This window comes from Acidimicrobiales bacterium, assembly GCA_041394185.1.
Classification (GTDB): Bacteria; Actinomycetota; Acidimicrobiia; order Acidimicrobiales; family Poriferisodalaceae; genus JAAETH01.
Genome location: JAWKIQ010000001.1, coordinates 1 through 57,671, shown reverse-complemented (window position 1 = coordinate 57,671; position 57,671 = coordinate 1). Strand labels below are relative to the sequence as shown.

General features: G+C 66.0%; 59 protein-coding genes (1 of these 59 running past the window's edge). 6 read left to right on the top strand and 53 right to left on the bottom strand.

The genetic code is table 11. The features are described 5' to 3' along the window. Positions 1-536: the end of a beta-ketoacyl-[acyl-carrier-protein] synthase family protein gene (locus tag R2770_00295; protein MEZ5278887.1), read on the top strand. Its footprint begins 643 nt before the window's first position; only the last 536 of its 1,179 coding nucleotides appear in the window; its start codon lies beyond the left edge, outside the window; it ends in the stop codon at positions 534-536. Positions 537-555: 19 nt separating this feature from the next. On the opposite strand, the gene fabZ is transcribed toward R2770_00295, so the two are convergent. The 7 genes from fabZ to R2770_00260 form a co-directional block, all read right to left on the bottom strand. Then, positions 556-984, bottom strand: a complete 429-nt coding sequence (fabZ, locus tag R2770_00290; GenBank protein ID MEZ5278886.1) for a 3-hydroxyacyl-ACP dehydratase FabZ — start codon at positions 982-984, stop codon at positions 556-558. 22 nt (positions 985-1,006) lie between these two features. Then, positions 1,007-1,357, bottom strand: coding sequence for a cytochrome c (locus tag R2770_00285; protein MEZ5278885.1), 351 nt, complete (start codon positions 1,355-1,357; stop codon positions 1,007-1,009). Between the two features lie 63 nt (positions 1,358-1,420). Further along, a complete protein-coding gene (locus tag R2770_00280; protein ID MEZ5278884.1) occupies positions 1,421-1,876 on the bottom strand; it encodes a hypothetical protein in 456 nt (151 codons plus the stop codon). Positions 1,877-1,982: 106 nt separating this feature from the next. After that, positions 1,983-2,333 (bottom strand): hypothetical protein, encoded by a 351-nt coding sequence (locus R2770_00275; protein MEZ5278883.1) that lies wholly within the window; start codon positions 2,331-2,333, stop codon positions 1,983-1,985. Next, the gene (trpA, locus tag R2770_00270) at positions 2,330-3,106 is read right to left on the bottom strand and encodes a tryptophan synthase subunit alpha (GenBank protein MEZ5278882.1); all 777 of its coding nucleotides are present in this window, start codon (positions 3,104-3,106) and stop codon (positions 2,330-2,332) included. The genes R2770_00275 and trpA overlap by 4 nt, the downstream gene beginning before the upstream one ends. Then, on the bottom strand, positions 3,103-4,257 hold the full coding sequence (gene trpB / locus R2770_00265; protein MEZ5278881.1) for a tryptophan synthase subunit beta: 1,155 nt from the start codon (positions 4,255-4,257) through the stop codon (positions 3,103-3,105). Before trpB ends, trpA begins: the two co-directional genes overlap by 4 nt. 73 nt (positions 4,258-4,330) lie before the next feature. After that, a complete protein-coding gene (locus R2770_00260) occupies positions 4,331-5,044 on the bottom strand; it encodes a phosphoribosylanthranilate isomerase (protein MEZ5278880.1) in 714 nt (237 codons plus the stop codon). A 48-nt stretch (positions 5,045-5,092) separates the two neighbouring features. On the opposite strand from R2770_00260, the gene R2770_00255 reads away from it, so the two are divergent. Further along, positions 5,093-5,746 (top strand): dTMP kinase, encoded by a 654-nt coding sequence (locus tag R2770_00255; GenBank protein ID MEZ5278879.1) that lies wholly within the window; start codon positions 5,093-5,095, stop codon positions 5,744-5,746. Here the strand turns inward: R2770_00255 and trpC are convergent. From trpC to R2770_00230, 5 genes are read right to left on the bottom strand one after another with little or no spacing between them, the layout of a single operon-like run. Next, positions 5,743-6,522, bottom strand: a complete 780-nt coding sequence (trpC, locus tag R2770_00250) for an indole-3-glycerol phosphate synthase TrpC (GenBank protein ID MEZ5278878.1) — start codon at positions 6,520-6,522, stop codon at positions 5,743-5,745. The genes R2770_00255 and trpC overlap by 4 nt on opposite strands. Before the next feature lie 23 nt (positions 6,523-6,545). Beyond that, complete coding sequence (locus R2770_00245; GenBank protein ID MEZ5278877.1) at positions 6,546-7,070, bottom strand: J domain-containing protein; 525 nt, start codon at positions 7,068-7,070, stop codon at positions 6,546-6,548. Between the two features lie 23 nt (positions 7,071-7,093). Then, a complete protein-coding gene (locus R2770_00240; GenBank protein MEZ5278876.1) occupies positions 7,094-7,963 on the bottom strand; it encodes a hypothetical protein in 870 nt (289 codons plus the stop codon). After that, a complete protein-coding gene (locus tag R2770_00235; GenBank protein ID MEZ5278875.1) occupies positions 7,960-10,101 on the bottom strand; it encodes an anthranilate synthase component I in 2,142 nt (713 codons plus the stop codon). Before R2770_00235 ends, R2770_00240 begins: the two co-directional genes overlap by 4 nt. Further along, entirely contained in the window at positions 10,098-10,526 is a 429-nt protein-coding gene (locus R2770_00230) for a co-chaperone GroES (protein MEZ5278874.1), read from the bottom strand. The genes R2770_00235 and R2770_00230 overlap by 4 nt, the downstream gene beginning before the upstream one ends. Before the next feature lie 68 nt (positions 10,527-10,594). Between R2770_00230 and R2770_00225 the strand changes: the two genes are divergently transcribed. Beyond that, positions 10,595-11,467: a CPBP family intramembrane glutamic endopeptidase gene (locus R2770_00225; protein MEZ5278873.1), complete on the top strand. Its 873-nt coding sequence runs from the start codon at positions 10,595-10,597 to the stop codon at positions 11,465-11,467. On the opposite strand, the gene R2770_00220 is transcribed toward R2770_00225, so the two are convergent. Genes R2770_00220 through R2770_00210 form a run of 3 tightly spaced genes read right to left on the bottom strand, consistent with a single transcriptional unit; the run spans position 11,464 to position 13,915 of the window. Then, positions 11,464-12,381: a TIGR03564 family F420-dependent LLM class oxidoreductase gene (locus R2770_00220; GenBank protein MEZ5278872.1), complete on the bottom strand. Its 918-nt coding sequence runs from the start codon at positions 12,379-12,381 to the stop codon at positions 11,464-11,466. The genes R2770_00225 and R2770_00220 overlap by 4 nt on opposite strands. A gap of 9 nt (positions 12,382-12,390) precedes the next feature. Beyond that, positions 12,391-13,392 carry a bifunctional diaminohydroxyphosphoribosylaminopyrimidine deaminase/5-amino-6-(5-phosphoribosylamino)uracil reductase RibD gene (gene ribD / locus R2770_00215; protein ID MEZ5278871.1) on the bottom strand — a complete coding sequence of 334 codons (1,002 nt, stop codon included), beginning with the start codon at positions 13,390-13,392 and terminating at the stop codon, positions 12,391-12,393. A 13-nt stretch (positions 13,393-13,405) separates the two neighbouring features. Further along, entirely contained in the window at positions 13,406-13,915 is a 510-nt protein-coding gene (locus R2770_00210; GenBank protein MEZ5278870.1) for a MogA/MoaB family molybdenum cofactor biosynthesis protein, read from the bottom strand. 42 nt (positions 13,916-13,957) lie between these two features. Here R2770_00210 and R2770_00205 point away from each other — a divergent pair, with 42 nt between their 5' ends. After that, positions 13,958-17,548 carry a BTAD domain-containing putative transcriptional regulator gene (locus tag R2770_00205; GenBank protein ID MEZ5278869.1) on the top strand — a complete coding sequence of 1,197 codons (3,591 nt, stop codon included), beginning with the start codon at positions 13,958-13,960 and terminating at the stop codon, positions 17,546-17,548. 190 nt (positions 17,549-17,738) lie between these two features. Here the strand turns inward: R2770_00205 and R2770_00200 are convergent, their stop codons facing one another. The 23 genes from R2770_00200 to arr form a co-directional block, all read right to left on the bottom strand. After that, the gene (locus R2770_00200) at positions 17,739-18,911 is read right to left on the bottom strand and encodes a pyridoxal phosphate-dependent aminotransferase (protein ID MEZ5278868.1); all 1,173 of its coding nucleotides are present in this window, start codon (positions 18,909-18,911) and stop codon (positions 17,739-17,741) included. Positions 18,912-18,922: 11 nt separating this feature from the next. Further along, positions 18,923-20,050, bottom strand: a complete 1,128-nt coding sequence (locus R2770_00195; protein ID MEZ5278867.1) for a transcription antitermination factor NusB — start codon at positions 20,048-20,050, stop codon at positions 18,923-18,925. Next, the gene (locus R2770_00190; GenBank protein MEZ5278866.1) at positions 20,047-20,946 is read right to left on the bottom strand and encodes a methionyl-tRNA formyltransferase; all 900 of its coding nucleotides are present in this window, start codon (positions 20,944-20,946) and stop codon (positions 20,047-20,049) included. Before R2770_00190 ends, R2770_00195 begins: the two co-directional genes overlap by 4 nt. A gap of 8 nt (positions 20,947-20,954) precedes the next feature. Continuing rightward, the gene (gene def / locus R2770_00185) at positions 20,955-21,503 is read right to left on the bottom strand and encodes a peptide deformylase (protein ID MEZ5278865.1); all 549 of its coding nucleotides are present in this window, start codon (positions 21,501-21,503) and stop codon (positions 20,955-20,957) included. A 24-nt stretch (positions 21,504-21,527) separates the two neighbouring features. Then, the gene (locus R2770_00180; protein MEZ5278864.1) at positions 21,528-23,330 is read right to left on the bottom strand and encodes a hypothetical protein; all 1,803 of its coding nucleotides are present in this window, start codon (positions 23,328-23,330) and stop codon (positions 21,528-21,530) included. A gap of 28 nt (positions 23,331-23,358) precedes the next feature. After that, complete coding sequence (gene metK / locus R2770_00175; protein MEZ5278863.1) at positions 23,359-24,564, bottom strand: methionine adenosyltransferase; 1,206 nt, start codon at positions 24,562-24,564, stop codon at positions 23,359-23,361. A gap of 58 nt (positions 24,565-24,622) precedes the next feature. After that, positions 24,623-25,816, bottom strand: a complete 1,194-nt coding sequence (coaBC, locus tag R2770_00170; protein ID MEZ5278862.1) for a bifunctional phosphopantothenoylcysteine decarboxylase/phosphopantothenate--cysteine ligase CoaBC — start codon at positions 25,814-25,816, stop codon at positions 24,623-24,625. Between the two features lie 8 nt (positions 25,817-25,824). Next, the gene (rpoZ, locus tag R2770_00165) at positions 25,825-26,199 is read right to left on the bottom strand and encodes a DNA-directed RNA polymerase subunit omega (protein ID MEZ5278861.1); all 375 of its coding nucleotides are present in this window, start codon (positions 26,197-26,199) and stop codon (positions 25,825-25,827) included. 80 nt (positions 26,200-26,279) lie between these two features. Then, a complete protein-coding gene (locus R2770_00160; GenBank protein ID MEZ5278860.1) occupies positions 26,280-26,855 on the bottom strand; it encodes a guanylate kinase in 576 nt (191 codons plus the stop codon). Then, complete coding sequence (gene mihF / locus R2770_00155; GenBank protein ID MEZ5278859.1) at positions 26,842-27,165, bottom strand: integration host factor, actinobacterial type; 324 nt, start codon at positions 27,163-27,165, stop codon at positions 26,842-26,844. Before mihF ends, R2770_00160 begins: the two co-directional genes overlap by 14 nt. A gap of 99 nt (positions 27,166-27,264) precedes the next feature. Continuing rightward, positions 27,265-27,978 (bottom strand): orotidine-5'-phosphate decarboxylase, encoded by a 714-nt coding sequence (pyrF, locus tag R2770_00150; GenBank protein ID MEZ5278858.1) that lies wholly within the window; start codon positions 27,976-27,978, stop codon positions 27,265-27,267. A gap of 200 nt (positions 27,979-28,178) precedes the next feature. Beyond that, positions 28,179-28,805: a hypothetical protein gene (locus R2770_00145; protein MEZ5278857.1), complete on the bottom strand. Its 627-nt coding sequence runs from the start codon at positions 28,803-28,805 to the stop codon at positions 28,179-28,181. Further along, on the bottom strand, positions 28,736-29,146 hold the full coding sequence (locus tag R2770_00140) for a hypothetical protein (protein ID MEZ5278856.1): 411 nt from the start codon (positions 29,144-29,146) through the stop codon (positions 28,736-28,738). Before R2770_00140 ends, R2770_00145 begins: the two co-directional genes overlap by 70 nt. Further along, a complete protein-coding gene (carB, locus tag R2770_00135; protein ID MEZ5278855.1) occupies positions 29,133-32,411 on the bottom strand; it encodes a carbamoyl-phosphate synthase large subunit in 3,279 nt (1,092 codons plus the stop codon). The genes R2770_00140 and carB overlap by 14 nt, the downstream gene beginning before the upstream one ends. Continuing rightward, on the bottom strand, positions 32,411-33,505 hold the full coding sequence (gene carA / locus R2770_00130; GenBank protein MEZ5278854.1) for a glutamine-hydrolyzing carbamoyl-phosphate synthase small subunit: 1,095 nt from the start codon (positions 33,503-33,505) through the stop codon (positions 32,411-32,413). Before carA ends, carB begins: the two co-directional genes overlap by 1 nt. Further along, on the bottom strand, positions 33,502-34,776 hold the full coding sequence (locus R2770_00125; protein MEZ5278853.1) for a dihydroorotase: 1,275 nt from the start codon (positions 34,774-34,776) through the stop codon (positions 33,502-33,504). Before R2770_00125 ends, carA begins: the two co-directional genes overlap by 4 nt. Continuing rightward, positions 34,773-35,747: an aspartate carbamoyltransferase catalytic subunit gene (locus R2770_00120; protein ID MEZ5278852.1), complete on the bottom strand. Its 975-nt coding sequence runs from the start codon at positions 35,745-35,747 to the stop codon at positions 34,773-34,775. The genes R2770_00125 and R2770_00120 overlap by 4 nt, the downstream gene beginning before the upstream one ends. Beyond that, positions 35,744-36,319, bottom strand: a complete 576-nt coding sequence (pyrR, locus tag R2770_00115; protein MEZ5278851.1) for a bifunctional pyr operon transcriptional regulator/uracil phosphoribosyltransferase PyrR — start codon at positions 36,317-36,319, stop codon at positions 35,744-35,746. Before pyrR ends, R2770_00120 begins: the two co-directional genes overlap by 4 nt. Positions 36,320-36,442: 123 nt before the next feature. Then, on the bottom strand, positions 36,443-36,889 hold the full coding sequence (gene nusB / locus R2770_00110; GenBank protein MEZ5278850.1) for a transcription antitermination factor NusB: 447 nt from the start codon (positions 36,887-36,889) through the stop codon (positions 36,443-36,445). Then, complete coding sequence (gene efp, locus R2770_00105; protein ID MEZ5278849.1) at positions 36,886-37,452, bottom strand: elongation factor P; 567 nt, start codon at positions 37,450-37,452, stop codon at positions 36,886-36,888. Before efp ends, nusB begins: the two co-directional genes overlap by 4 nt. A gap of 27 nt (positions 37,453-37,479) precedes the next feature. After that, entirely contained in the window at positions 37,480-38,559 is a 1,080-nt protein-coding gene (locus R2770_00100) for a Xaa-Pro peptidase family protein (protein MEZ5278848.1), read from the bottom strand. Then, positions 38,556-39,566: a 3-dehydroquinate synthase family protein gene (locus R2770_00095; protein MEZ5278847.1), complete on the bottom strand. Its 1,011-nt coding sequence runs from the start codon at positions 39,564-39,566 to the stop codon at positions 38,556-38,558. Before R2770_00095 ends, R2770_00100 begins: the two co-directional genes overlap by 4 nt. Positions 39,567-39,627: 61 nt before the next feature. Then, positions 39,628-40,074, bottom strand: coding sequence for an NAD(+)--rifampin ADP-ribosyltransferase (arr, locus tag R2770_00090; protein MEZ5278846.1), 447 nt, complete (start codon positions 40,072-40,074; stop codon positions 39,628-39,630). A gap of 104 nt (positions 40,075-40,178) precedes the next feature. Here arr and R2770_00085 point away from each other — a divergent pair, with 104 nt between their 5' ends. Together R2770_00085 and R2770_00080 are read left to right on the top strand one after the other, a co-directional pair. Then, on the top strand, positions 40,179-40,595 hold the full coding sequence (locus R2770_00085; protein MEZ5278845.1) for a VOC family protein: 417 nt from the start codon (positions 40,179-40,181) through the stop codon (positions 40,593-40,595). A 145-nt stretch (positions 40,596-40,740) separates the two neighbouring features. Beyond that, positions 40,741-42,039: a DUF222 domain-containing protein gene (locus R2770_00080; GenBank protein MEZ5278844.1), complete on the top strand. Its 1,299-nt coding sequence runs from the start codon at positions 40,741-40,743 to the stop codon at positions 42,037-42,039. Between the two features lie 56 nt (positions 42,040-42,095). Here the strand turns inward: R2770_00080 and R2770_00075 are convergent, their stop codons facing one another. From R2770_00075 to R2770_00005, 15 genes are all read right to left on the bottom strand, one after another. Beyond that, positions 42,096-42,749, bottom strand: coding sequence for a hypothetical protein (locus R2770_00075; protein ID MEZ5278843.1), 654 nt, complete (start codon positions 42,747-42,749; stop codon positions 42,096-42,098). A 1-nt stretch (position 42,750) separates the two neighbouring features. Then, the gene (pilO, locus tag R2770_00070; protein ID MEZ5278842.1) at positions 42,751-43,323 is read right to left on the bottom strand and encodes a type 4a pilus biogenesis protein PilO; all 573 of its coding nucleotides are present in this window, start codon (positions 43,321-43,323) and stop codon (positions 42,751-42,753) included. Next, positions 43,323-45,092: a type IV pilus assembly protein PilM gene (gene pilM / locus R2770_00065; protein MEZ5278841.1), complete on the bottom strand. Its 1,770-nt coding sequence runs from the start codon at positions 45,090-45,092 to the stop codon at positions 43,323-43,325. The genes pilO and pilM overlap by 1 nt, the downstream gene beginning before the upstream one ends. A gap of 238 nt (positions 45,093-45,330) precedes the next feature. Next, positions 45,331-46,083, bottom strand: a complete 753-nt coding sequence (locus R2770_00060; GenBank protein MEZ5278840.1) for a prepilin peptidase — start codon at positions 46,081-46,083, stop codon at positions 45,331-45,333. Between the two features lie 185 nt (positions 46,084-46,268). Beyond that, positions 46,269-46,766 (bottom strand): prepilin-type N-terminal cleavage/methylation domain-containing protein, encoded by a 498-nt coding sequence (locus R2770_00055; protein ID MEZ5278839.1) that lies wholly within the window; start codon positions 46,764-46,766, stop codon positions 46,269-46,271. Positions 46,767-46,913: 147 nt separating this feature from the next. After that, positions 46,914-47,159 carry a type II secretion system F family protein gene (locus R2770_00050; GenBank protein ID MEZ5278838.1) on the bottom strand — a complete coding sequence of 82 codons (246 nt, stop codon included), beginning with the start codon at positions 47,157-47,159 and terminating at the stop codon, positions 46,914-46,916. After that, positions 47,146-48,129, bottom strand: coding sequence for a type II secretion system F family protein (locus tag R2770_00045; protein MEZ5278837.1), 984 nt, complete (start codon positions 48,127-48,129; stop codon positions 47,146-47,148). The genes R2770_00050 and R2770_00045 overlap by 14 nt, the downstream gene beginning before the upstream one ends. Before the next feature lie 29 nt (positions 48,130-48,158). Further along, positions 48,159-49,691, bottom strand: a complete 1,533-nt coding sequence (locus R2770_00040) for a PilT/PilU family type 4a pilus ATPase (protein MEZ5278836.1) — start codon at positions 49,689-49,691, stop codon at positions 48,159-48,161. Between the two features lie 30 nt (positions 49,692-49,721). After that, a complete protein-coding gene (locus R2770_00035) occupies positions 49,722-51,584 on the bottom strand; it encodes a hypothetical protein (GenBank protein MEZ5278835.1) in 1,863 nt (620 codons plus the stop codon). Positions 51,585-51,589: 5 nt separating this feature from the next. Continuing rightward, positions 51,590-52,165, bottom strand: a complete 576-nt coding sequence (locus R2770_00030) for a sigma-70 family RNA polymerase sigma factor (protein MEZ5278834.1) — start codon at positions 52,163-52,165, stop codon at positions 51,590-51,592. Then, positions 52,162-53,904: an O-antigen ligase family protein gene (locus R2770_00025; GenBank protein ID MEZ5278833.1), complete on the bottom strand. Its 1,743-nt coding sequence runs from the start codon at positions 53,902-53,904 to the stop codon at positions 52,162-52,164. The genes R2770_00030 and R2770_00025 overlap by 4 nt, the downstream gene beginning before the upstream one ends. Then, positions 53,897-54,733 carry a shikimate dehydrogenase gene (gene aroE, locus R2770_00020; protein MEZ5278832.1) on the bottom strand — a complete coding sequence of 279 codons (837 nt, stop codon included), beginning with the start codon at positions 54,731-54,733 and terminating at the stop codon, positions 53,897-53,899. The genes R2770_00025 and aroE overlap by 8 nt, the downstream gene beginning before the upstream one ends. Positions 54,734-54,760: 27 nt before the next feature. Then, a complete protein-coding gene (gene mltG, locus R2770_00015; protein MEZ5278831.1) occupies positions 54,761-55,921 on the bottom strand; it encodes an endolytic transglycosylase MltG in 1,161 nt (386 codons plus the stop codon). Next, positions 55,918-56,370, bottom strand: a complete 453-nt coding sequence (gene ruvX, locus R2770_00010) for a Holliday junction resolvase RuvX (GenBank protein ID MEZ5278830.1) — start codon at positions 56,368-56,370, stop codon at positions 55,918-55,920. Before ruvX ends, mltG begins: the two co-directional genes overlap by 4 nt. Positions 56,371-56,372: 2 nt before the next feature. Further along, positions 56,373-57,671, bottom strand: a 1,299-nt coding sequence (locus R2770_00005) for an alanine--tRNA ligase-related protein (GenBank protein MEZ5278829.1), incomplete at its 5' end; no start/stop codon positions are given.

Here is a 57,671-nt window from a genome sequence, read left to right as displayed (position 1 = left end):
GTGCCGGCGTGCTGGTGCTCGAGGAATGGGACTCTGCGGTTGCCAGAGGTGCGACCATCATCGCCGAGTTGCTGGGATCAGGCTCGAATGCCGACGCCCATCACATCACGGCGCCCTCGCCTGGCGGTGTGGGTGCGGTGGCCTGCATGCAGTTGGCTCTGGACGACGCCGGCCTGACGCCGGCTGACATCGCCCATGTCAACGCTCATGGCACATCGACGCCGCTGAACGACATGGCCGAGGCCCAGGCAGTGGCCAAACTGTTTGGTACTCCCGGCCCAGCGGTTACGTCGATCAAGGGTGTGACCGGCCACGGCCTTGGAGCCGCAGGTGCTATCGAGGCGGTGGCGCTGGCCCTGTCGATCGACAAGGGCCTGATTCCGCCCACGGCCGGGTTCGAGAACCTCGACCCCGAAATGCCGGCCATCGATGTGGTGCACGGCAGCCCGCGGGCGTGGACGCCTGGTCCGAGCCTGTCGAACAGCCTGGGCTTCGGAGGCCACAACGGCTCGATCCTGATGGGCCCGCCCCGCTGACGGCCTGCTCGACGCCGCTTCAGGCGTCGGCGATCAGGAACAACATGTCGGCCTGACAGGCCAACTCATCACCCACTTTGGCGGTGCCCGAGCCCTTTCCGGCTCGGGCACCCATGCGTCCGAGCGTGGCCTCCAGCACCAGCACGTCGCCCGGGACGACCTGGCGACGGAACCGGGCCTTGTCGATGCCTCCGAACAGCGGGATCTTGCCCGCCAGTGCCGGCGATGCCATGGCTGCCAGTCCGGCGGTTTGGGCCAGCGCTTCGACGATCAGCACACCGGGCAACGTCGGGCGACCTGGGAAGTGTCCGGCGAAGAAGTCTTCGTCGCCCGTGAGGTGCCACTCGGCCGTGCAGCTGACGCCCGGTTCGAGAGCCACTATCCGCTGGGGGAACAGGAACGGCTCTCGATGTGGAATGAGATCTCGGGGATCGGGAAAGTCGGTCATCGCCGACCGATGCTAGATCGGCTCACCAGCCGACGCGCGTGTAGGCGACGACGTCCTCGATCTCTTCGGGTGTGAGGGTTTGTTCGAACTTGGGCATCTGGTTGCGCCCACCCGCTACGACCTCGACCTCTTCCTCGAAGCTCAGACGCTCCCAGACCTGGCGAATATTGGGGCCAACCTGGCCCGACCCGTCTGCTTTGTGACACGACTGGCAGTAGCGCTGGTAGATGGCTTGGCCTTGTTCTACCTGCTGTGCTGGATAGCTCTCGTCGGCGGGCGGGACGAAGTCCGAGACCTCCTCAGAGCCGCCGCACGACACGAACATGAACGCAATACAGAACAGCGCCGCCAAGGCGCGATGGGGGGTCTTCACGACCTACACGGTACCGAGCCCAAGCCGTGTTGATCAGGGACTGAAGTCCACTGGTGCGGGTGCTCAGGCCAGGAACAGGTACAGCAGAACCGCCACCGCCACGTGGGCCAGTACGAACATGACCACCATCGCTCTGGCGGGGATCAAGCGGTGAAGCCAGAACTCCTCGAAACCCCGTGTCGGGTTGGTCGACTTGGACGCCGAGCTCAGCGGAGGAAGGCTGCGATCTTCGGGTGCCGAGGACAGAACCGGTTCGGGCGCTAGGTCGGTCACGTCGCTGTCTCCGGTCTGAACGGTGCTGTCAGATGGCGCAGGCACTGTCAACGAGCCGCTGCCAGCAACCGTTGTCATGTCGGGCGAATGGGTACCGGCCAGCTCGCCGTCGTCGAGTTTGGGTTCGCGGCGCTCGAAGTCGAGGTCGTCTGGGTCGCCCCGACGACGTCTGACCTCGGGCTCGACCCGCTTGTCGCGTCGGCGCACGCCCGGGGGAAGGGGCCGATCACCGACGCGCTCGCCCATCGGGGCGTGCCTCTGCTCTATGAGTGGCGGCGTGTGATCGGACGTATGGCGACGCTTCGACACGTGGCTCCATCGGCGGGCGGGCCGATGATGTTGAGCAAATCGGTCAGCGCGTCGATCGCTCGCCCCCAACACCGGTGTATAGCGACAACGGCTCGGTCCATCGTCGTGTCAGCCAGTCGGTGTCGCGAGCGTGGGCGTGGAAATGCTCGGGCACCTGGCGCATCACCCTGTCGATGCTGTGACACCCAACACCAAAGCGCAGGTCGGCAGCCTCTACCAGGCGCGACAGCATGTGGTCGATCTCGGCCTCGGGTGGAGCGGTGCCGTGTTGCTTCCAAACGACCATCGGGGTCGAGCAGGCTTCACAGTCGGCGACCCAGCAGACCTCGTCCTCGTGATACCAGTGCGTGAAGCGAGCGGCCTCGCACAGCTCACACCCGGGTTCGGTGCTCATGAACCGTCGACGGCCTGCCTGTACTGGGCAACCAGCTCGGCAACGCCCTCGGGCCCGTCGCCGTCGAGCAGGCGCCTGACAATGGATGTGCCGACGACGACACCATCGGCGACCTGAACGACCTCGGCGGCCTGTTCGGGGTTGGAGACCCCAACCCCGACCAGCGTTGGCTTGTCGGTCACCTGTTTGCAGCGGGCGGCGATCTCGACGGCCGAGGCTGCCAACTGGCTGCGTTGACCGGTTACGCCCATGACACCGACGGCGTACACGAAACCGCGCGATGCGGCGCACAGATCGCCGAGGCGATGGTCTGGGGTGGTGGGTGCAGCCAGTAGCACCGGCTCAACCCCGGCTGCCGCAGCCGCCTCACGCCATGGTGCCGACTCGACGTAGGGAAGGTCGGGCAGGATGCATCCGCTGATGCCCGACCTGGCCAGGTTGGCTGCAAAACGTTCGTGCCCTGCCCGGTAGGCGAGGTTGTAGTACGTCATGACCGCCAGCGGGATCTCGACATCGAGATTGGCGGCCTCGGCGATGATCGAGCCGGGGGTGGATCCGCGCTGCAGCGACTGCCACGACGCCTCTTGGATAACCGGACCATCCATCACCGGGTCGCTGAACGGAATGCCTATCTCGACGGCGTCGGCGCCTGCCGCGGCGGCGGCTCTGACCGCGTCGACCCATTGCTCCATGCCGCCGGTGATGTAAGGCACCAGGAGTTTGCGGCCGGCGGCCTTGCGGGCGGTCAGGGTGGCTTCGAGCGAGATCGTCATCCGAGAATGTCCATCATCTGGGCGACGTCCTTGTCGCCACGACCCGACAGGTTAATCAGCACCGTCTTGCCGACGAGGCTGGGCTCGCGGGCCACCCACGCGATTGCGTGGGCCGACTCGAGCGCCGGGATGATGCCCTCGGTGCGGCTCAACAGTTGGAACGCCTCGATGACCTCTTCGTCGGTGACCGAGACGTACTGGGCGCGGCCGATGCTGGCCAGATGAGAGTGTTCGGGGCCAACGCCGGGATAGTCGAGGCCGGCCGAGATCGACTCGGCCTCGAGCACCTGGCCGTCCTCGTCCTGCTTCAGGTAGCTCAACATGCCGTGGACCACACCAGGCACCCCACCCTTTACAGCGGCGCCGCCCGCAGGCTCGACTCCGACCAACTCGGCGTCGGTATCGACGAAGCCCGAGAAGATGCCTATGGCGTTCGAGCCTCCGCCGACGCAAGCGGCCACCACGTCTGGCACTCCGCCATCGAGCAACTCGGAGCACTGTTGGCGCGCCTCGGCGCCGATGACGCGGTGAAACTCGCGCACCATCCACGGGTACGGGTGAGGACCCATGACCGAACCAAGGCAGTAGTGGGTGTCTTCCACCGCAGCAACCCAGTGCCGCAGAGCCTCGTTGACCGCGTCTTTCAGAGTTCGAGATCCGCTTTGGACGGCTTCGACCTCGGACCCCAGGAGCTTCATCCGAAAGACGTTGAGCGCCTGACGCTCGACGTCTACCGCACCCATGTAGACCTTGCACTCCATTCCGAGCAGTGCGGCCGCTGTGGCCGTCGCCACGCCGTGCTGGCCGGCCCCGGTCTCTGCCACCAGCTTGGTCTTGCCCATGCGCCGCGCCAGCAGGGCCTGGCCGATGACGTTGTTGATCTTGTGCGAGCCGGTGTGGTTGAGGTCTTCACGCTTGAGCAGCACGCGCACCCCCAGCTTCTTCGACAGCTGATGGCACTCGGTGAGCGGTGAGGGTCTGCCTGCGTAGTCGCGCAACACCTGCTCGAACTCGGCGATGAACTCGGGATCGGCCCACGCCTCGGCGAAGGCCTTGGCAAGTTCTTCGCATGGGGCGATCAGCGACTCGGGAACGAAACGTCCGCCGAACTCGCCGAACCTTCCCTCCGGAGTCGGTGCGGTCATCGTCATGTGGAATCACCTTCCGTCGTGGTGGTGTTGGCCGTAAGGGTGTGGCCTGGGCAAAGGAGCCAGGGGTGGGCGATCACTCGTCGAGCCAGTCGTAGATCGGGTCGGCCTGTGTCGTGCCTGCGGGCGGCCGGGCGTCGTCGGCGCGCAAGGCCTCGAGCTGAGCAAACGCCGATCGTGCTGAGAGAACGAACTGCCTCAGTTTCATGGGGTCCTTGCGCCCGGGCTCGGCTTCTACCCCACTCTTGGCATCGATGCCCCAGGGCTGCACCTGCGCGATGGCGTCTGCGACGTTGTCGGGGCCGAGGCCGCCGGCCAATATCAGGCGTGTTCGCGCCGAGCCCGAGTCGAGTAGGCGCCAGTCGAAGACCTCACCCGAACCTGGGGTGATGTTGTCGACCAGAACGGCCGCAGCCCCGAACTGAGCAGCTCGGTCGATGTCTGGGTCGCCGGCGCTGAAGGCCTTGATGACCGACGGGATCCGCTGGGCGATCCACGCCGATTCCTCGGAGCTCTCGTGGCCGTGTAGCTGCGCAGCGCCCAGACCCGCGTCGAGCACCGCTTCGACGACACGCTCGGGGGCCTCGTTGCGGAACACCCCAACCGTCAACACGTGAGGGGGCAGGCGCTTGGCAATGTCTCGAGCCCGGGTGACCGTTACCTGGCTGGTGGACGGAGCGAATATGAAGCCGACCGCATCGGCACCCATGGCCACCGCCAGCAGGGCATCGTCTTCGGAGGTGATGCCACAGATCTTGACGAAGCCGGGCTGACGATCGGTCGGGAACACGTCGGTGAGCGTACCCGCGCCCGCGGGCGCAACGGCTACGTTTGTGCCGTGCTGATAGCGGTCGAAGGCATCGATGGGGCCGGCAAGCAGACGCTGGCCGACGCTCTAGAGGAGATACTGGTCGACCGGGGGCGCAACGTCGCACGCATGTCGTTTCCGAGATACGGCTGCACGCCCTTCGGCACGACCATCGCCGCGGCGTTGGAAGGCCACGACCAGACCCTGCTCGATTCGGTCGAAGCTCTGGCATTCGCGTTTGCGGCCGACCGGTGGCACTACTGGAGTGTCGATCGCGTGCGCCTGGGCCATACCGCGTCGACCGTCACGATCGCCGACCGCTGGTGCGCCTCCAACGCCGCCTACGGGAGCGCCCGCCTGGGCACGTCAGGTGCCGATGGCTTCGCCGACTGGATAGCCGAACTCGAGTTCGAACGATTCGGATTGCCGCGTCCCGCACTGACCGTTCTGCTGGCTACAGGCACGGGCATGGCAGGCGAGCAGCGCCGCAATCGCGATGGCAACGACGGCGACGCCTTCGAAGCCGACGGTTCGCTGCAAGGCAACGCCCTCGACGGATACCGCCGGTTGGCTCAACGTCGATGGGGTGGCGAGTGGATAGTGGTCGACCCTCTCGACGATGGCGGCCAGCGCCGTCCGCCCGCCGAGCTGGCGGCCGAGGTCGAGGCCGCGCTGATCGTCTAGCTGCCGGCCGCGACCAGGGCCGCAACGGCGGCCTCGGGGTCGCCAGAGGTAACCAGCGATTCGCCCACCAACACCGCGTCATATCCCACCTCGGCCAGGCTGGCTGCATCGGCCGGGCCTCGCACGCCGCTCTCGGCCACCCGCACACACGTGCTGGGGATCGAGGCGGCGACCCGTCGTGCTCGCTGATGGTCGACCTGGAAGGTCACGAGATCGCGCTGGTTGACACCGATGAGGCTTGCGCCTACGGCCAGGGCCCGCTCGACTTCGGCCTCGTCGTGGGTCTCGACGAGGGCGTCGAGTCCCACCTCGGTGGCCAAGGCGTGGAAGTCTGCCAGTTCGGCGTCGTCGAGGGCTGCTGCGATCAGCAGGACCGCGTCGGCACCCATGATGCGGGCGTCGAGAACATCGTGGGCATGCACCGTGAAGTCCTTGCGGATGGCGGGCAGAGCGACGGCGTCGCGGGCGGCCTGCAGGTCGGCGGGCGAACCGCCGAAGTTCGCGGAGTCGGTCAGCACCGACAGGCATGCCGCACCACCGGCTTGGTACTGGCGAGCCAATGAGGCCGGGTCGAGATCGGCGAAGAGATCGCCCTTGGACGGCGAGCGACGCTTGACCTCGCTGATCACCGACAAACCGGTTGCCCTGAGTGCCTGGGCGAACCCACGGGTGGGCGCCGCCGCGAGAGCCAAGGTCAACAATTCCTCGGTCGAGCGGCGGTCTTGGGCCGCGGCCTCGCGATGCTGCTCGAGAATACGGTCCAGATAGGTCGCCATCGCTGCGATTGTAGGGCCGTGGTTCAGTCGCGTCCGTGGCTCGAGGCCATGACGAAGAACGGTGCCAGCAGGAACGCCACCAGAGAACCCACCAATGTGGCCAGCCCGAGGCGCCACAGGGCCGAGTTCTGCATGACCGCCGAAACGAAGATCAGCAGCATCCCGGCCACGAAGGCGATCGGCGCTGCCCTGACGAAGACCTTGGCAACGCCGCCGATGGGCACACCTGGCGCGTCGGCGATGGCGTCGTGGTCCCACTCGGGTTCGCCGCCCTGATCGCCGTCTGGCGCACCCATGTTCACGCCGGGCCGCTCGGGCACAGGCAGCGTCAGGTCGTACCGCCGACGCGCCTCTGGGTCAGACAGGACCTCCCACGCGGCGTTGATCGACCTCATCTCGCGCTCGGCCTCGCTGATGGCCGAAAGGTCGCTGCCGGCGGTGTCGGGGTGGTGGCGTCGCGCCTGGCGCAGGTAGGCGGCCCTCAGCTGCTCGGAGGTGGCGTCGCGCTCGACCTTGAGAACCTCGTAGTGGGTGCGTCGGTCGGCCACGGGGCGAGGATCCTGGGTCTGCCCTAGAACAACGACGCTACGGTCGTCGGCCGGCCTTGGATGGTGGCTTCAGCGCCGGGTTCGACCCAGCCTGTCAGGTAGGCGAGCCCGAACCAGCTGTCGCCAGCGGAGGCCACCGAAGTCAGGTTGCCCGCCGCGACGACCTGGCCATCAGCGTCGGCACAGTCGACGGCGTCGCCCACCGACATGGGTCCCACCGAGGTGACCCGGCGCAACAACCGTCGCCGCCCGCCACGGGCGTGGATGCGCTCGACCAGCTCTTGCCCTCTATAGCAGCCCTTCGAGAAAGACACGGCGATGTCGATCAGGTCGGTCTCGTTCGGAATTGTGTCCTGCGTAATGTCGCGGCCCATGGTGGGCAAGCCGTGCGCCACACCCAGCGCCTCGGCGGCGTCGGCTGCGACCTCGAGGGCGAACGAGCCAACGAGATCTGCGGGGGTGTCGAAGATGTCGACTGCGACCCCACCCGACCACGGCCTGTCGACACACGCGGCACCCAACCGGGCCCGAGCCGTGGTCGTGGCGTCGGCCCCGAACACCGTGATGACCGTCGAAGAGGCGAGCTCGAAGTCGACCTTGGTGCGCAGCTTGAAACGCGCCACAGAGTCCAACAGTGCCTGGCCCCACCCGGCGTCGGTGTCGAGCACGAACACTTGGTCGCCCGAGCGCACCACGCGAAAGAACGCATCGACCTTGCCCTGGGGTTGGAGTACAAACGACCATCGGGCCTCGCCAACGGCCATGTCGGCGATGTCGTTGGAGACCTGGCTGTGCAGATACGAGGCGGCCTCGGGTCCGGTTGCGGTTATCAGGTCGCGTTCGACCGAGAAGAACCCCTGATCGGGCAGCTGGCCCTGCTGTTGCATGTTCATCGGCCGAGCCTCTCGACGGCGTTGCGGACGAGCGACAAACCAACCCCATCGTCGAGCGACATGATCGACTCTGGGTGAAACTGCACGGCCGCCAGCGGCAGCGTGCGGTGCTCGACAGCCATCACCACGCCGTCGTCGCTCATCGCGGTTATCTCCAGCGACTCGGGCAGGGTTGCCGTGTCGGCGTGCAGCGAGTGGTACCGGCCCACCCTGAACCTGGAAGGCAGCCCCTCGAAAAGCCGCCCGCCTAGCACCTCGACCTCGGAAGGCTTGCCGTGCATCGGAATCTCGAGCTGTCCCAGGGTGCCGCCCTGGTGTTCGACGATGCCCTGCAGCCCCAGGCAGACACCAAAGACCCCAAGCCCGAGGTCGATCGCCGCCTGTACCGATTGGGCCACCCCGAAGTCGGCGGGGCGGCCGGGCCCTGGCGAGAGCACGACCAGCTCGGGGGCGTCGGCCGCCATCTCGGCGAGGTCGAAACCCGCCCGACGGGTGGTCACGTCGGCCCCGACCTGGCGCAGGTAGTTGGCCAGGGTGTGCACGAACGAGTCGAGATGGTCGATCAGCAGAACGCGGCGCGACTGCGAAACGACTCGAACCGTCGGTTCCTGGGCCCGCGAACGTGGAAGCCGCAGGGCGTCGAGGAACGCTGAGGCCTTCAGCTCGGTCTCGGCCTCTTCGGCTTCGGGGTCGGAGTCCCACAGCAGGGTCGCACCGACCCTGACCTCGGCATGGCCGTCCTTGATGCGTATCGTCCGCAGGGTCAGGCCGGTGTTGAGGCCCCCGTCGAAACCCACCTTGCCCACGGCGCCGCCATACCAGGCGCGAGGCGTGCGCTCGTGGTTCTCCAGAAACATCATCGCCTTGGCCTTGGGTGCGCCGGTGACGGTGACCGCCCAAGTGTGGGTCAAGAAGGCGTCGAGGGCGTCGAACCCATCGGCGAGGCGCCCCTCGACGTGATCGACGGTGTGGATCAGACGTGAGTAGAGCTCGATCTGGCGCCGGCCGATGACCTGCACAGAACCAGGCACACAGATGCGGCTCTTGTCGTTGCGGTCGACGTCGGTGCACATCGTCAGTTCGGACTCGTCCTTTTCGCTGTTGAGCAGGGCGAGGATCTGCGAGGCGTCGTCGATGGGGTCGCGACCGCGGGCGATGGTGCCAGAGATGGGGCACGTTTCGACCCGGTCGCCCTCGACCCTGACGTACATCTCGGGCGAGGCGCCGACCAGCCACTCTGACTGTCCCAGGTTGATCAGGAAGCCATAGGGCGATGGGTTCTGTTCCTTGAGCCTGCGGAACAGTTCGGACGGTGGCTCGGGGCAGCTCTCTACGAAGGTCTGGCTGGTGACCACCTCGAACAGGTCGCCGCGAGCGAAATATTCTCGGGCGACCTTGACGCCCTGGGCGTAACCACCGTGCTCGTGATCGCGGTAAGGCTCGAGCTGCAGGTCCGGCTCGAAGCCCGACAGGTCGCCGCGCCGCTCGACGCCGACGGTAGAGCGGCCCCCGACAGTGAAGTCGTAGCGGCGGCGCTGGGCTATGCCGTGCTGGTGGTCGACCACCACGAGGTCGTCTGGCAGGTATAGAACCAGGTCGCGCTGGTCGTCTGGCCTGGGCAGCACCAGGTCGATCGGCTCGAACTGGAAGGCCAGGTCGTAACCAAAGGCTCCGTAAAGCCCCAGGTGTGGTTCGTCGCTGGCGAACAGGTCGATGATGGCTCGCACCACCGAAAACGACGACGGCTGCCGGCTGCGCTCGCTTTCGTCGAAACGACGGGTGGGCCGCTCGATACGACACCAGAGCCGTTGATCGTCAGCGCCGAGGTCAACCACTCCGTCGACTTCCGAGAGGGCCTCGGCGATGGGGCCCAACAACACCGAACCTCGGGCGTTCAGCGCCTGCACGTCGACACGATTGGCGGCAGCGGTCACCACCAGCGGCGGCTGCACGAAACCCATGTCCCAGCGGGTGTATCGACCTGGGTATTCGTAGCTCGACGACAGCAGCAGGCCGCGTTCGGAGTCGAGACGGTCGACGAGATCTTCGATGGCCACCTCGTGGTCTACGTCGCTGGTCTCGACATCGACCACCACCCCACCCTGGGTGCGGTACCTGTGCATCGACGGCGAATTCACAGATACAACCCTGTCGAGTTGGCCTCGACCCTGGTGGCCGCTATGGCGTGCAGGTCTCGTTCCCGGAGAATTATGTAGTCGTCGCCCTGGACCTCGACCTCGTAGCGGTCTTCGGGGCTGAACAGCACCCGATCACCGACCTTGGCTCCCCTGACGTTGGAGCCCGTGCCGACCACCTCACCCCAGACCAGTCGCTTGCTCATCTGGGCCGTCGCCGGGATGAGGATTCCGCCGCTCGACCTGCGCTCGCCCGAATCGCTCGACAACGAAACCAGCAGCCTGTCGCCCAACATCTTGATGGGAAGGCGCTCGCCCGCAGTCTTGCTCTTGGGTTGTGGTTGGCCAGATGCCTCGGCGGCAGAGGGTTCTGGTGCGGGTTGATCTTCGACAGGATCGGACACGGTGGTCAAAACTACAAGGTTCACCGACTGCGACACCTGCTGATTCGTCGAGGTGGCGCGACGGGGGCGGAGATGTGTTAGAGAATCAGTCGGTGGAAGCCGAGACAGACTCCGAATCGACCTCAACGCCTTCGGCCCAGACCAGCGCCCCCGCGTTTGTGAGCGAGCTGTCGCAGGTGAAGCCCCTCGAGTGGATGGCCGTGGCTGGTGGACTCGTCCTGGCGCTGGCGTTCTGGTGGCTCGACTCGATCTTCACGTCCAAGGCCGAAGACCGCCTGGACACCCAGTATTTCGAGCTCCACTCTGCGGCTATCGCCGCGGCGCTGACAGCATTGGTTGCCTATGCGCTGTTGACCTCGGCTGGCTGGAGACACCTGGCCGGCGTCAGCGGGCAGTGGGTACCGCAGGGGCTGCGGCGTTCGGTGGTGGTTGTGGTCGCCTGCCTGGTGCCCCTCATCGCCATACGTGCCTCACAGTGGGATACACCCCTGCGGGTTCTGGCGGTGAGCCTCGAGAACATAGCGGGCGCTTTGATGGCCGAGTTCGTGTTCAGGGGCGTGGTGCTGGTGTTCATCGCGTCGGCACTGGCCAAGCATCGTTACGGCGTTCTGTGGGCGGCGGTCGCCACGGCGCTGATCGATGCCGCGGTGGGCGGCGGCGGATCTCTCGTTGTGGTCGGGTTCGTGTCGTCGTTGTGCTTGACGGCCGTCGTGCTCGAGTGCCGCAGCATCTGGCCCGCAGTGGTTCTGCACGCGCTGCTGAACCTGTTTGTCGACATCCCGTTCGACGCGCAGGGAATGCCCGGCTCCAGCGGCTGGAAGACCGTGTCGCTGTTGCTGCTGGCAGCCGGTGCCGGGTTTGCCCTGAAGCGACTCAGCGACGCGGCTCAGCCGTGGACGGCGCTGATGAGCGCCAATGTCGCCCCGATCGAGCCTGCCTACACCAGCTTCAACCCTCTGGGTTAGCGGTTGGCCTGCACCTGGCCCAACACCGCCATGGTGCGCGCCCGCTCGTCTGGGTCGGATGCCACGACCACTGCCGTGAAGTCGGTTGCTCCCGATTCGGCGATGCGTGCCAGCCCTTCTCGAACATGGTCCTCAGACCCGATGAGGCTGATCTCCTCGACCCCGTGTACGCCCTCGATGTCGAGCATGGCGCGGTACGACGGCAGACTCGCGTAGTCCTTCAACATCGCGCCGACGAACTGGCGCGTGGGCTGAGGGTTGTCGGTGACGGCCACCGGAAGGCTGCACACGACCCTCGGCTGGGCCCTGTCGGCCTTGGCCGCAGCGTCGTTGATCTTGGGCACGATCTGGGTTTCGAGGGTGCGCGGGCCGACACACCACAAGATGGTGCCAGCAGTACGCGACCCGGCGATTTCGAGCATGCGATCGCCCAGGGCGGCGAGCATGATCTGCGGGGGCGTCGAAGTGGGCCTGGCTGCCTCGCCCACGAAGGACCACATGTCGCCCTCGTATGAGGCAGAGCCCTCGGCAAGCAGCGGCTCGAGGACGTTGAGATAGTCGAGGATCTGGCGGATGGGTCGTTCCCAGCGCATTCTCCAACGCCCTTCGACCGTGGGCTGATGGGCGAGCCCGATGCCCAGAACGATGCGACCGCCGGTCGCCGCCTGGGCGGTGAGCGCCTGGGCAGCCAGCGCTTGGGGATGCCGGGGCCAGGTGGGAACCACGGCTGTGCCCAGCTCGATGAGGGTGGTGTCGCGTCCGGCCAAGGCCAGGGTGGTCAGCGCGTCCATCAAGCCGGTCTGAGCCAACCAGTAGGTCGAGAAGCCGGCGTCGTCGCTGGCGACGATGTCGTCGACGATCTCGTCGAGGTTCGGCTGCGCCAGCAGCCCTGATCCGTTGATGCCGATATCCATCACGCCAACCTAGCGCGCACCGCCGCGGCGGCCCGGCTCGAGGGTGACCCTGATGTCTTCGCCCAGAGTCGTGACCTCGACCAGGCGGCCCCGCCACACCTGGGATATGTTGGAGGCGCCCGCGCCGACGAACATCGGGTGGGCGTCGTCGCCCGCGAACAGCATCGGGGCCAAGTACACGACGTATCGATCGACGAGGCCGGCCGAGTGCAGGTCGTGGGCCACTCGTGCGCCCCCTTCGACCAGCAGGTCGATCACGCCGTCGGCTCCGAGACGGTCGAGCACCTCGGGCAGGGGGCCCGACAGTTCGGTGCATGGTCGAACGCGGGCATCTGAAGGCACCGATCCCAACACATATCGACGGGGGTTGGTGCCTTCGACATGCCTGACGTCCAGCGCGGGGTCGTCGACCCTGACGGTGCCGGCGCCGACCAATATGGCGTCGCAGCGGGCGCGCATCCGGTGAACATCGGTGCGCGCCGCTTCTCCGGTGATCCATCGGGACGAACCGTCAGGCGCCGCTGTTCGCCCATCGATCGAAGCCGCCAGCTTCAGGGTGACGAACGGGCGACCGGTGGTTCGGTGATGGAGGTAGGGGCCCAACTGGTCGAGCACCAGGTCTTCGGCCGTGCCGACTGACACCTCGATGCCCGCCGAGCGAAGTGCAGCAACGCCGCGCCCGTTGACCTTTTCGTCTGGGTCGAGAGTGCCGACGACCACCCGCTCGACCCCGGCAGCCATCAGGGCATCGGTGCACGGCCCGGTGCGCCCGTGGTGGCTGCAGGGCTCGAGGGTGACATAGGCGGTCGAGCCTCGGGCCGCGCCGCTGGCGGCCTCCAGAGCCACGACCTCGGCGTGTCTACCAGGGGGCGGCTCGGTCGCGCCCGTGAAACGAGCGCCGTCGGCGGCCACGATGGCGCAGCCAACCCAAGGATTCGGGGCCGTCGAGCCCCGCACCCGGTCGGCTGAGGCGATAGCCGCCAGCATGTGGTCGCGGTCGGATGCCGGCACGTCTTTGGGCCCGTCAGTGAGAGGTGTGGGCGCCGTTCAGCAGACGCACCGCGTGGGGCAATACGTCGGCCACGGCCTCGAAACACTCGACGCATCCCTTGGTGCTGCCAGGGGTGTTCAGCACGATCGCCGAACCGGCGGTACCGGCGATCCCCCTGCTGAGTCGTCCGAGGGGGTTCACCAAGCGCATGGCCTCGGCCAGGCCGGGCGCCTCGCGATCGATGACCTTGCGGGTGCCTTCTGGGGTGAGGTCTCGCGGCGTGAAGCCCGTTCCGCCGGTGGTCACGACGATTCCGCTGAACCCGTCGGTCATAGCCGACAGCGCGGCTGCAACCTCGTCGGTGCCGTCGGAGGTGACGCCGCGATCGACAACGGTGAATCCGGCTCGCTCGACAGCGGCCGCCAACGCCTCGCCGCTCTTGTCTTCGCGGACCCCGTGTACGACACCGTCCGAAACGGTGAGAACCTTGGCCTCGAGCCGCGACTGTTCGTCTGGTTGATGCTGGTGCGATCCGTCAGTCACGCACGGCAGCGTAGCGGTGTGTAGTGCCCTAGCTTGGTGCCCATGGTGAGGCTGACGGTGCGGCTGCTTGGGGCCATGGTCGTCGAGGTCGACGGCCGACGGGTGCCCGCACCGGCGTCGCGGCGGGCCCAAGCCCTGCTCGCCTACCTGTTGTTGAACCCGGGCCCGTCCAGCCGCAGCTCGCTCATCAACGGTCTTTGGCCCGACCTGCACGATGAGACGCGCGGACGCAAACAACTGAGCCAAGAGTTGTGGCGGGTGCGAAACACCCTCGAAGAAGCGGGCGCGGCGTCGCTGGTCGAGAACTCGAATCACTTCATCGGGCTTGCCACCACCCCACACCGACCAGACGGCGCCGACGAAGAGATCTGGTTGACCACAGACATAGCGGAGTTCGGCGAATTGATCGCCGCTGCAAGGCGGGCCAAACCGGGCTCGGCTGCCGAGCTGAGCGCGCTCGAAGAAGCCGCAGAGTTGTACGTCGGCGACCTGCTCGATGGGCTGTTCGACGACTGGCTCACCGTGCCTAGAGGAAACCTGCGCGACCAGGCCCGGCTGGTCTTTGACCGTCTGGTCGAGTTGCGAACCGCCAGAGGTCTGTACGACGCAGCCCGGCCGGTGGCGCGACGTCTGGTAGACCTCGATCCGTTGTCGGAGGAATCGCACCGACGCCTGATCAGGCTCGAGATGCTCAGCTCGCGACCGACGGCCGCGCTCGCGGCATGGAACGCCTGCAGGGAGATCCTGGAACTCGAGCTCGGCCTCGAACCAGACGAAGAGACGATTGCGCTTCGCGACGAGATCATCCGGTCGCGCTCCTCGACCCAACGCGCTGCGGGCGAGCCACCGGTCGGGGCGCACGCTCCGCTTGTCGGCAGGCGCCCGCAGATTGCGGCAGCAACAGCCTGCGCAGCCGATTTTGCCCGCGGGGCTCCGACCCTTCTGGCCATCGACGGAGGGTGGGGCGCCGGCAAGTCTCGCCTGCTCGACGAGTTCGGCCGTTCGGCCCGCGTGCGCGGCGCACGGGTCGCCCGAGCACACGGCGATCCGGCCGAACTGGCGACGGTGCGGTCGTTGCTGTCGTCGATCCTCACACCCATCGAGCTTCGGCGCCTGCGAACCAGGGTTCCCGCCCACTTACAACCAGCACTCGGCGTTCTGGTACCCGCGGTGGCGGGCAACGGCACCCGTGACACCAGGGACGAGTCGTCTCAGTCGCTGGCTCTGCTCCACGCGCTAGCCGCCCTATGCGAGACCCACGCGCTTGTGCTGGCGATCGATGACTGCCATCGCTGCGACGACCGATCGGCCGAACTGCTGCTCGACATAGCGAACAGCCTCGATGGGTCACGCCTGGCACTCGCCGTCACATACCGCGCGCAGGCGGTCGACAGCACCGCGGCGGCGGGCCGGCTGATCAACTCGGTCGCCGGATCGCCGGCTTGTCGCCAGCTGTCGCTGGGACGCCTCGATCGCGCCGACATTTCCGAACTGGTGCTGGCTACCAGTCCGTGGGTTGACGCCGACTCGACAACCGCAGCACTGCAGGCCAGCGGAGCCACGACTCCGTGGCTGGTCATCCACACCCTCGAGACCATGCAGCGGGTGGGCGCCGTGGCGCCATCTCAATTCTGGACCGACGATCTCTCCGATTCGACCATGGATGCCCTGGGCCTAGAGCTCGCCGGGTTGCCCAGCCCGCAGTCGGAGGTCTTGGCGGCGCTGGCCCGCAACGACGGTGTCGCCACCTTCGACGAGCTGACGCACCTGTGCCCAATGCCGCAGTCGACACTCGAACAGGCTTGCGAACGACTCGACCGCACAGGCCTCGTGAGCATCGACAGCGCCGAGCCGAGCGGCGTACGTTTGGTGGTTCCTCGGCTGGTCTTGGCAGTGCTTTCCGACCGGTCGCCCGGTGTCTCCCCGTTGCGACAGCCGGTGGGTTCATTGGCTGGGGTTGCCGACGCAGCGCTGAGAGTGGGCGACGTCGTTCGAGCAGCGACGGCGGTCGATGCCTTGCTGGACCAAGGCGGCACCTTCGACGACAGCGCTGAGGCTGTGCTGGGACGTGTGTTGCGAGCCGCGGCCACGCTCGGCGACCTCGAAGTCTTCGACCGGCTACTCCACCATGCTGAGGCTCGTCTGAGCCAAGCAACCATGCACCGACTGGCCGACGTTTGCGTTGCAGGTCGGCTTGCAGGTGGACGCGTAGACGAAGCTGAGGCCCTGCTCTCCGCGGCGTCGGCTGGCCAGGTCGATGGCGACCTCGCCACCCGACTCATGGTTGCCAAGGCCCAGATCCTCACCCATCGCGGCGACTTCGAGGCTGCGGAAGCCGAACTCGATGGTGTCGACCGGTCAGAGTCCTCGTCAGCCACGCGCCTGGCCATCCTCGAAGCCGAAACCGACCTCCTGTTGGCCAGCCGCCCTGGCGATCCGCGACTGGTCACGGCTGCAGAACAAGCCGCCGAGCACGCCGCCGGATCTGGCGACCTCGTCGGCCGAGTTCGGTTCACCGCCGCCGCAGCCTCAGGTCTTGCAAGCGACGACCTCGACGGTGCTATGGCCGTCTTCGGCCCGCTGATACAGCAGGTCCAGGTGATGTCGGCCGCCTCGGCCCTGGGAGCGCCGATGGTGCACTACGCCCGATGCTTGGCTGCGGCCGGTCTGAAGGGCACTGCGATACACGAGCTGAGCAGGTTTGTGTCTCATTCCAGCGCAAGCACTGAGCCCGCCCAGATGGCACGGGCGGTCATTGCGGTGACCCTCGCCGAGTTGACAGGTGACCACGAGCGAGTCGAGCCGATTCTCGGGCGTCTCGAGAGGTCGCCATTCACATCGGTGCGTCAGCATTTGGCGGCGGCGCGGGCCGCGCTCGCATTCAACCAAGGGCACCTCGAAGATGCCGGCGAGTGCCTTGACCTGCTCGAGTCGGCCGGCAAGAACGGCCAGCGGCCGAAATCGGCCCGCGTGATCCTGTGGCGTGCGCGTTTGGCGCGCCAGCTCGGCGAGTTCGACGACGCCCTGGCGATTCTCGACGAGCTGCCGCGGGGAACACTGGGCGAACGCCGCGCCGCCGGCGCCCTTCGAGCCGACCTGCTGGTGAGGGTGGGGCGCCACGATGCTGCGGTTCAGCTGCTGCACGGCATGATGCTGCGACCAGCTGCGGGCGCCTATCCCGAACTCGAATTGGCCAGCCTGCATCTGGCCGAAGCACAGGGTCGCGATCTGGATGCCACGGCCTCGCTCGACCGCGCATGGTCTGAGCTGGCCCGCAGCTACGCACCGCTCGACCCGTTGCTGGACGCCGTCAACCCCGCCCCCGAGGTCGCCGAGATTGCCGCCAGGCGGCGAGCGCAGTCGGCAGACGGCACGCGGCTGGTGGCAGTCGATGCCCGAGGCTCCGAGCATCTGATCGCCGTCGAGGCTGCGGCAGGGCTGCCGACCGACCAGCGACGCGCCGCCGTAGCGCTGGCGGTGCGGGCCGCTCGCGCGCTCGACGCCAAACTGGACCCACGGCTGGTGGCGAGGGTCTTCGGGGTCAGCGAATCGACGGCAAGGCGCGACCTGGCCGCCACCGGAGCCGCCCAGCAAAGGCGGTACGGCTCGCCGCAAAAGGTCACCCAACGTTGAGAGATTCTTGAGAGATGACTCACCCAAACTGAGCGGGCGCCATCAACAACTCCGGCGCATAACCGTTGTCGATGGCGGAGCACAGGACCGGTGGACGTCGACAATTCAGCGGGCACGACGGCGCCCGGGTGCCCGTGAACCGCACCCGGAGCGCCGAAGGCCCTGGCGGTTCTTTCGCGTTACGCGGTGCCTAGGGCCTTGGCTTCAGCGTTGCCAAGCGTTCGACGGCCTCGGTCAGCACCTCGGGTCGTTTGCAGAACGTGAAGCGCACCAACGACCGGCCTTCGTCGACATTGTCGTAGAAGGCCTGGGTGGGTATGGCGACCACGCCGGCCCGCTGGGGCAACTCGAGGCAGAACTCGACCCCGTCGGTGCCCCCGAGAGGCCCGATATCGGTGTTGACGAAGTAGGTCCCCTGGGGCACGAACACCTCGAAGCCGGCGGCGTCGAGACCGTTGCACAGCAGATCTCGCTTGGCTGCCATGTCGGCTGCGAAACGGCTGTAGTAGTCGTCTTCGAGGTCCAGTGCCACCGCCATCGCCATCTGGAAGGCGGGCCCACTGACGAATGTGAGAAACTGCTTCGCAGTGCGGATCGCGGTGATCAGGTCGGGTCGGGCGCAGATCCAGCCGATCTTCCAGCCGGTGAAGCTGAACGTCTTGCCGCCCGAGCTCACCACGATGGTGCGGTCTCTCATGCCGGGCAGGGTTGCCAACGGAACGTGCTGGCCCTCGAACACCAGGTGTTCGTAGACCTCGTCGGTCACGGCCAACAGGTCGTGCTCGATGCACAGCGCAGCGATCTGCTCGAGCTCGTCGAGTGCAAACACCTTCCCAGTCGGATTGTGGGGGGTGTTCAACAGCAACAAGCGGGTCTTCGGGGTTATCTGGCGGGCCAGTTCATCGATGTCGAAGTGATAGTGGGGTGGCCGAAGGGTGACTACGCGCTTGAAGCCTCCGGCCATGGAAATCGACGCTCCATAGCTGTCGTACCAGGGCTCGAAGGTGATGACCTCGTCGCCCACCTCGAGCAACGACAACATCACCGCGGCAAGCGCTTCGGTGGCTCCGGTGGTGACCTGCACCTCGGTGTCGGCGTTGTAGTCGAGGTCGTAGAAACGCTTCTGGTGCCGCGCTATTGCGTGTCTCAGCTCGGCGACACCCGGCATGGGCGGATACTGGTTGTGGCCGGCACGCATGGCCGCAATCGCAGCCTCGAGTACCTCGGCAGGCCCATCGGTGTCGGGGAAGCCCTGGCCCAGGTTCACCGCGCCGGTCTGGGCGGCAAGGGCCGACATCTGGGTGAAGATCGTGGTGCCGAAGCCCTGCAGGCGGGCGTTCAGGTTGGGAACTCGATGTGACACGAATGCAGAGGCTACGCCCGACGCCAGCGCGCGACCGCCATCGCGTCGGTGCCATGATCCTGCGGCAGCAGCAGACCACCGTGGCGGGTGCCCTCGAGTGGTCGCCAGCGATCTGGCCACACCAGCGGGTCGGGCTCGAACCGCTCATCGGCGAAACCACCGACGACATCGGAGGTCTCGGCTCGGGTCATCGTGCACACCGCGTAAATCAGGGTGCCGCCCGGTTTCACCAGTTCGGCGGCCGAGCCGAGCAGGCGGCTCTGGACCCTGGCCAGTCGGTCTACATCGCGCGCCTTGATCTTCCAGCGAGCGTCGGAGCGTCGGCCCAACGCACCCAGGCCGCTACACGGTGCATCTACCACCACCCGGTCGAACGAAGCTGCCGGGAACGGTGCCGACCCGGCATCGGCACGAACCACCAGCACACGGCCTTGGCCAAAACGGTGTGCGGTTTCGGCCAGCACGTCGATGCGGTGTGATGCGATCTCGGCGGCGATCACCGTTGCGCCCCCAAGCGCCAGACCCGTCGACTTTCCGCCCGGCGCAGCGCACAGATCGGCTACCAGATCACCGGTCTGAGCGGCCACCTCGTCGACGACCCACCTGGACGCCAGTCCCTGGACGAATCCGTCTGGTCTGGGGGCAGGCGTCTCGGGGTCGTTCATCGCACGAAGTGCCCCGTCGGCATCCGCGCCGAGGTCGTTGGTCAAGCGATCGACGATCCAGTCCGGGTACGACAGCTCGACCGCTGCCGAGGGCCAAGACTTCGTAACCCCTGCATCGGCAACCCTCCTCAACACGGCGTTGACGAACCCACGAGCCCGGCGCGGTGCGATCTCGACGGTGGCATCCACGGCCGCATGCAGAGGCGTCTGCAGCCACAGCAGCTGATAGGTCCCCAAACGCAGCACCTGGCGCACGACCTCGTCGGGTTTGCGATCGAGGTGTGCGTCGATCAGGTGGTCGCACGCCCGACGCATTCGGGTGACCCCCTGCACCAGGTTGGTGACGAATGCGCGATCGCGCTTGTCGAGCTCGGCGGTGGCCAGCAGCTGCGCCAGCACGGGACCCGAACGCTGGCCGGCCTCGATCTGCATCAGGGCCGTCAAAGCCACGGCCCTGGCGTTCTGCTCGCTCACGATCCCAGACGATCGTCCGGGCCGGGACGGGCCCCGTTCAGCCACGCGCGGGCCGGGGTTCGACCCTTGCCTTCGGGCTGGACCTCCACCAGCTCGAGTCCGCCGGCACCCGTGGCCACGGTGACACCGACGAGACCACCGGGCGCGGCGGCGCCGAGGTCGGGCGAATCGGCCAGCTGTGCACGGTGCACCAGAAGCCGCTTGCCGCGCCACGTAGTCCAAGCCCCGCCGATGCGAACCACTCGCTCCAGCTCGTTCGCCGGGCGGTTCCAATCGAGGAAGCGGTCTTGGGGCCCCAGCTTGTCGGCAAACGTCACCTCACCCGACTGCGGCACCGGGTCGGCCAGCCCGGTGCGCATGGTACGGACGAGCAGCGACGCACCCAGATCGGCAAGCTCGGAGGTCAGTTCGTCCGCTGTCTTCGATTCGATCGGAGTCTCGGCCCTGGAATAGACAGGGCCCGTGTCGAGCGCGGGCTCAAGCCCCATGATGCACACGCCGGTCGTGTCGTCGCCCGCCAGGATCGCCCTCTCCACGGGGGCGGCTCCGCGCCAGCGGGGCAACAACGAAAAGTGCACGTTCAAGAAAGCCAGCGACTCGAGGATGCGCGTGGGCACCAGGCGCCCATATGCAACCACGACCGCCAGGTCGGCGCCCACCGTCACAACGTCGTCGAGGTCGTGGCTGACCCGAATGCCCAACTCGAGTGCGGCGGCTTTCACCGGGGTTGGCGTGGGGGCCGAGCGTCGTCCGCGGCGCCGGTCGGCACGGGTGATGACCAGCGCCACCTCGAAACCGTCGGCAACCAATGCCCGCAAGCTGGGCACAGCGGCCGACGGGGTGCCCAGGAAAACAACCCGCTGGGGGTGTGCGGGAGCAATCGCGAGTTGCGGCACGGGCACCGTCAAGGCAGGTGCAGGCCGTCGGGCTCGGACAGCCCCAAAGACACCCGGCGCGCCAGCGGCTCTGAACGTTCACGAAGCTCGCGCAACGTCTTCAGCGCACTCTTTCGGGTCTTCTTGTCGAGGTGGTCGAGCAACAAAACACCGTCCAGATGGTCGAGCTCGTGCTGGAACAGCCTTGCCAGCAGCTCGTCGGCCTCGATGGATACGTCATTGCCGTCGAGGTCGACACCGGTCAGATGAACCTGTTTGGGGCGCACGATGTCGAACGACAGGCCCGGCACCGACAAACAACCCTCGGTGTACTCCCACTCGCCGTCAGACTCGGTGATCTGGGGGTTGATCAGGTAGCGCGGGCCGTCACCCAGGTCGTACACGAAGAGCCGCTTCTGGATACCAACCTGAGGAGCGGCCAAGCCCAGACCTTCGGCCTCGTACATGGCAGGAACCATGTCGTGCGCCATCTGCACCAACTTGGCGTCGATGTCTTCGATTGGCGCGGCAACGGTGCGCAGCACCGGATCTCCGAACACACGAATCTCGTAAGACACGCCGTCGAGGATAACGGAGCACGCTCACAAACGCTGCGGGTCGATCTCGATGCGAAGACGCCCAGACGGGCGGGGCGTGGCGCGCAGCGCCGAGCTGAGCGAGTCGTGGTCTTGGGCCCGAACCAACCAGCGCCCGTCGGCGTTGCCTATCACCTCGACACCACCAACGGCGTGGAAGGCCGACATGAACTCTTCGGCCGCCTCACCCGACACGGCAGCCAGGGCGGTGTGGGGTGGCATACGCGCCTCGGCCCGCAGTTCCATCTCGTCGTCGGTGAAGATCGCTGGGTCGCCCAGAGCCGCCGCTTTGAGGACCGGATGGTCGGGCATGCGGGTTTGCACCACGATTCTGCCGCCCAACGATTTGGGCCCGACCAGGCGTGCGGCACGAGCTATCAACGCCAGCGCCTGCTCACCGGCGCGGAACCGGGGAGCCAACAGCTCCTGGTCGATGTCGAGGAACACCACGACGTCGACCGACTCGATTCGGTGCAACAACGCCTCGGTGCCCACGAAGAGCCGGCGATCGTCGCCATCGAAACGGCCCACCCGTTCGGCGGTGTCCTGGGCATCGGCGCTTATCTCGACCACCTCGCGTCTGGTCAACGCAGCCAACTCTTCGGCCACTCCCCCGGTGCCCAGCTTCAGCCGTCGCATCCGGGTCGAACCACAGGCGTCACACACCACCGGCCGCTGGGCACCCGTGACCGGATCGACCAGGCGCTCGCCCTCGAGCATCAGCGCAGATCCCGACTCGCCTCGGGCCAGCTCGCCGCACTGGTGGCACACGCAGATGCGGGCCCGACCCTTGCGGTTCAAGACACAAGCCACCGATCTGCCATCGACGACCAGTCGTGTCAGCGCCGGCGAACACCACTCACCCAACGCCGGGTCGTCGCCCCGCCTGTCGACGATGTCGACGACGGGCCAGCCGTCTCTTTGCCTGCGCCTGGACGGTTCGACCAGTGTGCCCAGCCTGAGCGCCTCCAGCGACGGCACAGGCGAGACCAGCGCACACGGGGCGTCGTCTCGCCTGGCGCGCTCCAACGCAACGTCGCGGGCGTTCCATGTGGGCGACGCTTCCTCTTGATAGCGCTCGTCGTGCTCGTCCAGAACCAGCACCGCATCGAGTGGCCCGATTGGAGCGAAGGCCGCCGCCCGCGTACCCACCGTCACGGTTCCGGCAGCCGAGGCCGCCCAGTCGCGGTCCCATAGGGCCACCTCGACCCCGGCGCGGCGCAACCTCAACGCCAGGTGTTGGGCCGCACCCAATGACGGCGTCAAGATCAGGGCACGGCCGCGTGCCGCGGCCGCCAGCGCAAACGCGGTGTCGTCGTCGGTGGGGCTGGTTCTGATCACCGAAACCGGATTGTCGAACGCGCGCGGAGCGAGATCGTCGGTGACCGTCGGCGGCCCCGCCAACCTCTTGCGCCGCGGCAGCGAGGTCACGTTGTTCGGCGGCGACCCGGTTCGCATGAACCGCGCCGTCGAACCCACCCATCGCCCTGCGGCCCAGTGGCATAGGTCGATGAGCGCCGGCGGAGGCCCCAGCGAAGAGACCTTCGACACCTTGCGAACCTCGAAGTCGTTCGATGGCTCGACGCCGCGCTCGACGACCCAACCGCGCACGCGCCGACCTCGCAGGTCGACGCGAACGATGGAACCGATACGAACGCTCGGTGCGGTGTCGGCATCGACCCAATAGTCGAACTCGCGGTCGATGGCCGGCTCGTCGATCAGAACCCGAACGACCACAGCCCCGTCGGGAAGACGGGGCTGTATCGGTTCGTCCGTTTCCGGCTCTAGCTCGAACAGCTTCTCCTGCACGAGAAGCAATGTAGGCGGCGCACGGCTGCTACAGACCGAGCGCAGCCTTCAACTCGTCGACCTTGTTGGTGTTCTCCCACGGGAACAGGCCGTTCTCTGGCTTGCGACCGAAGTGGCCGTAGGCCGCGGTCGGCTTGTAGATCGGGCGACGCAGATCGAGGTCGCGCAGAATCGCAGCCGGACGCAGGTCGAAGATCTCGCGCACGGCCTTCTCGATGGCGTCGGGGTCGACCTTCTCGGTGCCGAACGTCTCGACCAGGATCGACATGGGCTTGGCCACGCCGATGGCGTAGGCAACCTGGATCTCGCAGCGATCGGCAGCACCCGATGCAACCACGTTCTTGGCAACCCAGCGGGTCGCGTAGGCAGCCGAGCGGTCGACCTTGGATGGGTCCTTGCCCGAGAAGGCGCCACCGCCGTGGCGGGCCATGCCGCCATAGGTGTCGACGATGATCTTGCGCCCGGTCAGGCCGGCGTCGCCGACCGGACCACCGATGACGAAGTTGCCAGTCGGGTTTACGTATACCTCGAAGTCGTCGTCGCGATACTGCTCGGGTATCGACGGGATGATGACCTGCTCGATGAGGTCGGGACGGATCATCGAGTCGCGGTTGATGCCGTGATCGTGCTGGGTCGAAACGACGACCGTCTCGAGCTTGACCGGAACACCGTTCTCGTAGGTGAAGGTCACCTGGGTCTTGCCATCGGGGCGCAGATAGGGCACCCGGCCCGACTTGCGTACCTCGGTGAGGCGCTCGGCCATGCGGTGGGCAACATGGATCGGCAGCGGCATGAGCTCTTCGGTCTCGTTGCAGGCGTAGCCGAACATCATTCCCTGGTCGCCGGCGCCCTGCTTGTCGAGGATGTCATCCTCGCCGGACGAACCCGAGCGAACCTCTTCGGAGTCGTCGACACCCTGAGCGATGTCGGGCGACTGCTCGTCGAGGGTCACCATGACACCGCAGGCGTTGCCGTCGAACCCCAGCGAGCCCCGGTCGTAGCCGATGCCGTTGATCGTGCCCCGAACGACGCGGGGGATGTCGACGTAGGCCTCGGTGGTGATCTCACCCGCCACCACCACCAGGCCGGTCGTGATGAGCGTCTCGCATGCGACACGGCTGGCCGGATCCTGCTCGAGCAAAGCGTCGAGGATCGAGTCCGAGATCTGGTCGGCCATCTTGTCTGGATGACCTTCGGTCACAGACTCCGAAGTGAAGGTGTATCGGTTGCTCACGCCGGCTCCTCGATTTGGCGATGTATGAACGTTGTAACCATCGGCCGAGACGACCGATTCATGAGGTCGGATCGCTGCTGCGAGCTGCGACCACCTGGTCGAGAATCGCCTTGGCGATGTCTCGTTTAGATCTGAGGGGTACTCCCACCGAACCATTTGCAGACACGATGGTGACCTCGTTCGTGTCGTGGGCAAAACCTACATCGGGAGCTGACACGTCGTTGGCGACTATGAAGTCGGCGCCCTTGCGTTCCAGCTTGCCTCTTGCGTTGTCGACGACGTCGTCGGTCTCGGCCGCAAAGCCCACCAAGGTCTGGCCCGGCCGTTTCGCAGCACCGAGCGCCGCGAGGATGTCGACGGTCTTCTCCAGCGCCACATCGAGCTGGTCGGCCGTCTTCTTGATCTTCGAACCGGCAACAGAAATCGGCCGATAGTCGGCTACCGCAGCCGACATGACAACGACATCGGCGTCGTTGTTTTGCATGACGGCTTCGTGCATCTGTGCGGCGGTCTCGACCAGTGTCACCTGAACCCCAGGGGGCACGGGACGATCGACGGTGCTGATGAGCCTCACCTCGGCCCCTCGGGCCGCGGCTTCGGCAGCCACTGCGTAACCCTGCTTGCCCGACGATCGGTTTCCGATATAGCGCACGGGATCGATCGGTTCGCGGGTGCCACCGGCGGTGACCAGGACTTTCAGTCCGGCCATGTCGGGCGGGGTCAGTAGTCGCGCCGCCTCGGCAACTATCCGCTGCGGATCTGCGAGCCTGCCGGCGCCGACGTCGCCACCGGCCAACCGCCCGCTCTCGGGGTCGAGGACGTGCACTCCCCGACGGCGCAGCGTGGCCAGGTTCTCCTGCACCGAGGGGTGCTCCCACATCTCGGTGTGCATCGCAGGGCACACCAACACGGGCGCCCGAGTGGCGATGAGGGTGGCAACCAAGGCGTCGTCGGAGATACCGGCCGCGTACGAACCGATGGCCCGAGCCGTGGCCGGAGCGACGATTATCAGGTCGGCGGTCTGACCCAGGGTGGTGTGCGGGATGGGGTCGGCGTTTCCGAACACCGACGTGATCAGGGGCTCTGTCGCCAGGGCCTCGAAGGTGACCGGGCCCACGAACCTGAGCGCCGACTCGGTGAGTATCGGCGTGACCCGTGCTCCCCCGTCGACCAGGCGCCGGCAGACCTCGATGGCCTTGTAGGCGGCGATACCGCCAGACACACCGAGGACGACATGACGCCCGTCGAACATCGTGGGGATCAGTCCTCGGCGTCTTCGGCCGATTCGGCGTCGGACTCGGTCTCGGGCTCGAGATCGCCGCCACCCTCGAGCAAGGCCAAAACGGGGTCGACGTTGGCGCCCCAGTCGGCGGCATCGAGCTCGTCGGGGTCGACCGGCTCGTAGCTGATCTTGTCGGCACCGATCTCTTGGAAGGCGATCGACAAAGGCTTGCGGGCGGTGCTGGTGATCTGCGGGGGCACAGCCTTGCCCATGCCATCGCCGAGCTGACCGAAGTACGAGTTGATCTGACGCGCCCGGCGGGCGGCGAGGGTGACGAGTGTGAACTTCGAGTCGACCTTCTCGAGAAGTTCCTCGACGTGAGGGTTGATCATCGTGTCTTCGTCTTGAGCCATCTTTCGACCTTGCCAATCTCGAGGCCAGCCCTGCGGTCCGGGAAAGACCGCGGCCATGCGGTTTTGGGCGAAGTCTGATTCTAGTCGGTCGCGGGCCCGGCACGGTGCTCTGTGATGAGAGCCTCGACCTCACTGACGGCTCGGTCCAGGTCGTCGTTGACGATTATGAGATCGGCCAGGGTGCGACCGATCTCTTCTTCGGCATCGGACTTCGCCAGACGTTTGGCAACGTGCTCGTCGCTGTCGCCGCGATGCTGCATCCGTCTGCGCTGTTCTGCCCGGCTGGGCGGCAACACCAAAACCACGACAGCACCGGGGTCGACTTCTCGAACCTGGATCGCACCCTGCACGTCGATCTCGAGCACCACGTCACAACCCGCCGGCGCCTCGGGCATCGGGGTTCCGTAAAGGTGGTCGAAGAACTGGGCCCACTCGAGGAAGCCCCCTGCGGCGATGCGTGCCTCGAAGTCGTCGCGGTTGACGAAGACATACGCCGTTTCGGGTTCGCCGTCGCGACGCGGACGCGTGGTCCACGAGCGGCTCAGCCACAGAGATGGGTCGCGCTGGATCAGTTCGGCGACGATGGAACCCTTGCCCGCGCCACCGGCTCCGCAGATAACGAAGGTCGACGAGCGGGTTTGGTCAGCTCCCGGCACCGAATTGCTCGACCAGCGATCGTCGTTGTTCAGAGCCGAGGCCGCGAAGGCGGCGGTTTTCGGAGATACCGATGTCTTCCATGGCCCGCCTGGCCTTGACCTTCCCGACACCGGGAAGTGACTCGAGCACCGCGAGAACCTTGAGCTTGGCGATGATCTCGTCCTCGTCGGCCTGGGCCAGGATCTCTTCGAGGGTCAACATCTGCATCTTGAGCTTGGACTTGACCTCGGACCTGACCCGGCGAGCTTCTGCGGCTTTTGCCAGGGCAGCCTGCCGCTGTTCGGGGCTGAGGGACGGGGGTGTCGTCATGGAGACAGGTTAGCGCCGTTCCGCCTGAGGCCTCACGCACCGACGAGCGGCGAGACCAGTGTGCGTATGAGCGACACCGAAGGTGTCGCGAACTAGCACCTACGAGACAGCCTGCCGGACTTCCTCGGAGATGGCTTCCGCGGCCGCCACCGGATCGTCGGCTGCTGTGACGGCACGACCGATCACCAGTAGGTCGGCACCGGAGGTGATGGCCTCGGCCGGGGTTGCGACCTTGGCCTGGTCGTGAGCCGATGTTCCGGCCGGGCGAATCCCCGGAACGACCATGTCGAGCCTCGGCGCATATTGCCTGGCCTCGCGGACATCAGATGCGGCACACACGATGCCTCCGCAGCCACCTTCGAGTGCCACCTGAACCCGCTTGGGCAAGATGTGCGGCGGGGCGTCGCCGTCGCTGGTGAGAATGGTCACGGCCAGGGCGGTGGGTGCGGGGAGCCCGGCGCGTTCGGCGCCGGTGGCGAGGCCCTCGACGCCGGCACGAAGCATCGTGGGTCCGCCGAAGGCGTGCAGCGTCAGGTATCGCACGCCCAGCGCACCCAGAACACGCGAGGCCTTCTCGACGGTGTTGGGGATGTCGTGGAGCTTGACGTCGAGGAACACCTCGTATCCCAGGTCGGCCAGGGCACCTACAGCATCGGGTCCGTAGGCGCTGAACAGCTCGAGGCCCACCTTGGCGACCCCGAAGTAGGGCTGCATCTGGCGGGCGATGCGGGTGGCGGCGACGATGTCATCGACATCTAGTGCCAGCGCCAGACGATCGCGTACGTCGACTGCTGTTGGTGTTGCCTCTGTCATTTTGGGTTGCTCCCCGGGGGAAATGGTGTCTCTGGCGGGCCCGTCGGCCGACACGTGCTGCACCTAATGGGTATCGCGAATCTGCGGTCGGGTCGACAATCGTCCCTTCCGAACGAACACCGGTGTATGCGCGTCGTCTGACGCCGCCGGAACACCGGTGTTCGAGAACGGGTCGGACGATCCGGCAGGTCGAGGGCGGCTCACCGATGGGCACCATTGGTGAGCTCTGCGGTGGATGTGATGCCGTGCTGGGCGCACCACCGCCGCAGGTCATCGACGACCGCAGTGCAGGCTGCAGGGTCGGCGAAGGACGCTGTGCCCACTTGAACGGCCGAGGCACCGGCGAGCAGGTACTCGACAGCATGTTCGGCCTTGGCTACGCCGCCCACGCCGATGATGGACAGGTCGGGGCAGGCGATGCGGGTTTCGTACACCGCTCGAACATTGACGGGGCGGATGCCGGGGCCCGACATGCCACCTCCCCCGCCACCCAACACCGGCCGACGGGTCTGGGTGTCGATGACCATGCCCATGACCGTGTTGGCCAGGGTCACGGCATCGGCGCCGGCCTCTTGAACCGCCGCCGCAATCTCGGTGACGTCGGTGACGTTGGGGCTCAGCTTGGCCCAAAGCGGCAACCCGGCGACCCTCGTGGCGTCGACCACGGCGGCTGCGCTGTCGCACGAGTGAGCGAACATCTTTCGGCGATCCTCGAGGTTGGGGCAGCTGACGTTGACCTCGAGCGCCAGCACTCCATTCACCCCGGCCAATATCTGGGCTGCGCGTCTGTATTCGTCGATGGTGCGACCCCAGATCGAAGCAACCACCGTGGCGCCAGCATCCAGCAGTTCGGGCAGTTCGTCTCGGCACCAGGCCTCGACCCTGGATTCTGCAGGCCCACCGAGTTGATCATCCCTGACGCGGTCTCGTGCACCCTGGGCGCCGGGTTGCCGGCCCATGGCTCGGCCGACAGCGACTTGACCACAACAGCACCCAACGCCGACAGATCCTGAAACGCGCCCAACTCGGCACCGTGGCCGGCAGTGCCCGACGCGGTCATGACGGGCGCCACCAGCTCGACTCCGCCCACGGCCGTGCGCAGGTCGACGGTGCCGCCCGCCGACCGCGAGGCGAGTCGCTTCAGAAAGGATCGATCAGGACGCGCCATGGATCTCCTGAAGGCTGCGCACCACCAGCTCGCTGTTGCGCCGCTCGTGCATTCCCAGCGCTGCGGCCTTGGCGGCCGCCACGGTGGTCAGACACGGAATGCCGGCGGCCGTGGCGGCGGTGCGGATGCGATACCCGTCGGCGCGGGTGCCCCTGCCCCGTGGGGTGTTCACCACCAGCTGAACCTTGTCGGCCTCTATCAGCTGCACGGCGTCGAGGCCTTCGGTGGTGACGCCGTCGTCGTGGATCTTGGCCACCGTGTCGGCGACGGCCACGCCGTTGTCGGCCAGGAACGCCGCCGTGCCCTCGGTGGCCACGATCTCGAAGCCCAGGTCGACCAGCAGATGGGCGGCCTGCAGCCCCATGGCCTTGTCGCGATCGGCGAGCGAGAAGAACACCGTGCCGCTGTCGGGCAGCGCATCACCGGCCGCGAGCTGAGCCTTTGCAAACGACAGGCCGAAGCTGGCGTCGATACCCATGACCTCGCCGGTGCTGCGCATCTCGGGCCCCAGGACGGTGTCGACGTCGGGGAAACGTGTGAACGGCAGCACCGCCTCCTTCACAGCCACATGACCTTGGCGGATGGCATCGGTTAGCAGACCGTCCTGGCGAAGCTCGTCCAACGTCGCGCCCGCCATGACCCGTGCTGCGACCTTGGCCAGCTGCACCCCGGTGGCCTTGGCAACGAACGGAACGGTGCGGCTGGCCCGGGGGTTGGCCTCGATCACGAACACCTGACCCTGCTTGACCGCAAACTGCACGTTGAGAAGGCCGATGACCTCGAGCCGTTCGGCCAGCTTGCGCGCGTAGTCCTCGATGACGTCGAGCGTCTGGCGGCTGAGAGATTGGGGCGGGATGGCACACGCAGAGTCGCCGCTGTGCACGCCGGCTTCTTCGACGTGTTCCATGATGCCGCCAAGCACCCAATCGCCGGTGCGGTCGCGTATCGAGTCGACGTCGACCTCGACGGCATCTTCGAGGAAGCGGTCGATCAGCACAGGCCGGTCGGCCGACAAGCCACCCTCGCGGCCCAACGACCCGAATCCGGCCAGCTCTGCCATTGCGTCGCGCAGCTTGTCTTCGCCGTAGACGATGGTCATGGCACGCCCGCCCAGCACGTAGCTGGGGCGCACCAACGCCGGGTAGCCGATGCGCTCGCAGATCGCCACGGCCTCCTCGACGGTGACCGCCGTGCCACCGGGCGGCTGGGGAATTTCGAGCTGGGCACACAGCGAGTTCCACCGCTCGCGGTCTTCTGCCAGGTCGATCGATTCGGGTGAGGTCCCGAAGATCAGCTCGGGCGGCAGGTCGTTGGCCAGCTTCAGCGGTGTCTGGCCACCCAGCGAAACCACGATGCCCACCGGATCCTCGGCCTCGATCACGTTCAGCACGTCTTCGTAGGTGAGGGGCTCGAAGTACAGCCGATCGCTCGTGTCGTAGTCGGTCGAGACGGTCTCGGGGTTGCAGTTGACCATGACGGTTTCGAAGCCGGCCTCGGCCAGCGTGAAGCTGGCGTGAACACAGCAGTAGTCGAACTCGATGCCCTGGCCGATGCGGTTGGGGCCCGACCCCAGGATCATCACCCTCGGCTTGGTGCCGGGTCGGACCTCGTCCTCGTCCTCGTAGGTCGAGTAGTGGTAGGGGGTGCGGGCGTCGAACTCGGCGGCGCAGGTGTCGACCGTCTTGAATGTGGCTTTCACTCCTTGGGCCAGGCGGGCCGCGCGGATCTCGGCCTCGGTCTTGCCCAGCAGATATCCGAGCTGGACGTCGGAGAACCCGAGCCGCTTGGCCCGTCGCCATGCCCGACGGTTCATGCCGTCGAACCCGGTCTGCTCGATGGCGGCCCGCTCCTCGGTGATCATCGACATCTGATCGAGGAACCACGGATCTACGCCGGTGGCCTCGTGTATTTCGTCGATCGACATTCCCCGGCGCAAGAGCACCTCGAGCTGGAAGATGCGATCTGGCGTAGGGATGCACGCCTGGGCCAACAACTGGTCGTCGGAGAGCTCGGGATAGTCGTTCTCGCCCGGGTCGCCGTTGAGGCCGAAGCGCCCCTGCTCGAGCGAACGGATTCCCTTCTGGAGGCTCTCGGGGAAGGTCCGGCCGATCGACATGGCCTCGCCCACCGACTGCATCTGGGGACCGAGAACACCCGAGGCGCCGGGCAGCTTCTCGAAGGCCCAGCGAGGGATCTTGGTGACCACATAATCGATGCTGGGTTCGAAGCTGGCCGGTGTCTTCTCGGTGATGTCGTTGGTGATCTCGTCGAGGGTGTATCCCACGGCGAGGCGTGCGGCGATCTTGGCGATCGGAAAGCCAGTGGCCTTCGACGCCAGCGCCGAACTGCGCGACACGCGCGGGTTCATCTCGATGATGATCTGCTCGCCGGTCTTGGGGTTCACGGCAAACTGCACGTTCGAGCCGCCGGTCTCGACGCCAACGCGCCGGATACAAGCGAACGCGGCGTCGCGCATCTGCTGGTACTCGACATCCGACAGGGTCTGGGCCGGCGCCACCGTGATGCTGTCGCCGGTGTGAACACCCATCGGATCGACGTTCTCGATCGAGCAGATGATCACGCAGTTGTCCGCGTGGTCACGCATGACCTCGAGCTCGTATTCCTTCCACCCCTTGATCGACTGTTCGATCAGGATCTCGCCGATGGGGCTCGCCTCGAGGCCGTGGGCTGCGACCTTCTCGAACTCCTCGGGGGTGTGGGCGAACCCGGTTCCCTTTCCGCCCAGGATGTAGGCCGGCCGGATGATGATCGGCAGGCCGATCTCCTCCATTGCGGCACGGGCCTGTTCCATGTCGTGGGCAATCGCCGAGCGGGCCGACTCGAGCCCGATTTCGGTCATGGCGATCTTGAAGTTGTCGCGGTCTTCGGCCGTGGAGATCGCCTCCTTGGAAGCACCGATCATCTCGACACCGAAGCGCTCGAAGACCCCCGCCTGGTCGAGTTCCATCGCCAGGTTCAGCGCCGTCTGGCCGCCCAGCGTGGGCAGCACGGCGTCGGGGCGTTCCTTCTCGATGATCTTCGTCAACACCTCGGCATCGAGGGGTTCGACATAGGTGGCGTCGGCGAAGTCGGGGTCGGTCATGATCGTGGCCGGGTTCGAGTTGGCCAGGATGACCCGATAGCCCTCTTCACGAAGCACCCTGCACGCCTGGGTTCCCGAATAGTCGAACTCGCACGCTTGGCCGATGACGATGGGCCCAGAGCCGATGATGAGAATCGATTGGATGTCGTCGCGACGAGGCATCAGTTGGCTCCGTTCTTGTCGCCGGGGTTCCAGCTGTCCATCAGTTCGGCGAACTCGTCGAACAGATAGCGGCTGTCGTGGGGGCCGGGGCCGGCCTCGGGGTGATACTGAACGCTGAACGCCGGCGCATCGTCGACCACCAGGCCTTCGAGCGCCCCGTCGTTCAGGCATACGTGGGTTTCGGTCACACCAGGAACCGAACCGGCCTCGACCGCGAAGTTGTGGTTCTGGCTGGTTATCTCGACCTTGCCGGTGCGGATGTCTTGCACTGGGACGTTGCCGCCGTGATGGCCGAACTTCATCTTGAACGTGCGGCCGCCGAGGGCCAGCGACAACACCTGATGGCCCAGGCAGATCCCGAAGATGGGCACCTGCCCGATCAGCTTGGGCAGCTCGGTGACGATGGCTCCGGCCTCTTCGGGGTCGCCAGGTCCGTTCGACAAGAACACCCCATCGGGCTGCATCGCCAGCACTTCGGCAGCGGGTGTGTCGGCGGGAACCACCGTGACGGTCGCAATGTCGCCCAGATAACGCAGCATCGTCGACTTGACGCCCAGGTCGTAACACACGACCTTCCTGGGGCCGTTGCCAACGGTGTATGGCTGGTCGGTCGTGACGACGCTGACCAGGTCGATACCTGCGGTGCCGGTCTCGGCCCTGGCCGCGGCCAGAAGTGTGTCGGTGTCGGCAGTGCCGAACGCGCCGGGCATGGCACCGGCGTCGCGGATGTGGCGTGTGAGGCGCCTGGTGTCGACCCCGCCGATTGCGGCCACCCCGTGCTTGCGCAAGAAGGCGTCGAGGTGGTCGTCGCTTCGCCAGTTGGACCGGCGACGGGCCATCTCGCGGATGATCACCCCACGACAGAACGGCTTGCGGGCCTCGTCATCGAAACCGGCTGTGCCGTAGTTGCCGATGTGCGGGTAGGTGAAGGTGATGATCTGCCCGGCATAGGACGGGTCGGTGATGACCTCTTGGTAGCCAGACAGCACGGTGTTGAACACGACCTCGCCCGAAGCGATCTCTGCGGGGGCGCCGATGGCCTCACCCTCGAAGATCGTGCCGTCGGCCAGGACTAGCTGGGTTTCGGTTATCAAGATGTTTCCTCGTAGTCGACTACGGCGGCGATGCCACCGGCGATTGTGTGACGGGCGCGGCCGTTGACCACCCGGCCGTCATATGGCGTGTTTCGGCATGGCGACGCCATCTCGGCGCCGCTGATCTGCCACTGGTGGTTGGGGTCTACGACCACCAGGTCGGCTGTTCGGCCGGGGGCCACTCGGCCGTCGTGCAGGTTGCCCAGCCCGGCCAGCCGCCCCGGAGTCCAACTGAGCTTGTCGAACAAAACCTCGATCGGAAGGTCCAGAGCCAACACCAGTGGCAGTGCCGACTCGAGACCGAGCATTCCCGCCGGTGCCTGGTCGAAGGGTTCTTCCTTGTCTTCGGGCGCCACGGGTGTGTGGTCGGTGGCGATCGCGTCGATGGTGCCGTCGAGCAGGCCCTCGCGCAGCGCATCCAGGTCGGTCGGCGTCCTGAGCGGAGGCTCCACCCGCCATGCGGGGTCGAACGAAGCGCACTCGGCCTCGGTCGAGGTCAGATGGTGGGGTGTGACGTCGCAGGTCACCGCCAAGCCCTCGGCCTTGGCCCGGCGTACAGTATCTACGCCCGCAGCCGTCGAGACATGACGGATGTGAATGGGCGTGCCCGTCAGGCGGCACAGGGCGACATCGCGTTCGATGACGATGCGCTCGGCCTCGACTGGAGATCCCTGCACACCCATGCGCGACGACCACTGGCCCTCGTTCATCACCGCGCCGGCGGCCAGACCCGGGTCTTCGCAGTGAACGGCCACTGTCGCTCCCAGGAACCCCGCGTACTCGAGGGCTCGCCTCAGCAGGCCGCTGTCAGCGATGGTGCGACCGTCTCCGAAGATGTTCACGCCCAGCGCAGCCATCTCGGCCATCTCGGCCAGTTCGAGGGCCTTGCGGCCCTTGGTCAGTGCGCCGGGTATCAACACGCGACACGCAACCCCGTGTGCCAGCCGCTGCATGTCGCGCACCGCACCGGCCGTGTCGACCGCCGATCCGGTACCAGGCATCACACACATGGCCGTAAAACCGCCACGCACCGCCCCACTGGCTGCTGTGGCAACGGTTTCGATCTGTTCGTCGCCCGGCTGGCCCACGTGGGTCGCCAGATCGACGAAGCCGGTCGCCACGTAGCAGCCGGTGGCGTCCAGCACACGGGCATCGGCGGCGTCCAGATGTGGTCCGACCTCGACGATCGATCCACCTTCGATCGCCACGTCGGCGGTCGTGGTGCCCGATGGTTCGACGATGACGCCGCCACGAATCACCAACCGGCTCATGACACCACCCCCGAGCCGAGCAGCATGAACAGCACGGCCATGCGCACCGCCACACCGTTGGCCACCTGCTGGGTGACGACCGTGCCCGGATGGTTCTCGAGCACATCCACCGCAACCTCGACGCCGCGGTTCATCGGACCCGGATGTGTGATGACAGCGTCGGGACGCACCAGGCCAAGACGTCTGCGGTTGAGCCCGAAGGTCTCGACGTATTCACCGATGGAGGGGATCAGTGCCTGGTCCATGCGCTCGCGTTGGATGCGAAGCAAGGCCACGACGTCGAGCCCGGGCAGCACCGAGTCGAGGTCGTGACTGACCTCGATGGACGGGCCGTTCATCGACCAACCTTCGAAGCTGGGCGGCAAGAGCGTGGGCGGACCGACGATGGTGACCTTGGCCCCCAGTGCGGTGAAGGCTTGAACATCGCTGCGGGCCACCCTGGAGTGTTTGATGTCGCCGATCAGCCCGATGTGGACTCCGTCGAGCGATGGCTCGGCGCCCGCCTCGCCTTGCAGCTTCTGGCACAAGGTGTAGGCGTCGAGGAGCCCCTGGGTGGGGTGGGCGTGCCAACCGTCGCCACCGTTCAGCACCGATACGTGAGGGGCCACCCAGTTGGCTATCTGCCAAGGCACACCAGAGCTCTTGTGCCGCACGACAAAGGCGTCGACGCCCATCGCCTCGATGGTCTCGATGGTGTCGCGGACCGACTCGCCTTTCTTCACCGACGACGAGCTGACCGACATCGACATGGTGTCGGCCGACAGCCTCTTGGCCGCCGTCTCGAAGCTCAGCTTGGTGCGCGTCGAATCCTCGAAGAACACCGTGCACACCGTCTTGCCGCGCAGGGCGGGCACCTTGGGAATGGGGCGCTCGTTGATCTCGACGAAGCGGTCGGTCATGGTGAGGATCTCGCGGATGCCGTCGACGCCGATCTCGTCCAGCGCCAGCAAGTGCCTGGACCTCCAGCTCATTGCTGCCCTCGCCTGACCTCGCCCAACTCGACACCGTCCAGGGTGACGTTCACCACCTCGTCTCGGCGAGTGGGCAGGTTCTTACCCACGTAATCGGGCCGGATCGGCAGTTCGCGGTGGCCTCGGTCGACCATCACCGCCAGCTGGACGGCCCTGGGCCGGCCGAAGTCGTTCAGGGCATCGAGAGCGGCCCGAATGGTGCGACCGGTGTACAGAACATCGTCCACAAGCACCACCACCTTGTTGGTGAGCTCGCCGGGTATGTCGGTGACCGCCTCGGGCAGCACCGGCCGCAGCCCGATGTCGTCGCGGTACAGCGCTACGTCCAGCACGCCCACCGGAACTTCGGCGCCTTCGATGCGCTTGAGCTCTTCTGCGATGCGGTCGGCCAACGGCGCGCCGCCGGTCTGCAAACCGACCAACACGACTTCGTCGACGCCATGGTTTCGCTCGAGTATCTCGTGGGCGATGCGGGTCATGGCTCGCGAGACCTGCTCGGCGTCGAGAACCTGAACCCGGGCATGAAAAACGCCCCCATAAGGGGGCGCAACACGTCGTTCGCGTTCTGCCACGCGATGTCCTTCCTGTCCGTTCGGGCCTCTCGGACCCACTTCACGGTCAGGGGCAAACCCTAGCCGCGCGTTCGATGCCCGCGCGCCGGTTTTAGAGGGAATATCGGCCTTAGAGGGCCGAGCTCAGCCTCTGACCGAGCGGGCGACGCCAGACAGCACGCCGTTGACGAACCTGCCGGCCTCGGGGCCGCTCCACAGCTTGGCCAGCTCGACCGCCTCGTTCAGGGCAACCGCGACGGGCACGCCGGGCCGGTGAATCAGCTCGTAGGTGGCCATGCGCATGATGAGGCGGTCCAGAACCGACAGCCGTGCCAAGGTCCACGAGCGGTCGAGCGCGTTCGCAATCTGCTCGTCGAGTTCGGTCTGGTGATCTTCGACACCCACCACCAGTTCGGAGACGAGCGGGTCGGGGGTCAGGATCATCTCGTCCAGCACCGACGCGGCCGTAACACCCTTCATCTCGGCTTCGTACAACACCTCGACGGTGCGCTCACGCGCGTCTCGACGACGCGACGGCTCGTCCTCGGGCCCGAACGGGTCGGGTGATGCGTCGGGGTCGGCCGGTGTCAATTGGCCCGCTCTAGATATTCACCCGAGCGGGTGTCGACCTTGATCTTTTCGCCCTGTTCGACGAACAGCGGCACCTGCACGACCAACCCGGTCTGGACGGTGGCCGGCTTGCGCGCACCAGACACGCGATCGCCCTGAACGCCGGGCTCGGTCTCCACGATCTCCATGATCACAGCCGCCGGCATGTCGACACCGATGATCTCGGTGCCGTACATCAGCAAGTTCGCGTTGTTCGACTCGATCAGGTAGTTGACGGTGTCACCGAGTGTCTCGGGCGACACCTCCATCTGCTCGTAGGTGTCGGTGTTCATGAACACATAGTTGTGCCCGTCGTTGTAGAGGTACTGCATCTCGCGCTTGTCGATGATGGCGCGCTCCATCTTCTCGCCGGCGCGGAACGTGCGGTCGAGAACCGCACCCGTGCGCACGTTCTTGAGGGTGGTGCGCACGAAGGCTCCGCCCTTGCCCGGCTTGACGTGCTGGAAGTCGGAGATCTGGAAGAGCCCCTCGGGCAGATCGACGGTCATGCCGGTCTTGAAGTCGGCAGTGGAGATCTGGGCCATGGTTTCCTCGCAGCTTGGGTGGGGGCGTCAGCCCACGATCGGATTATTCGCAAATGCGGTGAGCGGGCGACAACCGTCCTCGGTGACCACCACGGTGTCCTCGACGCGTGCGCCGCCGACCCCGGAACGGTACACGCCGGGCTCGACCGTGACGACCTGCCCGACCTGCAGCACCATGTCGGAGCCCCTCAGGAACGGCACCTCGTGGATGTCGAGGCCCACGCCGTGACCCACCCCATGGGCAAACTCGTCGCCTCGACCGGCATCGACGATCACCGCCCTGGCGGCCGCGTCGATCTGTTCGCCCGTGACTCCGGGTCGCACCGCAGCCATCCCCGCCGCATGGGCCTCGGTCGCCAGCTCGAGCATTGCAGCCGCCTGGGCGTCGGGTTCGCCGACGCAAAAGGTGCGGGTCATGTCCGAGTGATATCCGTCGACCAGAGAACCGCAGTCGACCACGACCAGATCACCGGCCTCGATGACGCGATTCTCGGGGCTGTGGTGCGGGCGGGCCGCGTTCGGCCCCGAGGCGATGATGGTGGCGAACGACAGGTCGTCGGCTCCCAGGTCGATCATCGCCCTGTCGAGCGCGGTGCGGAATTGGCGCTCGGTGGGGCGATTGGTCAGCATGTCGAGCACCTGCTCGAGTGCCTGGTCGGTGATGTGCGCCGCCCGTTCGATCAAGGCGACCTCTTCTGGCTCCTTCACCGTGCGCAGGAGCTCGACCAGGCCGGTGGTTGGCACGACCTCGACGCCGTCGCCCGCCAGTTCGCAAAGCGCGCGCTGTGCCGACCACGTCACATGCTCGCTCTCGAGCCCCAACCGCTTCGCGCCCGCAGCGATATCGACCAGTTCACGGCTCTGTCTGGTGCTGTCGACGATGGCGGCTTCGATGTCGTCTGCAGAGGCCGCCAGGGCCGCCTGTTCGCGATAGCGGAAGTCGGTCATCAGCACCGAGCGGCCCGTCGCGTGTATCAACAGCTTTGCCGATGAAGAGACCATGCCTGTCAGGTATCTGACGTTGGTGAGATTCGACACGATCAGGGCATCGACCCCCTGATCGGCCAGGGCTGCGGCGCACGCAGCTCGTCTCTGGAGAAAATTCATTGCGAAACCGCCTCGAGGGATTCGGCCAATAGATCGTGCGCCACGCCGACGACCGGCTCGACCCCGTTGGGCCCGTCGAGCACGAAGGTGATGCCGTCGAGTGCCTTCTTGTCGCGGCCCATCAGGGTGATCAGCTCTTCGACGTCGAACCCGGAAGGGATGCAGGTGGCGAGGTCATAGCCGGCCACGATGCGCCGATGTTCGGCGACACGCTGGTCGTCGATGCGCCCCAAGCGCCTGGCCAACTCGGCTGCGTACACGAGTCCGATCGCCACCGCCTCGCCGTGTCGCAGGTCGAACGAGCCGGCGATTTCGAGCGCATGACCCAGGGTGTGGCCATAGTTCAAGATGGCCCGTCGGCCGCCTTCGCGTTCGTCGGAGGCGACTACTTCGGCCTTTATCTCGACACAGCGGGCCACCCGCTCGGGCAGGCTGAGGCCGTCGAGATCGTCTCCGCCGAGGAAGTGGTATTTGGCCATCTCGCCAAGGCCAGACGTCATCTCGCGCGGGGGCAGGGTGGCCAGCGTGGCGGTGTCGCAGACCACACCAGAGGGCTGCCAGTAGGCGCCGACCAGGTTCTTGCCCTCGGGCAGATTTACCCCGGTCTTGCCGCCGATGGCCGCATCAATTTGCCCCAGCAGGGTGGTCGAAACATGGACCACAGGCACGCCTCGGTGGTACGACGCGGCGGCGAACCCGGCGACATCGGTGACCATTCCCCCGCCGACGCCGACGACGACGTCGTTGCGGTTCAGGCCCCACCGTGCGAATGCGCTGCACAGCTCTGCGATGGTGCTCAGCGTCTTGGACTGCTCGCCCTGGCCGATGTGGAACACCCGGTGCTCGATCCCAGGGTCGACATCGACCTCGATCGCTTCCTGGGTGACTATGGCGGCGCGCTTGGCCTTGGGCGGCATCAGCGTCGGCAGTTCAGCGACGGCGCCGTCGCCAACCACCACCCGGTAGGTGCGGTCGGCCAGGGGCACCTGTACCTCGATCAGATCCACCTGCCAAGCCTACGGGACCGCTGCCTTCGACAGAGCGGCCTGCCCGCCCACCCGTCGCGGACTAGTCCTCGATCACGTCGAGGCCCTGTTCGCGCAGCCTGGCGATGTTGTCGAGCATGCCCTGCAACACCTCGGGCGGATGGCCCTGCCAACCGGTGACCTCGCCGACTACTCGCAAGGCATCTCGGGTGCGATACGACTTGGTGATGTTGCCGGGGAACCTCTTGTTCGTGACGTTGGGGTCGTCTTCGAACGGGCCCGTCGGCTCGACCACATAGATGCGTCCCCGCTCTGACGAGCCTGCCAGCGCCGTTGCCAGCTCTGCCCCCCACACCGCCGTTTCGAGCAGCGCCGAGAAGTAGACGTTGTTGGAGACGCGCCCGTCGTGGAAGTTCGAGCCGTGGCCTGCAACCAGCTCGTCGCCGACCTCGAGGACCGATTTGGTGCCGTGGTAGAAGGGCCCCTCGACGTGGTCGCAGCTGTCGAAGGTCACCGGCACATGAACGATGCCCTCCACATCGGTCGGAATCTTGTCTTGTTCGTTCAATGCCGGCCCCTCGAGCGTCGAAACTCCAGTTGTACAGAACTACGGTACCAGACCACCATCGCGTCATGAAACGACCGTCGATGCGCGTGTCCGGGCCAACCCTCGACGCAGCCGATCCGCTGGCGCTGGCGAGGTTCTACGAACTGTTGTTGGGATGGCCCATGGTTCGAATGGAAGGGCCCCGTCCCGGCAGGCCTTCAACCGGCGGCTGGGCGATGCTGCGGTCGCCCGACGGTAGCCAGAAGCTCGAGTTCCAGTGGGAACCGCACTATCGACGCCCTGTCTGGCCGTCAATACCAGACCGGCAGCTGATGATGATGCACATCGACATCGGCGTCGCCGACCTGGAGAAAGGCGTCGAGTGGGCGCTCGCGCAGGGTGCAGAACTGGCAGAACACCAGCCACAGGAGGGTGTCGCAGTGCTGCTCGACCCTGAGGGTCATCCGTTCTGCCTGTTCATCGACGACCGGCTCGTGCCCTAGCGAAGCAAATCCTTCCTGGTTTGTTCGACACAATGTTGTTGATCGAACGTATGTTCGGTACAATGCGCTCATGGTGTTAAAGGAGTCCACAGGGACCGGCACATACCTGGGCACGAGCGGGGTCCGGGATACGAGGCGCAGGCGGTTGAGTGTCGATCTGATCGATGCCGACGATCTCTTGGCGATGCCGATTCCCGAGGTCGAGGCCGCGCTGAGGTCGCTTCGTCGCACCAGGGCAAGGCTGGCGGGGTACGAGGCGGTCGTCGTCGACGCCCTCGAGGTGTTGCGCCTGCGAGCACGCCCTGCGCCACCCGATCCTGACCCGACGCCCGCAAGCGGCGCCGAGGACGAGCCGGGCCCAGAGTCAACGGCAGGAACCGGACCGCAATCACAACCCGACCAAGATTCTGACGCCGACACCGACGACGGGCCCGAACCCTCGCGGCGTGAGCAAGAACAAATGCGCAAGCGTGCGGCGCTCGGACGCGACTTCCCGAAGGTCGCAGCGGCGTTGCGGCGCGGAACCATCAACCTCGAACAGTTCGATCTACTCACGCGCTCGGGGCTCGGTTCGGAACGGGTCGATGAACTGCTCGAGCAGGCGATCGAATCCGGCTCCGCCGACGCCACACGTCACCTGGTTCAACAGGCCCAGCGCGACGAAGACGAAACGTCGCCGCGGGTCAGGTTCTTGCGCCAGCAGAACCTTCGCCGCTTCTCGCACGGCATCGACGAAAACGGCAACTACTGGTTCAACCTCGTCGTCGACCCCATCGTCGGCGAGACGATCCTCAAGCTGTTCGAGCGGGCCGAGCGCAGCCAATGGCAGCGCAGCGACAAGGGTGCCAAGCAACATCGCACACCGGTGCAGCGGTCGGCGGACGCGTTCGCCAGCCTCGTCCTCGATGCACGCACTCCGCGCAAACCCAAGGCCGGTGACGCCGCAGATGCCGGCGCCCATCTGGTCATCGACGCCCACAATCTCCTGAAACTGGCGGCCGGTCGGCGCGACGCCGTTGCTCACACGCTGAACGGGCAACCCGTGCCTGGCGAGAAGTGGCAACAGCTCGTCGACCGCAAGGCAGAAATCTTTGCTTGGGTTCTGGCCGCAGACGGCGCCGAGGTGAACCTCGCCAGATCCAGCCGCCACGCCACCGAGGTCCAGAAGCTGGCGCTGGCTATCCGCGACGGAGGGTGCTTCGGAAATCACTGCGACCGCACCGTCGGTGCCTGCGACGCACATCACCTCATCGAGTGGGAGAACAACGGGCCCAGCGATATCGCGCTACTGGCTCTGGGTTGCCCCAGCGATCACAGCCACCTGCACAAGACTGGGTCACGCCTGCAACACGGCGAGCGGCCGGGCGACTGGATGCTGGCAAACCCGCACACCGGCGAGGTGGTCGCGAGGTGGAGCAATCCCCTACCCCCTTGGCGACGATGAACGATGTACCGAGCACTAGTCGGTGCGGGCCGACCGAGATCGGCCGACCCCATCGACTACTTCAGGATCTCTTGGCCCTCGCACAGGTTGAAACGAGAGTCTCCGTACATGAAGCTGCCGCAGCCGGTACCCAGGTCCAACGACAGCACCTGATAAGCGCCGTCGAAGGTCTGGCCTTGCTGAACTCGATACACCGTGCTGCCCACACGCACCGTCGCGGTGACAGTGCCCGCATCATCGAACACCTCGATCAGGGCAACCGATTGGTTGCGGACAGGGTCGGTCTCGATCGGTGCCGTCGTAGTGGTGGTGTCGCCGGTCTGGCCGTCGGTGCCGGTCGACCCCTCAGAGGTGGGTGTCGTGCCACCGTCGCCGCCGTCGGCAACCGTTGTTGTGGTGGTGTCGGTGCGTCCTGAACCGGTCGGGAACACGGCCGGCTTTTCGAATGGGTTCTTGCCACCGAAGACCTCGAAGGTCTCGATGACCTGCGCCGCAGCAACCTGCGTGCGGGTGGCCGATGCATTGGACACGACCACCGACGGGGTCTGGGTACCAGCGGTGTCGGAGGTCTGCGAGGCGGCGGGTCCACCCATCATCGCAGGCGCGACTGCGGCGGCCAGAAACACCAGCAGCGACATACCGGCCGCCAGCCGCAGGCCCGTACGGAGCCTTGCGTGGCGGTCTTCGGGAATCATCGGGTCGGGTTGCATCTCAAGCCCCCTCGGCACCGGCGGTAGCGGTGGCGACGAACAGGCGGCCGCTCAAGGTGACGTTCAGGTCGGGCGGCCCCACCAGCTCGTCGGGTCCTTCGACCGGTGCGCCCGAAGCGGTCATGTTGTCGATCACGAATACCCTCTGCATGGCCTGCAGACGGTTGATGAAGTCGAGCATCTGGAAGTAGCCGCCCGCACCGGTGATCTGGATACCGATCTCGGTGAGGCTCGAGTTGCCGATCCTGGGCTCTTCGGCGGTGATGGTCAGAAAGTCCAGGGCCGACTCTTCGCCCGCCTGGTTGGCTGCCAGGATGAACTCGTACATGTCAGGCGAGTCCGGAACCGCCGCCGACAATGTCTGAAGCCTGCTCTGCAGCTGGGGCATGTTCTCCTCGGTGGCGCGAAGTCGGGCCACCTGCGCTGTCAGCGACGATGCCTGCGTCTGAGCCAGGTCATAACGACTCTCGGCCGCTGCGATGTCCTTGCCTGCGGGGCTCCACATCAAGAACCACCAGGCCAGCAGGATCACGACCGAGATCCCGATCGCTCCCATTATGAACTTGCGGTTCATCAGCCCTCCTCGACCGCAGGCTCTTCTGCGGGCGCTCCGTTGAGGACACTTGCTTCCTCGACGTCGATGGTCACGTCGTCCGCCCCGTCGATCAGATAACGCTCGAGCCTCGAGGTCAGTGCTCTGTCGGTCAGGACCGCCGAGGACGAGAAGGCGACCTCTCCCAGATCGTCACCGTCGGCGCCCGGTCGGCGAACCGAGGCAGGCAGCCACAACCCCGACATCGATTCGAGCGACTCCAGCCTCATCAGCCAGCGGGCAGACGATGTGTGGTCAAAGCCATTGCCCGAAATCTGGATGGTGCCGAGTTCGGTCGACGAAGGCGCCTTGCCGATGAAGGCGGTGATCCAGGTGTCTTCTGGCATCACCGTCGCCACCTCTTGGATCAGCTTGGTCCAGGCGACATCGGAAGCCAGGGCGGTCTCGACCAGAGCCTGACGAGACTCGACGACCTGCTCGAACTGGGCGACGGGCTGCAGCTCAGCCACTTGTGTTTCGAGGTCGGTGACCCGGGCTTCCTCGGTGCGCGCACGCTGGTCTGCCTCTGTGGCCGCCGAACGTCGGTTCTGACCCATCATCACCAAGCCGAAGGCGAACAGGCACACGCCGGCGCCGACCAGCACCGCCTTGCGACGTTGCTCCTTGGCCTCGTGAATCTCAGGCGGCAACAGCGACAGACGACGAGCACCGCGCTCGACTGGGCGGCCGGCCATGGCCAAACCGATGGCGACCGATGCCAGGTCTTCGGCCTGGCGAAGCTGCTCTGGGGTGAGGTTGGTACGCCCCATCTCGACCCGGCCGAACGGCGACCCGATGACAACCGGGGCGTTGACCGCACGTCCGAGCTTGTCTGCCAGCTCTGGGACACGCCTGCCACCACCGGTTACGACCACTCGCCCAAGCGGGGCGGAGTGGGTCTGCGAGGTGTGGAACTCCAGTGAGCCCTGGATCTCCTCGACAAAGGCTGCGACGCGCCTCTCTACGACCGCCGCCGCCGCTGTGGACGGCGGATCGTTCACCAGCCCAAGGGTGACCTGGCGCTTGTAACCCTCGGCCTCGTCCAGCGATACGTCTAGTTCGTCCGCTATGGCCTGGGTCAGCTCGTTGCTGCCCAAACCGACGATTCGAATGAACCTGGGAATTCCGAATTCGTGGACGACAATCGTCGTCACGCCGGCACCGATCGAGATGATCGCCTCACCCTTGGCGTCGTTTACGTCCAGCTCCTCGAAGCCAGACAGATCGACCAGCGAGCGCAGCAGCGCGAACGGAACGAGGTCGACCATCACGGTCTCCAAGCCCGCACCGGTGACAGCGGTGATGAGGCCCTCGACCATTCCTCTTTGAGCGGCGACGATCAGCACGCGAAGCATCTCGTCGCCCTCGTCGCTGATGAAGCGCTCGAGAACCTGATAGTCCAGTACGGCCTCTTCGAGCGGAATCGGAATCAGCTCTTGGGCCTGGAACTCGACCGCCGACCGGAGGTCGTCGTCGGCCATGGCGGGCATCTCGGTGGGGCGAACCACCACCCGCTGGTTGCCAACGCCTACCACGACCCGCTTTGACGAGAATCCGGCTTCGCGCCAGAGGCGCTTGATCGCTGCCGATACCTCGGCACTGTCGACGACTTCGCCGCCCACTACCGCGCCAGGCCTGATGGCTACCTGGCCAAAGCGCGACACCGTCACCTGGCCGCCTCGGCCAAGCCTCAACTCGGCGGCTGTTACTGCATGTGTGCCGACATCAAGGCCGATGACCCGCTGCGTCACGATTGGACCTCCCGGCAGCCGTCACCGAAGCCGGGCGCGGTCGCACCACTTCGGCTGCTGCTCTCTACGTTGTCGGGTTGGGTTTTCACCGTCTTCTCCCTCGCAGGCCCCTTGGCCTCGGCGGGCAGCGCCTGCTGCAACCGACATCGTTTCGAGTCGACCGAGGTACCGAACACATAAGACCTGACATGGGTTCGCGCCGGTGGCGCTGGAAGTTGCATCACATTTGCCATCTCGCTCAGGTCCCCAGATAGGCATCGAGAATGGGCCCGCCGAACGCGATGGCCACCAGCGCGCCGGCCGCAAGGAATGGCCCGAAGGGAATGGCCGACTTGCGCGAACGTCCGCCCAGCACCATCAATCCCAGGCCAACGACAGCGCCGAGCAAGAAGCCTGCGAACAGGCCAAGGGCCACCTCGCCCATCCCGACGTAACCGAGATGCATGCCGATGTAGCCGGACAATCGAACATCGCCATAGCCCATGCCTCCCGGAGCGATGAACCAGATCACGAACAAGATCGCGAAGCCCAGTGCTCCGCCGGCGGCGGCCCAGATGAGCCTCGAGGGCTCGGAGTCGAGGATCGATCCGGCTATCAGCAGCGCCGCCCCGACCGCGCCGGCCGGATACAGCACCTTGTTGGGGATCTTGCGCGTGTCGATGTCGATGCCGCTGAGGGCGATCAGAACGGCGGTGAACACCAGGAAGGCCGGCAGGGCCCACCGGGCACCTATGGCCAGGGCCACCAGAACAAAGGCCGCTCCAGTCGCCAGCTCGACGAACGGGTAGCGCACCGAGATGGGTGTGGCACAGCTACGACAACGGCCGCGCAACAGCGCCCACGACACCAGTGGGATGTTGTCGAACCAACGAATCGCAGAGCCGCACTCGGGGCAGCGGCTGCGGGGTTTATTGACGCTCTGGTCGCGCGGCACGCGGTGTATCACCACGTTCAGGAACGACCCGATGATCAGGCCGTACAGTCCGGACACCACTGGAACGATCACGGCATTTCATGTCGGCCCCGGCCGGCGGTGGATAACCAGCGCCACGAGGGGCTGGGACAAAAACCAAGAGACCCAGCCCCGAGGGGCTGGGACAAAAACCAAGAGACCCAGCCCCAGGGGCTGGGTCTCTTTGAATCACCGGATCGGGGGTTACCCCGAGTCAGCGGGGTTTACCACTCGGCACCGAAGGTGACGCCGGTGGTGTTGCTGCCCTGGCAGTCGCCGCCAGCAGCACCCTGGGCACGGACACCGAAGGTGGTGCCAGAAGTGCCGGCGGTGTTGCCGACTGCGTCACGCAGGTACCAGCAGTCGCCCGAGTCCGACAGAGCGGCGTAGACGATGGACTGGTTGTCTGCGGCAACAGCGAAGCTGACCTCGTTGGCGTCCGCCGAGACGGCAGCCTGGAAGGTCAGGGCAGGTTCGGTGTCAGCCAGTTCGGCTGCGGTCGCACCCGAGTAGTCGCCATCGTCGGCATAGATGACCTTGCCGGCGGTGAGCGCGTTACGCAGGTTCGACTGAACCGCACGGTCCTGAGCCCTCTCTCGTGCACCGAGGAAGGTAGGTACCGCAATTGCGATGAGGATGGCGATGATGAGCACGACGACCATGAGCTCGATAAGAGTGAAGCCGTCCTGATTCTCACGCCGCTCCTGGAGCTGCTTGAGCATTGCTTGTCTCCTGATGTGTCAATTGATGCGGCCAATCGGCCACGAGACTCCATCGGGAGATCCGGTCGCAATCATGAGGAATTCGTATCGTTACCGAATCAGTTTTGTAACCGCGTTCAGTTTCCGCTAAGGCGGTGCAACGTTCGGTTATTCGATGAGGTTTACGATGTTGAACATCGGCATGTACAACGCGACGACCATGCCGCCGACGGTGCCACCCAGCACGACGATCAGCAGCGGTTCGAGCAACGACGTCAAAGCGTCGACGGTTGCCTCGACCTCGGCCTCGTAGAAGGCGCCGACACGATCGAGCATGGTGTCGACAGCACCGGTCTCTTCACCAACCGCGAGCATCTGGGTGACCATGGCGGGGAAGATCTCATGGTCTGACATCGGGGCGGCCAACGACTCGCCCTGCTTGACACGCTGCTGGATGTCGTCGACCGCGTTCCATCACTGCGTTGCCCACTGTCTCGGAAGTGATCTCGAGCGACTCGAGGATCGGAACGCCGGCACGAAGCAGCGACTCCATGGTTCGGGCGAAACGCACGATAGAGGTCTTGTGCAGCAGGCCACCGAACACAGGCGCCTTGAGGCTTATGGCGTCCCACTGGGCCAAGCCGGCCGGCGTCGCCTTCCACTTCTTGAACGCGAAAATACCGATACCAGCGCCCACCATGATGAACAGGATGTAGCTCGTCACGAAGCCGGATGCGCCCAGAAGGATGCGCGTCGGCAGGGGCAAGGTGCCGCCCAGTTCGGAGTACATCGACTCGAACATCGGCACGACGAAGATGAGCATGCCTGCGAGGATGAACACGACCAGCACCAGAACCGCGACCGGGTAGGTCATGGCCGACTTGATCTTTGCCCGCAGGGCCACCTGCTTTTCGATGGTGTCTGCCAACTGCATGAGCACCTGATCGAGCACACCGCCCGTCTCACCGGCGCGCACCATGGCGACATAGAGACGGTCGAACACCTTCGGGTGCTTGGAGATGGCGTCCGACAGCGACTCGCCACGTTCGACGGCGGTCGACACCTCACCGATGATTCGTGCCAGGGCAGGGTTCTCGGTCTGGTCGCCCAGGATGTGCAGGGCCCTCATCAACGACAGACCCGAGTTGATCATCGTCGCAAACTGGCGGCTGAAGATCGACAGATCCTTGAGCTTGACCTTGTCGCCAAAGCCAGGGATCTTGATTTCCTTCTTGAGCGCCGACTCGTTCTGCTGATCGATGGCGATGAGGGCAAATCCCATCTCGCGCAGGCGCGCCGCAACCAGGGCCTCGTTGTCGGCCTCGATCGTGCCCTCGACGAGTTGGCCCTGCTTGTCCCTGACCTTGTAAGCGTAAGTTGCCATGTGCGGTCCTTAGATCACCCTGTTCTCGGTCAGCCCTGGGCGATCATTCGCTTGAGGTCCTTTTCATCGACGCATCGGTCGATGGCGTCCTGCATGGACACGACGTTGCGGCGCACCAGCCGCGCCAGCGACTGGTCCATCGTCTGCATTCCGAACGACCCGCCCGACTGCAGGGCCGAGTAGATCTGGTGTGTCTTGCCTTCGCGGATGAGGTTCCTGATGGCCGGCGTAACCACCATCACCTCGCAAGCGACAGCGCGGCCGCCCTCCATCTTGGGAACCAGCTGCTGGGTGACGACGCCCATCAGGGCCGAAGCCAGCTGAACCCTCACCTGCGACTGCTGGTGAGCGGGAAACACGTCGATGACACGGTCGACCGCCTGCGGCGCGTCCTGGGTGTGCAGTGTGCCGAACACCAAGTGGCCGGTCTCTGCAGCGGTCAGGGCGGTGTGAATGGTCTCGAGGTCCCTCATCTCGCCCACCAGAATGACGTCGGGGTCCTGGCGCAGAACGTGCTTGAGAGCCTGTGCGAACGAGTGCGTGTCCTCCCCGACCTCGCGCTGGTTGACCACGCAGCGCTTGTGGCGGTGAACGAACTCGATGGGGTCCTCGACCGTCATGATGTGGCCGGCGCGCTTGGTGTTGATCACGTCGATCATCGATGCCAGCGACGTCGACTTACCAGAGCCCGTGGGGCCGGTGACCAGCACTAGACCCCGATGCATCTCGGTGAACTGGGTGACCGACTCGGGTAGGCCAAGCGTGTCCAGCGCCACGATGGTGTCGGGAATGGTCCTCAGCACCGCACCCACCGAGTTGCGCTGGAACAGCACGTTCACACGGAAGCGACCGCGGCCCGGGATCGAGTGGCTGGTGTCCAGCTCGAGTTCTGACTCGAACTTCTCGCGCTGCTTTTGTGTCAGCACGTCGTAGATCATCCGCCTGATCTCGGAGGGGTTCATGACCGGAAACTCGGTCAGAGCCTTGATCTCGCCGCTGACTCGAACCGCCGGATGGAAGCCGGTGGACAGGTGCAGGTCGGAACCACCCAGGTCGAGCACTCGCTCCAGCAGCTCGTTCAGGTGGGTGTCGGTGACCGCATCGCCGATGCTGGCCTTGCCGCCGCTGCCATACATCCTCTCGATCAGCTCGAGAAGCTCGGAACGCACGGCCAGGCAGCCAACGAAAGGTTCGGCGCCAAGCTCGGCCGCGATTGCGGCGTTGGCGGTGTCGCTGGTGGGGTTCTCCATCGCGATGATGAAGCCCTTGTGATCTCGATCGACCACCACCGCATTGTGTGTGCGAGCCAACTCCTCGGGAAGTCGCTTGTCCAGATCGGGACGCACCGCGTGCTCGGCCAGATCGATGAACGGCAGCGCCACCTGCTCGGCGATGGCGGCGATCATGTCCTTTTCGCCGACGATGCCCTCTTGAACCAGCAGGCTCGAAATCGGGATGCCCTCCCGAGCTTCCCTGTCGAGGACCACCTCGAGTACGTCCCTGGACAGGACCTTGCGCTCTATGAGTAGCTCGCCGAGGCGGCGCGATGAAGTCTGGAGCATGTCCAGATTGTCGGCCGCTGGTGCTGGGGGTTAACCGAGGGGTGCCACCATGGCCGAACGGGCATCGGGCTTGGCCTCATCGAACAGGTACACCACCAGAGCGTCGTCGACGATGCGAGCGTTTTGGAAGAACTGCGGGGGCTCGATTTCGATCGTTGCCTGAGACCATGTCTGCCCGTCCCGGCTAGCGCTGATGGTGAACATCGTTGGGCTGTCCTGGCCAGTTTCCGAATAGAAGCGCTCGAACTCGAGGTTGGCCTGCTCGGCGCTGATGCGGCCCACCACCGAACCGCCGGCGTCCACGATCAGGAGGTTGCCGCTGCGATCGTCGGAGAAATCCCACAGGCTCGCCTGAGTGCCGCGGACCATCTCGATGGGGGTGCCGTCGGGGCCAGCAGCAGTGATCGTCCCGGTGGTGAAGTCGACGGATACCTCGACGCCACTGTCGGCGACGAACACCAAGGGTTCGATGTCTGCGCCCTCGACCGCAGTCGTTTCGTCGAAGGCGATGCCGGACGAATCGACAGACGAGATCCAGCCACGCCCGGGAAGCTCGACGCGATTCCATGCCGATCCATCGAATCGCCACAGCCCCGTGCTGCCGGTGTTGGAGTATGTGGTGGCGAATACGGCTCCGCCCGGGCCTGGGCTCACCTCACCTACCGTCTCGCCGTCTGCGAGTGGCGGGTTCGACGCACGAGACCAGCCGTCGCCGTCGGAGGTCGAAAAGACCTGCACTTCGACGCGGTACATGTCGTCTTGCCCCGCCGACCCGTCTTCGTTCCAGACAGTGGTTCGGCTGAAGGCATACACCTGCTCTCCACCGTCGACAAGGGTCACCGCCTCGGCCCTGCCCGTACCCAAATCGACGCGCTCGAACCCGCCGCTGGGTTTGCCGACGAACAACTGCGTGATGGGGCGCAGCCACGGTGTCGGGTCGGCGCCGAGCTCTTCGAAGGTCACCAGCTGAGGGTCGTCTGCGAACTCGGCCCACACGACGTCACCATCTGGCGACTGGCACGTGTTCTGTCCGGGCGTCCAACCATCGGGGCAGCTCGGCTCGGACTCCGAATGCACCAGGAACCCGGCGCTGACGACCTCGACCCACGAGTCGCGGGGGAACACACCTGGGAACGCCCACTGCGGGTCGACCCATCGGGGATCGACAGCGGTGACCAGCAGCCTGTCGCCCACGGTTGCGACCCCCGAGATCCACGGAACGTCTCCGCCCGCATAGGAAATGCCCTCGGGCAACTCCACGAAGGGCAGGTCGACCGGCTCGACCGACCACGCGGCCCCATCTGTAGATGATGCAACGACGATGTCGACGCCACCGAACTCGGTCTTGATCCTCGACCCCGGAACGGTCGACACCGTATACAGCGTGTTGCCCAGCGCGGCGATAGAGCTGATCTGCATGTCTGGGCGCGAGACCTCTTCCCACTGGTCGCCTGCAGAGGCCCTGCGCCAGACACTGTTGCCGGCGAACTCGAACTCGCGACTGGCGGTCGACGTGGACACGCCGAACTGTGTGCCGTCGTCGAGCACGACGACGTTGCGCACCAGCCTCGCGAGGCCCTCGGCATCGACCACCTCGAACTCCAGAGGGGCGCCCGCGGCAACGAAGTCCCCCGTCGACGGGTCGATAGAGCCGATGGTCGTCGAGACGCCGTCGGCGTCGCCCACCGCGGACACCGTCTCGCCGGTTTCACGCTGTACCCACATGGTCACGCCGCCAACGGCGGCGACTGCGACGATTGCGCCGGCGACACCATTGGCTATGCGACGACGTCGGGCCCGGGTCCGGCCTCTGGCCACCACTTTGTCGTAGTCACCCGGCGACACACGGACGCGATCTGCAAGCCTGCCGAGACGTTCATCGATGGAGTTCATGTCGTTCACTTGGTGGCCTCGTTGTTTCGGTCGTCTGGAGAGAGTTCGTTGCGAAGGTGGTCGATGGCACGCGACAGCCGACTCTTGACGGTTCCGGGCTTGATCTTCAGGGCGGCGGCGGTCTCGTCGTTGCTCATGTCGAGCACGAGGCGACACACGACGACCGCTCGCTGTGCCTCGGGCAGGCTCGCCAGCGCCGCGACCAATTCGTCGTCGACCGGCGACGGGTCGCTGATGTCGAGACGAGGTGGTGCCTGCCCGGCGATGATCTCGCGGTGGCGCCGGCGCCTCACCAGCACCGACCTGGACCAGTTGAGGCCCACCCGATAAACCCAGCCCGCGGGTCGCTCGTAGGTGGAGACCACTGCCCACCGGGTGAACGCTCGGGCCATCGCCTCGTCGGTCGCCTCGGCCGCCAGCTCGGCGTCGCCGATGGTCACGGCCAAGGCCCTGGCCACATCGTCTCGGGCCGATCGGTAGAAGTCGTCGAAGCGAAGCGCGGTCGCGCTGTGAGCGGCGAGGTCGATCGATGCGTCGGCTGTAGTAGCTGCCATCGGCCCATACACCCGCGAGCGCTTCATCTGGTTCCATCCGAGTCGAGAAGGTCCATCGGCAGCTCGCCGCCCAGATCCAACGCCCTGTTGATCGACGACGCAACGGTGTCGGCCGCGCCCGCCGACAGGGCTACCCGAGCTCGGGCAAACCACAGGTCGGGATGGCTCGGGTCTGCTTCCAGCGCCGCGTCGACGACCTCGACGGCTTCGGCGGCACGATCGGGAACCAGGGTGGCCAGATACGACCACGACACCGCGATGTCGACCCGCAGGCCGGGGTCGTCGGGTGCCCAACGCCTGGCGGACTCGAGTTGATCGATGCGCTGGACCCAAGACGACGGAACCGCGGCCACGGTCGCCACCCGTGCCAACACACGGTGATATCTGACGACGTCGGGACGAAGGTCGACTGCGCGCTGGGCCGCGTCCACGGCATCCAGACGGTGGCCGGCTATGTCTGCTTCGAGTGCGCTAGCCGCGCTGCGATCGGCGACGACCTCGACGCAGGACGCACACGCCCACACCACGGCCGCGCCGGCACACACGAAGGCCATCAGGGCCTGCGTCGGCGACGCAACCCTGCTGGGGTTAGGGCTCTCGGCGTTGGCAGCGGTGAGTCCACCGAGCAGCAGCCACCAGAGCGGGTCGATCTCGACCACCGGGAACAAGCCCAACTGGGCGACCGGAAACGCGACGACCAGCAACAGCGGACCCATACCCCAACGCCGTCGAATCGACTCGAGCAGCCCGGCCACCGCGACCAGCCAGCCGATCAGGCCAACCAGGCCCACGCTCGCCGCCACATCGATGACCAGATTGTGGGCTCGGTCGGGTGTGACATCTCGGCCGTAGGCAACCGCATATGCATCGCCGATATGGTCGACGGCGGCGATTCGATAGCCCTCGGGCCCCACGCCCAACACCGGATGATCGGCGACGATCCCCAGCCCGATGGTCCACTCGTCGAACCTCGACTCGAGCCCGCCGCCTGAACCCAAAGCGGTCGAGGCCCTTTGGCCGGCGAGGCCCCACGGCACCAACAACGCCGCGGCAACCACGCCGGCGAGGGCCAATGCAACAACTCCAAGCCGTTGCCGCGCCCTCCCGACCCGAGCGCCCATGAGACCCGCGCCGATGGCCACCACGGCCAACCCGACCCACGCCGACCGACTCGACGTGGCGATGGTCAGAGCTGCCGAAACCAGGCCACCCAACAGCGCCAAGAACCGGGCCTTTCCGTGCCAACGGTGGGCCTGCAGCAGCAAGACCGCGGTGAACACGACGCCGGCCGAGCCGGTGTACGACGCCGAGCCGTATGGCCCGAGCAAGCGGCCTGACCCGGCGTCGAGGTCAACAGCGGTCACGCCCATCGACTCGAACAGGCCCACCAACACGAACGCGGCAGCACCGGCGGTCAGTGCTCGCAGCACGTTGACCGCGCCGAGCCGTCGGCCCACCACGAACGCGGCGGCCAGGGTGCACCAACCGACCACACCCATCCGCCGTTCGGGCGTGCCGATCCATGCCATCACGGGGTCGGCTCCGAACAGAGCTGCAAGAGCCAGGGCGCCGAGAAACACGCCTGCGCCAACCGATACCAACCGCCCCAGCGGGCCGACGCGATACCGGCGCGTCAAGGCCACCATCGCGGCGAACCCGGCGATGATCACACCCTGCTTCGCTGGTCCGTAAGGCCACCATCCGCCAGGATCGACAGCCACCACCGACGCGACCACCAGGGCCGCCAGCAGCCTGTGCTCAGCCACCGAGATCGACTGCCGACCTCATGGCGTCGATCGGTGCAGGCAACCCCGTCCACATCTCGAACTGGATGGCAGCCTGGTGCAGCAACATCCCGAGCCCATTGACGGTGGCGGCGCCCTTCGCCGAAGCCGCCTGCAGCAGCGGTGTCACAGCCGGGTGATAGATCAGGTCGGCAACCAGGTGGGATGGCGTCAAGGCGTCGATCACCTGGACGGGCAGGGCCATTCCACCCTCTGCGCCCATGCCGACCGGTGTCGAGTTGACCACCAGGCCGCTCGCAGCCACATCGGCGAACGTTCCCACCCGGGCAATGTCGGGCGCGCACGCAACGGCCTGCCGGGCGCGTTCGTAGGTGCGGTTGACGACGGCGATGTCGGCTGCACCTGCTGAGGCCAGTGCCTGCACGACCGAACGAGCAGCACCGCCCGCACCCAGCACCACACAAGCAGCGCCAGCCGGGTCGAAACCAACGTCGCCCAGCGAACGAACGAAGCCAGCCCCATCGGTGTTCTCGGCCACTATCGCGTCGCCGTCCCAGCGCAAGCAGTTGGCCGCCCCGAGCGCTTCGACCGCCTGCGACCTGCGGTCGGCGCCGGCCGCCACAGTCTCCTTGTGAGGCATCGTCACCGACATTCCCCCGATGCCCAGGGTGCGCATCGCTTCGACCGCCAGGGCACCATCGCCGGGCGCGACCTCGAGGGCGACATAGGTCCAGTCGAGCCCCAACGCATCGAAGGCCGCGTTGTGCAATGCAGGCGACAGGCTGTGGCGCACCGGGCTGCCGATGACGGCCGCCAGCCTGGTGGCACCGGTCGGGGCTTCGCGCTTCATCCGTTGCTCCGCAGCTGCCCGGTCGACCTAGGGCCCGCAGCCCAGGTCGAGCTCGATGCAGATCTGCTTGTCGGCCTCGAACTGTTCTGCGGTCTCGCTGAAGCTGTGGGTGCCGTCGGTGCTGGTCAGCACGTAGTACATCCACTCGCCGTCGGCAGGGTTCAGGGCCGCTTCGATCGACTTCTCGCCCGGTGAGGCGATGGGTGTGGGAGGCAGGCCCTGACGCAGCCTGGTGTTGTAGGGCGAGTCGGTCTCGAGCTCTGACTGAAGCAGCACGTTGTCGCCGGTGAAGTAGACGATGGTCGCGTCGATGCCCAGCGGCCACCCTGCTTCGAGCCGGTTGTAGATGACCCTTGCGATCTTGGCTCTGTCCTCTTCGACCTTGGCCTCTTCTTCGATGAGGCTGGCCACGATCAGCGTTTCGTATGGGGTCAAGCCGACGCGGTCTTGCGAGCGATACAGGCCCAACCGGTCGCCGACGGCGTTCATGTTGTCGATCAGCAAGGTGATGAGGTCGTCCGGGGTCGACTCGGCCAGCAGCGAGTAGGTGTCTGGGAACAGCAGCCCTTCCCATTCCTCCATGTCTGGTTCCAGAGCGCCCAGCGGCGGGCCATAGTCGGAGCGATAGCGCCCGTTGCGCAGCTGGCGCAGGAAGTCGTTGCCGTCGAAGGTGAGCCCCTCGACATCGTCGATGCGTTCGGCGATCTGCTCGATCGTGAGGCCCTCGGGTAAGGTCACGGAAAGTGTCGGGGCCAAGGCGACCCTGACGGGGCCCTCCTCGAGCACGCCGAGCACCTCTGATATCGACATGTTCTCGCGGAACTCGAAGTCGCCGGCCTGGAACTCGACGCCACCCTTCAACCGGATGTACCAGCCGTAGACCGTGGCGCTGGGTATGACTCCGTTGTCTTCCAGCAGGTTGGCGATGGAGCCCGACGAGTCACCGCGTTCCAGGGTCAGCTCGACGACGTCGCCCGGCTCGCCAGGCGGGTCGATGCGGGTTTCGATCCAACTGCGGACCCCGAAGAAGAACATGATGAACAACACCACGACGCCGGCGATGACGCCGAGCGCCAGGAACGAGCCCTTGTCGCCCCGCACATAGACCTCCTCGTAGTCCCAGTGTTCCTTCTCGGGCTTGCCGGACGGACGCGGCACAACGGGTTGTGGTGGCAGCGGGGTTGTCACGACTCCATTGTCTCCGACGAACCATCTGATTTGGTGGCAGCCTGGCCATCGAGCCAGTCCTGCAACATCACCGTGGCGGCCACCATGTCGATCACCTTGCGCTTCTGCCTGGAGTCGAGCTCGGCCTGCGACAGGTAGAAGTCGGCGGTGGCGGTGGTGAAGCGCTCGTCATGAACCACCACCGGAACGCCCACCACCTTTGCGATCTGCTCGGCTTCGGCTCGGTACTTGCGTGCCTGAGGCCCCTCGGTGCCGTCGAGCGACAGGGGCAACCCCACGACGACCACCTCGGCCTCGGCTTCGTCCACCAGGGCCTTTATGGCCCGGTGATCCCGGGTGGCGTCGCCTGTGCGGTGGACGGTCTCGAACGGGGTTGCCAGGGTGCCCTCGCTGTTCGACAGCGAGACCCCGATTCGTTTCGAGCCGAGGTCGACCCCGACGGCGCGCACGCTCAGATGCCCGCGGCCGAACGGGCCAGTTCGAGAGCCTCGTCGATGCCCTCGACGTTCTTTCCACCGGCAACAATCAGCGAGGGGTTGCCCTTGCGGCCGAACCCGCCTTGCACGGCCTTGGCCGACTGGTCGATCAGGTCGGCTGCGTTGAAGCGGCCGTTCTCCTTCACAGCAGCCACCAGGACCACGCCGCCCTTTTCGCCCGCACCCGCCAGAACAACGGCATCGATTCCCTCGGCCTCACGGGCCGCGGCAGCCATGTCGCGCATCGTGTCGCGGTCGAGCCCGTCGAGCCTGGCGATTACCACACCGTCGACGACACTCTCGGTGAGGCTTCCGGCCGCCTTGGCCGCCGCAGCCTGCTGCATGGCCTTGAGCTGGCGCTGAAGGGCCTTGATCTCGTCGTTGCGCCGCCTCACCGCATCGATGAGGCCGTCGGGCGAGGTCGCGAGCATGTCCGACAGCTCGTCGAGCAGGTCTTCGTCGGCCCGCAACCGCTCGACCGTTGCAGTGCCGGTGATGGCCTCGATGCGGCGCAGGTTCGAGCCGATGCTCGACTCGGACACGATGCGCAGGTGACCGATGTCGCCCAGCTTGGCCACATGGGTGCCGCCGCACAGTTCGATGCTGTTGCGGCCCGCCTCCAGCACCCTCACCGTGTCGCCGTACTTGTCGCCGAAGAAGGCGATGGCGCCCGCGTTCTGGGCCTGTTCCATCGATGTCTCATAGTGGCGGCAGGTCTCGTTGACGAGGATCTCGGCGTTGACCATGTCCTCGATGGCGGCGAGTTGCTCTGGAGTCACGGCCTCGAAGTGGCTGAAGTCGAAGCGCAGACGGTCGGGCTCGACCAGCGAGCCGGCCTGCTTGACGTGGTCGCCCAGCACATCGCGCAGTGCCCAGTGCAATATGTGGGTGCCGGTGTGGTTGCGCCGGATCTTGGCCCGACGTTCCCAGTCGACATCGGTTGTGGCGGTCTGGCCCTCGCCGATGGTTCCAGACTGCATCACGGCGATGTGGCGGCTGAGGCCCGCTATGGGCGCGTTGGTGTCGACCACCTGGGCCACACCGCTGTCGGTGGTGATGGTGCCTGTGTCTCCGACCTGGCCACCGCCCTCGGCATAGAAGGTGGTGCGGTCGAGGAAGATCTCGACCATCTCGGCGTCGCCATCGGTCGGGTGGGGCAACACGGCCAACACGCGGCCGGTGGTGCATGGCCCCGACCGGTCGAACTCGGTCACTCCGAAGCGCTCGACGATGTCGCGGTAGGCCTCGGTGTCGGCCCCGGCCCCACTGTCGCG

What these genes read in the sequence shown, in the direction of transcription:
- R2770_00055 (MEZ5278839.1), bottom strand. Translation starts at nt 46,766, where the DNA reads ATGCTCAAGCAGCTCCAGGAGCGGCGTGAGAATCAGGACGGCTTCACT.
- R2770_00275 (MEZ5278883.1), bottom strand. Translation starts at nt 2,333, where the DNA reads ATGAGCACCGAACCCGGGTGTGAGCTGTGCGAGGCCGCTCGCTTCACG.
- R2770_00240 (MEZ5278876.1), bottom strand. Translation starts at nt 7,963, where the DNA reads ATGAACATGCAACAGCAGGGCCAGCTGCCCGATCAGGGGTTCTTCTCG.
- R2770_00280 (MEZ5278884.1), bottom strand. Translation starts at nt 1,876, where the DNA reads ATGGGCGAGCGCGTCGGTGATCGGCCCCTTCCCCCGGGCGTGCGCCGA.
- R2770_00035 (MEZ5278835.1), bottom strand. Translation starts at nt 51,584, where the DNA reads ATGAACTCCATCGATGAACGTCTCGGCAGGCTTGCAGATCGCGTCCGT.
- trpC (MEZ5278878.1), bottom strand. Translation starts at nt 6,522, where the DNA reads ATGGCGACCTATCTGGACCGTATTCTCGAGCAGCATCGCGAGGCCGCG.
- carB (MEZ5278855.1), bottom strand. Translation starts at nt 32,411, where the DNA reads ATGCCTCGTCGCGACGACATCCAATCGATTCTCATCATCGGCTCTGGG.
- efp (MEZ5278849.1), bottom strand. Translation starts at nt 37,452, where the DNA reads ATGGCCCAGATCTCCACTGCCGACTTCAAGACCGGCATGACCGTCGAT.
- R2770_00040 (MEZ5278836.1), bottom strand. Translation starts at nt 49,691, where the DNA reads ATGCTCCAGACTTCATCGCGCCGCCTCGGCGAGCTACTCATAGAGCGC.
- R2770_00205 (MEZ5278869.1), top strand. Translation starts at nt 13,958, where the DNA reads ATGGTGAGGCTGACGGTGCGGCTGCTTGGGGCCATGGTCGTCGAGGTC.
- R2770_00140 (MEZ5278856.1), bottom strand. Translation starts at nt 29,146, where the DNA reads ATGGCGCGTCCTGATCGATCCTTTCTGAAGCGACTCGCCTCGCGGTCG.
- trpA (MEZ5278882.1), bottom strand. Translation starts at nt 3,106, where the DNA reads ATGACGATCTCGCTCGAAGCCACCCTGACCGCCCGCAAGGCCGCCGGC.
- R2770_00050 (MEZ5278838.1), bottom strand. Translation starts at nt 47,159, where the DNA reads ATGTCAGACCATGAGATCTTCCCCGCCATGGTCACCCAGATGCTCGCG.
- R2770_00100 (MEZ5278848.1), bottom strand. Translation starts at nt 38,559, where the DNA reads ATGAATTTTCTCCAGAGACGAGCTGCGTGCGCCGCAGCCCTGGCCGAT.
- mihF (MEZ5278859.1), bottom strand. Translation starts at nt 27,165, where the DNA reads ATGACGACACCCCCGTCCCTCAGCCCCGAACAGCGGCAGGCTGCCCTG.
- pilO (MEZ5278842.1), bottom strand. Translation starts at nt 43,323, where the DNA reads ATGAACCGCAAGTTCATAATGGGAGCGATCGGGATCTCGGTCGTGATC.
- pyrF (MEZ5278858.1), bottom strand. Translation starts at nt 27,978, where the DNA reads ATGACAGAGGCAACACCAACAGCAGTCGACGTACGCGATCGTCTGGCG.
- R2770_00085 (MEZ5278845.1), top strand. Translation starts at nt 40,179, where the DNA reads ATGAAACGACCGTCGATGCGCGTGTCCGGGCCAACCCTCGACGCAGCC.
- trpB (MEZ5278881.1), bottom strand. Translation starts at nt 4,257, where the DNA reads ATGACGATGACCGCACCGACTCCGGAGGGAAGGTTCGGCGAGTTCGGC.
- coaBC (MEZ5278862.1), bottom strand. Translation starts at nt 25,816, where the DNA reads ATGTTCGACGGGCGTCATGTCGTCCTCGGTGTGTCTGGCGGTATCGCC.
- R2770_00120 (MEZ5278852.1), bottom strand. Translation starts at nt 35,747, where the DNA reads ATGAGCTGGAGGTCCAGGCACTTGCTGGCGCTGGACGAGATCGGCGTC.
- R2770_00045 (MEZ5278837.1), bottom strand. Translation starts at nt 48,129, where the DNA reads ATGGCAACTTACGCTTACAAGGTCAGGGACAAGCAGGGCCAACTCGTC.
- R2770_00075 (MEZ5278843.1), bottom strand. Translation starts at nt 42,749, where the DNA reads ATGCAACCCGACCCGATGATTCCCGAAGACCGCCACGCAAGGCTCCGT.
- R2770_00220 (MEZ5278872.1), bottom strand. Translation starts at nt 12,381, where the DNA reads ATGGATATCGGCATCAACGGATCAGGGCTGCTGGCGCAGCCGAACCTC.
- R2770_00030 (MEZ5278834.1), bottom strand. Translation starts at nt 52,165, where the DNA reads ATGAAGCGCTCGCGGGTGTATGGGCCGATGGCAGCTACTACAGCCGAC.
- aroE (MEZ5278832.1), bottom strand. Translation starts at nt 54,733, where the DNA reads ATGAAGCGCGAAGCCCCGACCGGTGCCACCAGGCTGGCGGCCGTCATC.
- fabZ (MEZ5278886.1), bottom strand. Translation starts at nt 984, where the DNA reads ATGACCGACTTTCCCGATCCCCGAGATCTCATTCCACATCGAGAGCCG.
- rpoZ (MEZ5278861.1), bottom strand. Translation starts at nt 26,199, where the DNA reads ATGGCTCAAGACGAAGACACGATGATCAACCCTCACGTCGAGGAACTT.
- R2770_00125 (MEZ5278853.1), bottom strand. Translation starts at nt 34,776, where the DNA reads ATGAGCCGGTTGGTGATTCGTGGCGGCGTCATCGTCGAACCATCGGGC.